General features: G+C 56.4%; 38 protein-coding genes and 1 pseudogene (2 of these 39 cut by a window edge). 22 read left to right on the top strand and 17 right to left on the bottom strand.

What is annotated here, in order from left to right:
* The 9 genes from ACR0KM_RS06420 to rfbC all read right to left on the bottom strand — a co-directional run.
* Positions 1 to 1,777, bottom strand: the 5' portion of a protein-coding gene (locus tag ACR0KM_RS06420; RefSeq protein WP_480858389.1) for a MupA/Atu3671 family FMN-dependent luciferase-like monooxygenase. Its footprint begins 2,843 nt before the window's first position; only the first 1,777 of its 4,620 coding nucleotides appear in the window; it begins with the start codon at positions 1,775 to 1,777; its stop codon lies off the left edge, out of view.
* A 2-nt stretch (positions 1,778 to 1,779) separates the two neighbouring features.
* Positions 1,780 to 2,790, bottom strand: coding sequence for a glycosyltransferase family 2 protein (locus ACR0KM_RS06425; protein ID WP_480858391.1), 1,011 nt, complete (start codon positions 2,788 to 2,790; stop codon positions 1,780 to 1,782).
* A gap of 2 nt (positions 2,791 to 2,792) precedes the next feature.
* Entirely contained in the window at positions 2,793 to 9,230 is a 6,438-nt protein-coding gene (locus ACR0KM_RS06430; protein WP_480858392.1) for a type I polyketide synthase, read from the bottom strand.
* Positions 9,231 to 9,526: 296 nt separating this feature from the next.
* Complete coding sequence (locus ACR0KM_RS06435) at positions 9,527 to 10,219, bottom strand: sugar transferase (RefSeq protein ID WP_480821190.1); 693 nt, start codon at positions 10,217 to 10,219, stop codon at positions 9,527 to 9,529.
* A gap of 275 nt (positions 10,220 to 10,494) precedes the next feature.
* Positions 10,495 to 10,722 (bottom strand): hypothetical protein, encoded by a 228-nt coding sequence (locus ACR0KM_RS06440; protein ID WP_480858394.1) that lies wholly within the window; start codon positions 10,720 to 10,722, stop codon positions 10,495 to 10,497.
* Positions 10,723 to 11,370: 648 nt separating this feature from the next.
* The gene (gene rfbA / locus ACR0KM_RS06445; protein ID WP_480858395.1) at positions 11,371 to 12,240 is read right to left on the bottom strand and encodes a glucose-1-phosphate thymidylyltransferase RfbA; all 870 of its coding nucleotides are present in this window, start codon (positions 12,238 to 12,240) and stop codon (positions 11,371 to 11,373) included.
* Positions 12,241 to 12,257: 17 nt separating this feature from the next.
* Positions 12,258 to 13,121 (bottom strand): dTDP-4-dehydrorhamnose reductase, encoded by an 864-nt coding sequence (gene rfbD / locus ACR0KM_RS06450; protein ID WP_480858397.1) that lies wholly within the window; start codon positions 13,119 to 13,121, stop codon positions 12,258 to 12,260.
* The gene (gene rfbB / locus ACR0KM_RS06455) at positions 13,118 to 14,158 is read right to left on the bottom strand and encodes a dTDP-glucose 4,6-dehydratase (RefSeq protein ID WP_480858399.1); all 1,041 of its coding nucleotides are present in this window, start codon (positions 14,156 to 14,158) and stop codon (positions 13,118 to 13,120) included. Before rfbB ends, rfbD begins: the two co-directional genes overlap by 4 nt.
* A complete protein-coding gene (gene rfbC, locus ACR0KM_RS06460; protein ID WP_480821180.1) occupies positions 14,158 to 14,724 on the bottom strand; it encodes a dTDP-4-dehydrorhamnose 3,5-epimerase in 567 nt (188 codons plus the stop codon). Before rfbC ends, rfbB begins: the two co-directional genes overlap by 1 nt.
* Positions 14,725 to 15,554: 830 nt before the next feature.
* On the opposite strand from rfbC, the gene ACR0KM_RS06465 reads away from it, so the two are divergent.
* The 4 genes and pseudogenes from ACR0KM_RS06465 (at position 15,555) to ACR0KM_RS06480 (ending at position 20,540) form a co-directional block, all read left to right on the top strand.
* Entirely contained in the window at positions 15,555 to 16,688 is a 1,134-nt protein-coding gene (locus ACR0KM_RS06465) for a hypothetical protein (protein WP_480821178.1), read from the top strand.
* A gap of 168 nt (positions 16,689 to 16,856) precedes the next feature.
* Positions 16,857 to 17,915: a DegT/DnrJ/EryC1/StrS family aminotransferase gene (locus ACR0KM_RS06470; protein WP_480858401.1), complete on the top strand. Its 1,059-nt coding sequence runs from the start codon at positions 16,857 to 16,859 to the stop codon at positions 17,913 to 17,915.
* 544 nt (positions 17,916 to 18,459) lie between these two features.
* Positions 18,460 to 19,674 carry a glycosyltransferase gene (locus ACR0KM_RS06475; RefSeq protein WP_480858402.1) on the top strand — a complete coding sequence of 405 codons (1,215 nt, stop codon included), beginning with the start codon at positions 18,460 to 18,462 and terminating at the stop codon, positions 19,672 to 19,674.
* A gap of 108 nt (positions 19,675 to 19,782) precedes the next feature.
* Positions 19,783 to 20,540 (top strand): annotated as a pseudogene (locus ACR0KM_RS06480) (IS5 family transposase).
* A 144-nt stretch (positions 20,541 to 20,684) separates the two neighbouring features.
* On the opposite strand, the gene ACR0KM_RS06485 reads toward ACR0KM_RS06480, so the two are convergent.
* Complete coding sequence (locus tag ACR0KM_RS06485; RefSeq protein ID WP_480858404.1) at positions 20,685 to 25,748, bottom strand: PA14 domain-containing protein; 5,064 nt, start codon at positions 25,746 to 25,748, stop codon at positions 20,685 to 20,687.
* Between the two features lie 626 nt (positions 25,749 to 26,374).
* Here ACR0KM_RS06485 and ACR0KM_RS06490 point away from each other — a divergent pair.
* Positions 26,375 to 27,283 (top strand): WecB/TagA/CpsF family glycosyltransferase, encoded by a 909-nt coding sequence (locus tag ACR0KM_RS06490; protein ID WP_480858406.1) that lies wholly within the window; start codon positions 26,375 to 26,377, stop codon positions 27,281 to 27,283.
* Between the two features lie 953 nt (positions 27,284 to 28,236).
* On the opposite strand, the gene ACR0KM_RS06495 is transcribed toward ACR0KM_RS06490, so the two are convergent.
* From ACR0KM_RS06495 to ACR0KM_RS06505, 3 genes are read right to left on the bottom strand one after another with little or no spacing between them, the layout of a single operon-like run.
* Entirely contained in the window at positions 28,237 to 29,073 is an 837-nt protein-coding gene (locus ACR0KM_RS06495; RefSeq protein WP_480821163.1) for a CpsD/CapB family tyrosine-protein kinase, read from the bottom strand.
* A gap of 15 nt (positions 29,074 to 29,088) precedes the next feature.
* Positions 29,089 to 30,645 carry a GumC family protein gene (locus ACR0KM_RS06500; RefSeq protein WP_480821161.1) on the bottom strand — a complete coding sequence of 519 codons (1,557 nt, stop codon included), beginning with the start codon at positions 30,643 to 30,645 and terminating at the stop codon, positions 29,089 to 29,091.
* Positions 30,642 to 31,568 (bottom strand): ExeA family protein, encoded by a 927-nt coding sequence (locus ACR0KM_RS06505; protein WP_480821159.1) that lies wholly within the window; start codon positions 31,566 to 31,568, stop codon positions 30,642 to 30,644. The genes ACR0KM_RS06500 and ACR0KM_RS06505 overlap by 4 nt, the downstream gene beginning before the upstream one ends.
* A 765-nt stretch (positions 31,569 to 32,333) precedes the next feature.
* Here ACR0KM_RS06505 and ACR0KM_RS06510 point away from each other — a divergent pair.
* The 17 genes from ACR0KM_RS06510 (at position 32,334) to ACR0KM_RS06590 (ending at position 49,853) form a co-directional block, all read left to right on the top strand.
* Positions 32,334 to 33,332, top strand: coding sequence for a hypothetical protein (locus ACR0KM_RS06510; RefSeq protein WP_480858408.1), 999 nt, complete (start codon positions 32,334 to 32,336; stop codon positions 33,330 to 33,332).
* A 3-nt stretch (positions 33,333 to 33,335) separates the two neighbouring features.
* The gene (locus tag ACR0KM_RS06515; protein ID WP_480821155.1) at positions 33,336 to 34,178 is read left to right on the top strand and encodes a sugar phosphate isomerase/epimerase family protein; all 843 of its coding nucleotides are present in this window, start codon (positions 33,336 to 33,338) and stop codon (positions 34,176 to 34,178) included.
* A gap of 98 nt (positions 34,179 to 34,276) precedes the next feature.
* Positions 34,277 to 35,227 carry a hypothetical protein gene (locus tag ACR0KM_RS06520; RefSeq protein WP_480821153.1) on the top strand — a complete coding sequence of 317 codons (951 nt, stop codon included), beginning with the start codon at positions 34,277 to 34,279 and terminating at the stop codon, positions 35,225 to 35,227.
* Positions 35,224 to 36,399: an FAD-dependent oxidoreductase gene (locus ACR0KM_RS06525; RefSeq protein WP_480858410.1), complete on the top strand. Its 1,176-nt coding sequence runs from the start codon at positions 35,224 to 35,226 to the stop codon at positions 36,397 to 36,399. The genes ACR0KM_RS06520 and ACR0KM_RS06525 overlap by 4 nt, the downstream gene beginning before the upstream one ends.
* The gene (locus tag ACR0KM_RS06530) at positions 36,380 to 36,781 is read left to right on the top strand and encodes a GtrA family protein (RefSeq protein WP_480858412.1); all 402 of its coding nucleotides are present in this window, start codon (positions 36,380 to 36,382) and stop codon (positions 36,779 to 36,781) included. The genes ACR0KM_RS06525 and ACR0KM_RS06530 overlap by 20 nt, the downstream gene beginning before the upstream one ends.
* 22 nt (positions 36,782 to 36,803) lie before the next feature.
* Positions 36,804 to 37,646 (top strand): glycosyltransferase family 2 protein, encoded by an 843-nt coding sequence (locus tag ACR0KM_RS06535; protein ID WP_480821147.1) that lies wholly within the window; start codon positions 36,804 to 36,806, stop codon positions 37,644 to 37,646.
* Between the two features lie 722 nt (positions 37,647 to 38,368).
* A complete protein-coding gene (locus ACR0KM_RS06540) occupies positions 38,369 to 39,394 on the top strand; it encodes an ABC transporter ATP-binding protein (RefSeq protein ID WP_480858414.1) in 1,026 nt (341 codons plus the stop codon).
* Positions 39,382 to 40,479, top strand: coding sequence for an ABC transporter ATP-binding protein (locus ACR0KM_RS06545; RefSeq protein ID WP_480821143.1), 1,098 nt, complete (start codon positions 39,382 to 39,384; stop codon positions 40,477 to 40,479). The genes ACR0KM_RS06540 and ACR0KM_RS06545 overlap by 13 nt, the downstream gene beginning before the upstream one ends.
* On the top strand, positions 40,476 to 41,987 hold the full coding sequence (locus tag ACR0KM_RS06550; protein ID WP_480858416.1) for an ABC transporter substrate-binding protein: 1,512 nt from the start codon (positions 40,476 to 40,478) through the stop codon (positions 41,985 to 41,987). Before ACR0KM_RS06545 ends, ACR0KM_RS06550 begins: the two co-directional genes overlap by 4 nt.
* Positions 41,988 to 42,030: 43 nt before the next feature.
* Positions 42,031 to 42,996, top strand: coding sequence for an ABC transporter permease (locus ACR0KM_RS06555; protein WP_480858418.1), 966 nt, complete (start codon positions 42,031 to 42,033; stop codon positions 42,994 to 42,996).
* Between the two features lies 1 nt (position 42,997).
* Positions 42,998 to 43,861: an ABC transporter permease gene (locus tag ACR0KM_RS06560; RefSeq protein WP_480821137.1), complete on the top strand. Its 864-nt coding sequence runs from the start codon at positions 42,998 to 43,000 to the stop codon at positions 43,859 to 43,861.
* Between the two features lie 17 nt (positions 43,862 to 43,878).
* Positions 43,879 to 45,672, top strand: coding sequence for a gamma-glutamyltransferase family protein (locus ACR0KM_RS06565; RefSeq protein ID WP_480858420.1), 1,794 nt, complete (start codon positions 43,879 to 43,881; stop codon positions 45,670 to 45,672).
* A 1-nt stretch (position 45,673) separates the two neighbouring features.
* Positions 45,674 to 46,423 carry a DUF1028 domain-containing protein gene (locus ACR0KM_RS06570; RefSeq protein ID WP_480858422.1) on the top strand — a complete coding sequence of 250 codons (750 nt, stop codon included), beginning with the start codon at positions 45,674 to 45,676 and terminating at the stop codon, positions 46,421 to 46,423.
* Between the two features lie 3 nt (positions 46,424 to 46,426).
* The gene (locus ACR0KM_RS06575; RefSeq protein ID WP_480821131.1) at positions 46,427 to 47,260 is read left to right on the top strand and encodes a sulfite exporter TauE/SafE family protein; all 834 of its coding nucleotides are present in this window, start codon (positions 46,427 to 46,429) and stop codon (positions 47,258 to 47,260) included.
* A gap of 41 nt (positions 47,261 to 47,301) precedes the next feature.
* Positions 47,302 to 47,973, top strand: a complete 672-nt coding sequence (locus ACR0KM_RS06580; RefSeq protein ID WP_480858424.1) for a FadR/GntR family transcriptional regulator — start codon at positions 47,302 to 47,304, stop codon at positions 47,971 to 47,973.
* A 37-nt stretch (positions 47,974 to 48,010) separates the two neighbouring features.
* Positions 48,011 to 49,153 carry an NADH:flavin oxidoreductase/NADH oxidase gene (locus ACR0KM_RS06585; protein ID WP_480858426.1) on the top strand — a complete coding sequence of 381 codons (1,143 nt, stop codon included), beginning with the start codon at positions 48,011 to 48,013 and terminating at the stop codon, positions 49,151 to 49,153.
* 55 nt (positions 49,154 to 49,208) lie between these two features.
* Complete coding sequence (locus tag ACR0KM_RS06590) at positions 49,209 to 49,853, top strand: glutathione binding-like protein (RefSeq protein ID WP_480858428.1); 645 nt, start codon at positions 49,209 to 49,211, stop codon at positions 49,851 to 49,853.
* Between the two features lie 144 nt (positions 49,854 to 49,997).
* Here the strand turns inward: ACR0KM_RS06590 and ACR0KM_RS06595 are convergent, their stop codons facing one another.
* The 4 genes from ACR0KM_RS06595 to ACR0KM_RS06610 form a co-directional block, all read right to left on the bottom strand.
* A complete protein-coding gene (locus ACR0KM_RS06595) occupies positions 49,998 to 53,093 on the bottom strand; it encodes a hypothetical protein (protein WP_480858430.1) in 3,096 nt (1,031 codons plus the stop codon).
* Positions 53,094 to 53,463: 370 nt separating this feature from the next.
* On the bottom strand, positions 53,464 to 54,132 hold the full coding sequence (locus tag ACR0KM_RS06600) for a 4'-phosphopantetheinyl transferase family protein (protein ID WP_480858432.1): 669 nt from the start codon (positions 54,130 to 54,132) through the stop codon (positions 53,464 to 53,466).
* On the bottom strand, positions 54,129 to 57,269 hold the full coding sequence (locus tag ACR0KM_RS06605) for an efflux RND transporter permease subunit (RefSeq protein WP_480858433.1): 3,141 nt from the start codon (positions 57,267 to 57,269) through the stop codon (positions 54,129 to 54,131). Before ACR0KM_RS06605 ends, ACR0KM_RS06600 begins: the two co-directional genes overlap by 4 nt.
* Before the next feature lie 15 nt (positions 57,270 to 57,284).
* A protein-coding gene (locus ACR0KM_RS06610) for an efflux RND transporter periplasmic adaptor subunit (protein WP_480858435.1) crosses the window boundary here: on the bottom strand, positions 57,285 to 57,671 show its end. Its footprint extends 762 nt past the window's final position; 387 of the gene's 1,149 nt are visible here — the last part of the coding sequence; its start codon lies beyond the right edge, outside the window; its stop codon occupies positions 57,285 to 57,287.

Below are 57,671 nucleotides of genomic sequence, written 5' to 3' on the forward strand. Positions count from 1 at the left end.
GCAGACCCACCAGTGTATCGGGGCCTACACCCATCTCACGCAATACATGCGCAACCTGATTGGCCAGAGCGTTCAACTCGGCGTAGGAGAAACTGAGGTTCTCGAAGACCAGCGCCGGGGCATCTGGCGTGCGTGCGACCTGCGCCTCGAAATGCTGATGCACGCAGGAGGTCTGATCGTATGCGGTGTCGGTATCGTTCCAGTCCTGTAGGATCTGAGCACGCTCGGTCTCGGGCAGGATAGGGAGGTCCCGGATCGCCTGACCGCGCTGCGCCTCACCGGAGAGTGCCACCAGCAGGTTTTCCAGCCGGGCCGCAAACAGATGCATGGCGGTGTCCGAGATATGTCCGCTGTCCACAAACAGCGCGGCCTGATCCCCGGATGCGGCAAGGGTCAGGCTTGTGCCCGGAACCAGACCAAACGAGACGTCTTCGGACAAGCCAATCGCAGGCGTTTGCAGCGGAGTTGATCCCGGCATGCGCGCTGGTAAATCGCAAGCAAACGGGCCCATCTCGCGGGCCTGTTCGATGGTTTGGCTGAGCCCCTCTTGCGCCTCTGCAAAGGCCTGATCAGCCGTAAAGCGGATCGGAACCCAGCTGTTGAGATAGGGTGATGCTGCATCCGATAGCCGCAACGCCAGATCAAGGCCTACGGTATCGCCGAGCCGCGCCATGAGGGCCGCCAACGCCGTTTGGGCGGCCATATCGTCAAGGCCAGTTGGAAGGTGCAGCACTTGCGACCGAGGCGCACCGGACGGGGCCGCTGCGTTGATCAGGGGAATCTCGATCTGTTGCAGCGCCTCAAGGCGGGTGCGCCATTCGGGTTCAGCGGACAAAGTGGCAGAAACATCGCGATCGATCTGCGTCATCTGATCTGGGGTCGGCACGGGCAGGGCGCTACCGCCGTTCAACAACCCATCGGTCGAGACCGAAGCCCCCAGACCATTGCGCAATCCGCTGATCTCAACCACTCCGTCACCTGTTGCAACGGTCAGGCTGTCGGCTGTGCTTGCCAGAATAGTGCCGGGTGTCGCGTCGGTTTGCTGATCGCTGACCTCGACCGAACCGACCAGCCAGATCTGACCATCACGCTCGATCTTCGGACAGCAAAGCGGGTTCCAGTATTCCCCATGATCCAACGCACGGGTGAGGGCGGCCAGTTCGGTTGCGGGCTTGGAGAAATCCAGCCGCGCTGCTGCCGCCGGGCGGTCATTCTTGGCGAAATAGCTGCGTTGCGACAGATCTTGAGGGATCGTCGGCTGATCCGTCTCAAGCGCGCGTATGACATCGCCAAAGCTTTCAATGGCGGCGCCATAGCATTTGGCGTTCAGGGTCAGGGCGGTCTCACGGTCGCTGATATCGAACAGATTCTGAGCGACAATCCCGCCTTCATCGACACCGCCCGAGATCTTGTGCCAGGTGATCCCGTGTTGTGCCTCGCCGTTCAGAATGGCCCAGACCGGAGCGTTCAGACCGGCATAGCGCGGCAGCGGGCCGTCATGGAAATTGACCGCGCCCTTGCCGGCCTTGTCCAAAAGCGTCTGCGGCAACAGATCGAGATTGGCGATGCTGAGCAGCCAGTCGAACGACACGCCCTCGATCCGGTTTGCCAAATCCTGTCCAGGGGCATGCAGGGGCAGGGAATGTGACTGTGCCCAGGCCTCGACGTCCGGGTTGCGGGTCGCCACTCCCTGAATGCTATGTCCCGCCTCCAACAGCAATTCCCCGCATTGAATGACAAGGGATTCATGGCCGATAAGAAATGTGCTGAAAGGCATCGTTACTCTCCAATGACAGGCTTGGGCACGGTGTCCTGCTTTTTGTTGTGCGGTGACGCACGAAAGAAAGCTGACACGTCATGCCAAGCCAGGGTACGCAAAAAATAAGGCGGGACGCCACTGCGCTTGCGGGTGATTAAGCAGCGCAACCAGTACAGGAAGCCACCGGTCAAATGTACGCAGGTGGCGCAGGCGGCATAAAATGCTCCGTGGTTCTTGACGAAATAATGCAGGCGGGAGTCGAACCAATAAGTTGGCACCCGTCTCCAGCTTTTCATGCCGGTTGAGACGGATCCGATATGCATGACCTCGCTCGGGCGCACGTAGTCAGTGCGATGCCCTGCCAGCGCGGCGCGGCGACACAGGTCAGTTTCTTCGAAATACAGGAAGAAATGCTCATCAAAGAGACCGATCTCATCCAGAACGCTTTGCCGCATCATCAGGCTAGCCCCGGCCAGCCAATCAACCGCACGTGTCTCGGACGGGACAGGGATTGGCACAATCCGGTCTCTTAACAACCGGGTAACTGGGCCAAAGTTGATACTGCTTTCGAACTCGCTTGCGATCGAAGGAAAGCGGAAGCTGGTCAGATGCGGGTCTCCTTCCTCGCCGTGGATATAGCTGCCCGCGAAGCCAGCCTCGGGTGTTGTTTCCAGGTGCTCCAGCAACAAGCTTATGGCGTTTTTGGCCGGGAAGGCGTCAGAGTTCAGGATGTAGACATAGTCGGGCCGCGTGCCATCGGACAGACCCGCCCGAATGCCCACGTTGTTGCCTGCGCCAAAGCCGCCATTGTGACCGGACTGGATGACCCGAACACGATTATCCTTGTCCCAACCCTGATCCTGAACATGGGCAGCGATGGTTTCAAACGACCCATCCTGTGAATCATTGTCCACCACGATGATCTCGCCTGTGATCCCCTCCATCGCCAGCTGCGCGGCCTCGACGGATCGCAGAGTCATGTCCGGCGTTTTGTAGTTCAGAATAACCGTCAGGAGTTTGGGATCAGCCATGGTCATTCCGCCGCTTGCCGAAGGGCTGGGCGCGGGATCTGACGCTCGGCATTTTCCAGACAGGTTTTCATCTGGGCGGCCAGGACGCGCACATTGGGCTCCAGCACCATCGAGTCATGATCGCCTGGAACCTCGAACACTTCGATATTGGGGGCCCAGGGCGTCCAGTCATTGTCATGCGTCAGATAATAACGCTCATGATGTACCAGTTTACCGGGCCCCAGCTCCCATTTTCCAACCAAAGGCGGGCGGAACAGGGTCAGGGGGCCATTCCACGGATGCAGAGGATAGCTGTTGACACTTTCCAGGAACGCAGCCTCGATCTCGGTGTCGTGGAATTGCTGGCCGGTCTCGGCTGTTTCTTCCTTGGATTGGCGTTTCTGGATCTCCCAAGCGATCCGGTTCTTGGCCCATTGAATGGGGTAGCTTGCGCCTTTGTTCCGAATCTCCTGCAACTGAATCTTCAAACGATCCGCTTTGCTGAGCGGGTGCCGTACCGGTAGGGGCGTATCCAGCATGACCAACGCCGCGATCTCTTCCCCAGCCTCAGTTAGCTGACGGGCGATCTCATAAGCCGTGATACCGCCACCCGAGAAACCGCCCAGCATGTACGGCCCTGAGGGCTGTACCTGTCGCATCTCGGCGATGTAGTCCTTGGCGGCCTCGCGCAGATCGCGGTGCGGTTCCTCATCACCATACAGACCGCGCGCCTGCAGGCCGTAGAAGGGCCGATCGGTGCCCACCAAATGCGCCAGATGGCGCAGGTTCAGCACATTCCCGAACATCCCCGCCACCAGGAAGAACGGAGTCTTTGGCCCACCTTCGCCGGAATGCATCGGCACCAGATGGGTAAAGCGGCGTTCCGGTGCCGCAGGGGCTGCTGCTGGCGCATCGCCCTCGCCGCCATCTTTCGGCACGCCGCGGGCAGCGATCAGGTCGGCGCATTTGCGGATGGTCGGGGCCTCGAACAGAACCGAGATCGGGAAGTCGACATTATAGGCTTTGCGGATTTGCGCAAACAAGCGCACCGCGATCAGGGAATGTCCACCCAGATCGAAGAAACTATCCTCGACACCGATCTCATCAACGCCCAGTAGTTCCTGCCAGAACCCGGCGAGGCGGCGTTCGATGTCATTTTCCGGGGCAACGTAATCCGAGTCCAACTCGGGACGTTGGAATTTCTGATCCGAGCTTTCGGTGGATGCGCCGCTATCGGCGGCCTGCGCGATCAGCCCATCCAGATCCAGCGAGGACAGGATGATCTGCGATTGCCCGCTGGCCAATGCCTTGAAGAACAGATCCGCCCCTTCTGCGGCCGGAATACCCTGAGACAGGTTGTGACGCAGCCGTTCCTCGGCCGGGGACAGGGGAGCCGGGGCGTCGACCTCAGAGGTGATTGCTGGAGCGTTCTCGGTGAAGGCAAAATCCACCGCATCTTCCATCCGGCGGATCGAGAAGCCCTCGACCTCAATACAGATCGTGCCATCGGGGGCGGCGATGGTGACATCGAAACTGGCGGCCTCGCCCTCGGCGCGGTTTTCGCCTGCGTTGCGGACCCAACTGACAATCTGCGCGGGCAGTGGTGCATAAACGCGGACCGAGCGATACGAGACTGGCACCCACAGGTGAGAGGCCTGATATCCTGCGATCAGCTCCATCGCCCAGCCCGTAGCCAGATCCATCAGGGCCGGATGCAGGTGGTAGCCTGCCTCGATATCCGTTTGCAGTGCTTCCGGCAGCGCCAGATGAGCGAGACCTTCATTCTGCCCCAGCGCGGTTGAGGTCAGCACCCGCCAGCGCGGGCCGAAATTCAAATGCGCCTCCTGCGGGGATCGCAGACGGCCCGCGCCTTCGGCCTGATGGGCCGGGCCGCAACGGGCAGCGATGGCCGCCACATCCAGCGGTGCAGGCGCGATCAGCGGCAACAGAGACAGGCTGGCTTGGGCGTTCAGTTCAAATGCATCATCCGACCCGCTCTCAACCGTTAGGTCATAGCCTACATCGCTGCGTGGCAGGCGCAGACGGACCTGCTGATCTTCACTGTCCGAGACTGCAAGGGGGCGCAGGAAATATAGGTCGCGAATTTCAAACGGACCGGTTTCGCCTTGCACGCGCAGTGCCTCAGACGCCAGCTCCAGATAGCCGGTGCCAGGCACCAGAGCATGCCCGGCCTTGGTCCGGTGATCGTTCAGGAACCAGCGGTCATGGGCGTTGTAAGTCGCACTCAGCAGGCGGTTGCCCGCGTCATCAAAGCTTGCCTGATCCAGCATCGGAACGTCTGCGGAGGTTACGGGCGCGGGCTCTGCGGTGCCTGTCCGAGCCTCCATCGCATCCGCGGCCATGCCCACATCGGCCCATATACCCCAGTTGACCGACACAACCTGCGTTTTGTCGCCCGAACGCGCGCGCGCATAGGCGTTCAGGTAGTCATTGGCGGCCACATAGTCGACCTGACCTACAGGTGCCGTTGCGGTCGAACTGGATGAGAACAGAACCAGCCAATCTAGCGATCCGTCGGGAAAGATCTGGTCGATGACCTGCGTGCCATGGATCTTGGGTGTAAAGACATCTTCGATCTCCATCATGGTCTTGGTCATGATAGGTGCATCGTCGATCAGGCCAGCTGCATGGATTACGCCGTTGATCTGGCCGAATTCCTGCGTGGCGCTTTCGACGCAGCGGCGCATCTCTTCAACGTTGCTGACGTCGACCGACATCGGCAGCACTTTGCCCCCGGCCGTTTCCAGCTTTTTGATGGCGCGGATCCGACGGGCCGTTTTGTCCTGCGGGGCCGAGTTGTTCAGCACGGTTTCCCACTGGTCCCGTGGTGGTAGGTCTCCACGCGCAAGCAGGACGATGTTGGCATTCACCCTGGCAATCAGCGCTTCGGCCAGTGTCAGGCCAATGCCGCCAAAACCGCCGGTGATCAGATAGGTGCCGCCATCGCGCAGGGGCAGATCGTCCAGAGACGGCTCCGCCAGAGCCTGCGGGCGATAGCCCTGTTCAAATCGCTTGCCCGCGCGGATCGCCGCCGTGAACGAGGCGGGCGGAGCCAGCAGGTCTTCCATCACCTGATCCGTCAGCCCCTCGGGCAGGGCAGGCGCGCGGCGTTTGCCCGCGCTTTGCGGCAGGTCGATATCCAGCAGCGCACAGGTCAGGCCGGGGAATTCGCGCGGGATCACGCGGGTCGGGCCGGTGACCGTGGCTTTCTCGGGATAGGGCAGGGCTTCATCCCGAACCTGCAACGCGCCTGAGCTGAGGACATGGAGGTGCAGGGGCATCGGCAGGTCTTCGTCCCCAATGGCCTGCGCCAGGAAGAACAAGCTGTAAAAGCCCTGCTCCAGATTGCGGTGGAAGAAACTGCCCCCGGGGCGGAAGGTTTCACCTTGGGTCAGCAGCCAACCATGCACGATCCGGGTTGGGATGCGTTCCTGCGCAACCAGATCGCGGATCAGCGCATCATAGCTTTCGCGCCCGCGTTCGGGGGCCAGTTGGTAGTGATCGTCACTGATGCGCGCAAAGGCATCGCCGGGCGTGACCGTGACCACCTTGTGACCGGCTTGCTTCAGGCGCTCGGTCAGGTTGGTACACAGCCCAGCCTCATCCGCAAAGATCAGCCAGCTTTCCTGTGCCGCCTCCGACAGATCGCCGGTGACATCCACATCGCAGGCCGCGTATTTCGGAGTCCAGGCCACGCGATAGCCCCAATCGGCGGGGTCTTCGGTGCGCATCAGCCATTGGCTGGCTGTCTCGATCTGTGTCGTGCCGGGTTCGATGAAGTAAGGTGAGCGCTGGAACGCATAGGTGGGCAGAGGCACCCGGTTGCGCCTCGCCTCGCCCCAGATCTGTTCCCAGTCGAACGCGCCGCCCAAGGCCCAGATCCGGCCCAGCATAGCCATGAAATAAGCATCGTCAGCCACGTCATCATTCGGGTGACGCAGGCTGCCGATCACCTGATTGGCATCCACCTTGTCATGCTGCCCGGTCAGCGAAGCCAGCGCTTTGCCCGGGCCAACCTCGATAAAGATACGCTCGGGGTTTTCGGACAGCGTGGTGATGCAATCGGCGAAATGGACGGTGTTGCGCAGATGGCCGACCCAGTATTCGGGGTCCGTGGCCTCGGCCTCGGTGATCCAGTTGCCACTGCGGTTCGAGGGGAACGGGATCTGCGGGGCCTTCAACTCGATCGAGCGCAGATAGTCACCGAATTCCTGCAGAATGGGCTCCAGCATTCGCGAATGCGCGGCGATATCGATCGGGATGCGCTGACAGTCGACACCCTGATTGCGCAGGCGGTCCTCCAGATCGTCCAGCGCCGCCTGAGGTCCGGTTGCAACGCTCAGGCTGGGGGCGTTCACGGCACCCAGATCAAGGTCATCGCCCAAAAGTGGCCGCAGATCATCGGCGGGCAGGGGGACGCTCAGCATACCACCAGCGGGGACCGTATCGAACAGCTGCCCGCGCAGATGCACCAGACCGATGCAATCCTCAAACGACATCACACCGGACACACATGCGGCGGTGTTTTCGCCCATCGAATGGCCGACCAGAGCGGTGGGCTGAACGCCCCATTCCATCCAAAGCTGCGCCAGCGCATATTCGGTGATCATGATCAGCGGAAGCTGCACCGAGGGCGTCTTCAACCGCTCATCCGCCGCCTCTTCCTGGCCGGGTTCAGGCAGCCAGATCGCGCGGATATCATAGTCGAGCTTGGCCTGTAGGATATCCAGACCCCGATCCATCCAATCGGCAAAGACCGGCTCGGTCTCATAAAGGTCGCGCGCCATCCCGGCGTACTGAGCGCCTCCGCCGGGGAACATAAAGACATGCTCCGGCGCGTCCGAGATCACCGTATGGGTGAACACCCGACGTGGATCATTTTCCTCGAGGATCGTGGCGCCTTCTTCATGGGTTTCAGCGACGATGACGCGCCGCTTTTCAAACCCGCGTCTTCCGTTTTTCAGGGTCCAGGCGATATCGGCCAGATCCTGTTCCGGATTGGCCCGCAGATGCGCGGCCAGTGCTGCGCTGTTGGCGTCCAGCGCTTTCTTGCCCCGCGCAGAAACCGTAAGGATTTGAAACGGCCAATCTGACGGCTCGGATGCGGCCCGCTCAGGCGCTTCCTCAAGAATGGCATGAGCATTCGTGCCGCCAACGCCCAGAGAATTCACCCCGGCGCGGCGCGGACCCTTGTACGAGACCCAATCGGTCAGAGTGTCATTCACCCGGAACGGGCTGTTCTCGAAGTCGATGGCCGGGTTGGGTTTCTCATAGCCCAGGCTGGGCGGGATCTGTTTGTGATGCAGGGCCAGCGAGGTTTTGATCAGGCTGGCCACCCCGGCAGCGGTGTCCAGATGGCCGATATTCGTCTTGACCGAGCCCAGCCGGCAGAAGCCCGTTTCCTGCGTGGTTTCCGAAAACGCCTGTGTCAGCGCGGCCACTTCGATCGGATCCCCCAGATAGGTGCCGGTGCCGTGGCATTCGATATAATCCACCGTGTCGGCCCGAACATCGGCCATCACATGGGCCTCGGAAATCGCGGCGGCCTGACCATCCACAGATGGCGCCAAGTACCCGGCTTTGGCCGCGCCATCATTGTTGATCGCCGTGCCGCGGATCACGCCCCAGATATGGTCGCCATCCTCAATCGCATCAGACAGACGCCGCAAAATGACAGCGCCTGCGCCCGAGCCAAAAACAGTGCCTTGCGCGCGATGATCGAAGGCGTGGCAATGGCCATCGGGTGAGAGAACCTCGCCCTCTTTATAAACATAACCTCTGTTATGAGGGAGCTCGATCGTAACACCCCCAGCAATCGCCATATCGCACTCACCAGTCAACAAAGCCTGCGTTGCATAATGCGTTGCGACCAGCGAGGTCGAACATGCGGTCTGCACATTCACACTCGGCCCCTTGAGGTCGAGGATATGGCTCAGCCGGGTCGACAGGAAATCCTTGTCATTGCCGGTGTGGCGCAACAGGAACATGCCCACATCGTCGACCAGATCCCGGTTTGAGCAGACATTGAAATAGAAATAGCTGCCCATGCCGCAGCCTGCGAACACCCCAATGGGTCCGGGGAAGTTCTCAGGCGGATGACCGGCGTTTTCCAGCGCTTCCCAGGCAACCTCCAGAAACTGGCGGTGCTGCGGATCCATGATGGCGGCTTCTTTTGGGGAGAGACCGAAGAATTCTGCATCAAATTCCTCGAAGCGATCCAGAGGCGCAGCATAAGGTACATAGTCCGGCCGTTCCAACAGATGTGGGGTCTCGCCTGCGGCTAGCAGATGTTCCCGGGTAAGCTGGTTAATAGACTCTACGCCATCCCGAAGGTTGGACCAGTACTCGTCAACAGAAGCCGCCCCGGGCAAATGCGCGGCCATGCCAACGATTGCGATGTCGCCGTCCCTGGCAGAAATACTCACTGTAGAACCATCCATTAATAAACCGGTTTGATCTTAAGTCGCGCCATAGAGATTACAAAATGAAAGTGGTGCGTGCATCCCAGATTTCTGAGTCTTCGCGGCAACCGATTCCACACATTGTAATAGAGAGGCAATTGAACAGTGGAAAAGTGTCGCTTTCGAGGCGTCTGCTAATAGAATTATAGTATAAATGTGGCTGATCTATGTTTTCCGAATGTTCTACAATCTGAGCTTTCGAAGCGCATTGCTCTAGCCTGCAGATGACTGAGGCTGGCGCGAGTCGACTGTATCTCGGCAGGAGGATTGTCCGTTTAGATGCCAGTTGCTCTGACGACCACGCCAACTGTCGAGTACATGATACCTAGATCAGTTTTCAGGTTCAGGTTTCTGTCGTAGGAGCTGTCAAACTCGGCGCGGCTTGCGAAAGAGCTGGAGTTGCGTTCTGACACTTGCCACGATCCTGTCATACCAGGGCGCAGTGCGAAATAGGCACTGCCTGGATAAAGCTCTTGCTGCTCTGGCAGCATCGGGCGGGGTCCAACCAGGCTCATCTCACCCTTCAGGACGTTCCACAATTGCGGCAGTTCATCCAACGATGTTTTGCGCAGGGCGTGACCGAAAGACGTAATACGAGGGTCGTTTTTCAGCTTTTGATTTTCGTCCCATTCTCGGCGTGCTGCCGGATTCGATGCCAAGTAATCTTCAAGCATGAACTGCGCGTTCGGTACCATCGAGCGCAGCTTCCACATCTTGAAAATCCGACCGCCGCGACCAACACGGGACTGTGCATAAAAGGGATTAGAGCCATCGCGCGCAACAATAAGCGCAAGAACCAGTACCGTGGGTGCTATGATTGGCAGAGCGATCAAAACAACAGCCAAGTCGAGCAGGCGCTTGAATACATTGCGATAGAGCTGTGCTGTAGTTCCAGATGCCCGACCAGCTTGAATTACAGGAGTACAAGTACCGGCATCGGCGCGAATGTTCGTATCTTGAATAGACATATCAACCTTTAACCTTAAGCCAAATCTGGCTTCACCTTTACGCTGCAACCCGCCAGGACAAAATTGTCCTCCAACACACGGACCGCTACAGACACGACATACTACGAAACTGTGCCCTCAGTATGTGAACTAGTTTAAACAGTTTTTAGCAACATCTCAAATCGTGATTTTGCTCTGCCTGACATTTTTTCGCCCCATTTGCAGCACAATTGTGCAGATTGATGGGTATTGTCCATAGACGAAGAAGGCCCTCAATTTCTAGTTGTACCGAATTTCTAAGCTCTGCCTGAAGGTAGCCAATCGTCAGTTCTTGAACGCACGCTTGCTATGCTGGTTTGCATTTCGCAGTCCGATTCGACCTCTTTGTACCCGTAATCGCAAATTTGCCAATTCAGCACTTTCTGCGGCAAAACTGAGATAAGTTCAAGCCAGGCGATTTGCTGATGCTGGAGGCGCCGCCTCAGACCGAATCCAACCGTTCCAGCCATCAACAGCAGCGCCATTGGGGATGGAGGAGCAGCTGAGGTTTTCGCGCGCGAGACCAAGAATTTATTGTTTGGGATCGACGAGGCGATTGAAAAGCGAGCGGCAATTGTTGTATTTCTTACAAAGCCTTAGGCGCTCTGCTACGCGGATGACTCTGGCCATAACCTTAGACGCTGATCGAAGTGACATTGCCGGCACTCCGATCGAACCTGCGCCCGTTCAGGCACTGAAACTCACGAAATTGACAGACAGCAAGTCGACTACCGCATCAAAAGTGTTGGTCGAACAGTCAACGCGCAAACCGTTAGAAAACCAACCCAATTGCGGTGCGCTTCAATCGCGAGAATACGCCGCAATGGACCGTTGAGCCCAAGCGGGCGACACCCGATGCCATTGCCAAATGTTACTCTAGCAAGGTAACAAGAGCTTCCAGCGAATAACCACAAAGTATTTCGCCAAGTTTTCCCAAAAAAGGCCTGACGCCGCCAACCAATAGTGTTGAGTTCTGAGGAAACTCGTGACGCTCAAAGCTGGTACAACATTCCAATAGGACGATTAAGATTTGACATAATGTCGATATCGCCGATCTAGTGCAGCTCAAATCGGAGCTCGGCTACTATTCGGCCACCAAACCGCCGCTTGATGACTTTGGGTTGGATCGCTTCCTATTTTAGAAGTAAATCAAGATAGGCGCCGTAGGTGGACTTTGCGAACAGCGTCGCTCGCTCGGCCAGCGCCGCATCATCGATCCAGCCATTCGCCCATGCGATTTCATCCAGGCTCCCAGTTTGCATACCTTGCCGTTCGGTCAAGGTCCGCACAAAATTACTGGCATCCAATAGTGATCCATGGGTGCCAGTATCCAGCCATGCAAAGCCGCGACCCATGGTTTGGACATTCAGGCTTCCGTCGGCCAGGTAGGTTTCGAGAAGTGATGTGATCTCAAGCTCCCCCCGAACTGATGGCTGGACCTGGCGGGCGCGCTTAGGCGCATCTGAATCCAGATAATACAGACCTGTAACCGCATAGTGCGATGGCGGTACCTTGGGTTTCTCAATGATGCCGATTGCTTTGTGATTAGGGTCGAATTCAACGACGCCATAGCGCTCGGGGTCGGCAACGCGATATGCGAAGACGGTGCCGCCTTGCTCTTGTGTATCGGCAAGCCTCAACAGGTCAGGCAACCCATGGCCAAAGAAAATGTTATCGCCCAAAATCATTGCCGATGGCGCACCTGCCAGAAACTCTTCGGCCAAGATATAGGCTTGCGCCAGACCATCCGGCGACGGTTGCGTGATCCAGGTCAGGGACAGACCGTATTGGCTGCCGTCACCAAGAAGGCGTTGGAACTGCTCCTGATCTTGTGGCGTTGTAATGATTGCGATCTCTCGAATGTTGGACAGCATCAGGACACTGAGCGGATAAAAGATCATAGGCTTGTCGTAAATTGGCAGTAACTGCTTTGAGACAGCCATTGTGATTGGGTAAAGACGGGTGCCAGATCCACCAGCCAGAATAATGCCTTTGCGCTGCATAAATTGTCCTTTCAAATCTATCCATCCGTCGATTGCAGCTCGGCCAAGACATGGGTCAGGCTGGTTTTCCAATCGGGTTGAGGAATGCCGTAAGTGTCTTTGATCAGAGAACAATCGAGCCGTGAGTTCAATGGTCTCTTGGCTGCGGTTGGATAGTCCTTTGTCGGGATTTCCTCAATCCGCGTCGTCAATCCCGATTGCGATACTATCTCGCGCGCAAAACCAGCCCAGCTGACGTTCGGAGCGCCAGAGTAATGAAATAGGCCGCCTTCGGTGCTGGGTGCTTTCGTGGCGATCGTAAGCAGAGCTTCGGCGATATCTGCAGCGGGGGTTGGTCCCCCGATCTGGTCAGCAACAATGGTTAGGCTATCACGGGTTTCGGCCAGCTGCAGAATGCTTTTGACAAAGTTTTTACCGTGCGAGGAAAACACCCAACTGGTTCGCAAAATGGTATACCACCCCCCGGCCTCTGCGACTTGGCGTTCTCCGTCCAGTTTGGTTTCTCCATACACACCTAAGGGACCAGTCGTGTCGTCGATGGACCTTGGCGCTTCACCGGACCCATCGAAAACATAATCGGTTGAGATGTGCAAAAATGGCAGATCTCGCGCGGCCGAGGCGCGCGCCATCGCGCCCGGTGCGTCACCGTTGATCAACTGGGCCAGCGCTGGCTCGCTTTCGGCCTTGTCAACCAACGTATAGGCGGCAGAGTTTATGACGATATTTGCGTCTGTGTTGCGAATAAGTTCTGCACAGGCTGCAGGGTCCGACAGATCGGCCCGAAACCTATCCAGAGATTCCAACATGATGCCCTTTTTCTGAGCACATCTGCGCAGTTCATTTGCCACTTGCCCGCCATGGCCAAAGACAAGCACTTTCATTGTGCGATACCAAGCCTTTCACCCACGCCGTTTCTGGCCTGCAATGCGACCAGCCAAGCGTCATTGTCCAGATACCACTGCACGGTTTGTTCAAGACCCGTTTCGGGTGTGTAGGATGGGCGCCAGTTGAGCTCGTCCCGAATGCGAGACGGATCAATGGCATAACGGCGATCATGGCCAGGGCGATCGGTGACATATGTGATCAGATTGGCGTAAGGCATTTTCCCCGGTTTCAAACGGTCCAGTATCGCGCAGAGCATTTTGACCAGATCAAGATTGGTCATCTCATTCTCACCGCCGATATTGTAACTGCGTCCCAGTTGACCCTTTTCCAGAACGATCAATAGCGCCTCAGCGTGATCCTCGACATGCAACCAATCGCGTATGTTGTCGCCGGAGCCGTAGATTGGGATCGGTTTACCGGCCAGCGCATTCAGGATCACGACAGGGATCAGCTTCTCGGGAAACTGGTAGGGGCCATAATTGTTCGAACAATTGGTTAACACCACCGGTAACCCATAGGTCTCGCGCCAAGCTCGGACGAGATGATCGGAGCTTGCCTTCGAGGCCGAGTAGGGAGAATTTGGCTGATAGGGGCTGTCTTCGGTGAAGAAACCTGTCTCACCTAAAGAGCCGAAAACCTCATCAGTCGAGATATGATGAAAGCGGAAACCTTTAGGAAGGCCTGCGTTCACCCAATAGGCGCGCGCTGCCTCGAGCAACACGTATGTTCCGGTCACGTTGGTGTCGATAAAAGCTGCAGGTCCATCAATCGAACGGTCAACATGGCTCTCGGCAGCGAGGTGCATAACCGCGTCTGGACTATGCTTGCTAAAAATATCTGACATCGCATCCGCGTGTCTGATATCTGCATGCTCGAAAGCGTATTGGGGCGAATGCGATACTGTCGCGACATTCTCTGGGCAAGCGGCGTAAGTAAGGGCGTCCACATTCACCACCGAATGCCCATCGGCAATCGCGCGTCGTATCACAGCAGAGCCGATAAAGCCTGCGCCGCCTGTGACCAAAATCTTCATCAACTATCCTCAATCGTAAACGGGGAACCACTGTCTCGCAAAAATGGGGCCGCTTTATCTTTATCGGATATTTTGGGTTCGGCTATGTCGAGAGGCCAATTTATTCCAATATCGGGATCATCCCACCGTATAGCGCCTTCTGTTTCCGGGGCGTAGGTGTCTGAGCACTTGTAAACAATCTCGGTATCAGGCTCCAAGGTCATGAATCCGTGGGCGAACCCCGAGGGCACCAGCAGCATCTGCCCATTTTCAAAGCTGAGTTCCGCGCCGACCCATTTCCCGAAGGTCGTAGACCCTGTGCGGATGTCCACAACAACATCAAAGAGCCGACCACGCCCACATCTTACGAGTTTCGTCTGCGCTCGGGGCGGCGCCTGAAAATGCAGGCCGCGCACCGTTCCTGCAGTTCCGGAGAGAGAATGGTTGTCTTGAACGAAAACAGTTTCGATGCCGCGGTCGACAAAGCTGTCGCGATTGTACGTTTCCTCAAAAAAACCGCGGTGATCGCCAAAACGTCGCGGAGTGATTAGCTGTATCTCGGGAATATCAAGACGTTCTATATGCATGTTTTCAAACTTCGTATCTCACGCCTGACGTATAATAGCTCAAATGGGCTTAAACCTTTGTTTGTATCTTCTGAGTTTTTGTCAATGAGTTAAAGGCAAGGCCAGATTCAAAGCGATATTTGGGTTTCGAGAGAAGCAGTAAATCCTGTGTGGGGTGCGGAGTGACGATGTTGAGGTGGGCCCTGGTCTCATAAAGAGCACGCGTCCTTTGCGGCTTCGATCCGCGCATTTGGTCAATTTTTCACCGGCGTGTGGCAGACAAACCTGGTTCTGGTGTAGGCGCCCAGTACGGATTTTCATTATATGCCCAAAACAGATCGAGCCATAGTGGGTCTTCCTATCGGAGCCACTCAAGCCAACAAAGATCATCAGCGAATGTCATCGCTGTTCATGTATCACTCCGTCCTCAGGCTTATGCGGTTGTATAATGGCTGTGTGGTCGTCTTACTAGTTGCACCCGACTAGGTGTGTGGGGGTCGAGGCCAAACCAGCTTGCAGGATACCTGCAAGCCTTTTTAGTGACGCTGTTCAGTGCCAGGAACAGACGTCGTCAATCACCAGATCGCCGATGTTGTGACAACATTGAAGCTACAATGCTCGAATGATCCTGCCTATGTGTGACCGTCTCTTTACTAGAAACAATCTACTATAAAAGCCACTTATTATGTCTGCGATGTGCAACAAATGACAGCAGAAAACAACGGGTCCAGCCTAAAATTTCTTGCAGCGAGACCCGCTTCAGAACACCATTTGGGTCCATTGGCGTCCAAGATACGTAAAAATACTGGTCAATATTATAGTGATTATTAAAGTTAAAATGCGAGTGCCCAATGCTGAAGGAGATAAAGCGCACTAATGCGATAGTGGTTGGATTTGTTTTTCTTGTATCGACACTGCTCCTGTTGCGCCGACTTGTTTATTTGTCCCAAGCGGGTGGGGGCGAATTTCAACATGCGGACTGGTTGATAAACTACTCCAGCGGGATTGTTCGCCGAGGTATGTCAGGCGAAATCTTCCTGTTTTTGTCTGAACTGTCTGGTGTGAGCCCGCTATTGTTGGTCAGTGCAGTGCAGGCTGCGTTGACGGTACTGATAATAGCGCTGCTCTTTGCCAAAGGCCTGTCTCTGAGGATGCCAGACTTGGTCGTGATCCTGTTTGTGAGCCCGGCCTTGGTGCTATTTTGGCTCAACGACACCACAGCCGCTTACCGCAAAGAATTGTTGGGTCTAGCGTCCTTCTTACCGCTGCTGTTTCCTCGAAGCAGCGGCCCACTGGGCGTAGTGGTTGTTGTGATCATCTACGGTAGTTCAGTCTTTTTTCACGAAGCCAACTTGGTTTTGCTTCCTGGGTTAAGCACTGCGCTCTATTTACGTCTTGGTAAACAAAAGTCGATTGCGCCGATTGCGATCTTATGTCTGATCTCGCTGGCAGCAGCTGTGTTTTCGGTGGTGTATGTCAGTGTGCCGGATACCGACGCAATGTGCAGCCGGTTGTTAGCATCAGGGCTCACGGACCGTCTGTGTGGAGGAATATTTCCGTGGCTGGAAGATGGGTTTGGAGACACGACCTCAGCAGTGAAGGTTATCGTGCTGGATCGGGTTAACCTGGCTGTCGTTTCGTTGATGATAGCACTGCTGCTATTGCCCTGTTTGTGGATAGCAACCCGTGTCCTATACGGGTGGTTCGAGTGGTCGCTTTACTTGATTAGTGCCGGAACCCCTTTCATGCTCTACCCAATCGCTACAGATTGGAGCCGCTGGTTGTCGATGCAGGTCTTTGTATCGGTCTTTTTAGTGTTGATCCTTGCGGAAAGGCGCAAAGCGATAAACCTACAAGTACATAACGTAGCCTATGCTTTGGCTTTGAGTTCCAGCCTCCTTGTCGGAATCAATCATATTGCGCCAGTGCCCGTCTCAGGCTTTGTTTTTCAGTTCGCGCACGCCGTAAGAGTTGTTTTGGGATGAATTCACGTTCAGCAGACGCCCAACTGTTCTTATTTCGTGAGCAATATGCAGAGCGCCGAAGGATTATATCGATTGTGGGGGTTTTAGCAGAAAGTCACGATTATTTTTTTATGCATATCTCGGTAGCCAAGGTAGCATCCACAAGCATTTCTATTGTGGGATGACTCGATGCGTGGTCGCGAAGTACTGTTTGTTGAAGAAAAACAGCCGAACATGGCCCGGATATCCGAACTACTTCAGGCATGCGCCAATCAAAGCCAATGGGCAAATCAGGGACCGCTGTATCACGCCTTGCGCGAGCTTTGTGTAGATCATGTCGGCCTGCCTGAAACTTGGGACGTCGTTCCAATGGCCAATGGCGGTATGGCTCTGGAAGCACTAGCAACGCTCCAGTCAGCTCGGGCGGGCCGTCGCATGAAATGGGTTGCTTCAGCATATACATTCCAAAACCTGGGTCGTGGGCGTTTTAATGATGTTCTGTTTCTTGATTGCGATGACAAAGGGCTTCTGGATCTCCATGCTCTAGAAGCGTTAGACCCGGTTAGCTATGATGGTATCATAGTGACCAATCCTTTTGGTCTGTATCAGGATTTTTCGGCTTATACAGCGCTAGCGCATCGCTTATGCAAACGGCTGCTGCTAGATAATGCATCCGGGTTTCATACCGAACTGCCCAACATACCATGGCAGGCGATAAGTCTTCATCACACCAAACCCTATGGTTTCGGCGAGGGAGGATTGGCGATCCTCCCGAAGGATCAAGCAGCGCGTTTGGTCGAGTTGATCAGCTATGGCTTGGATTTGGACGACAGTGCCTATTGGGTGGGCAATTGCAAAACATCGGACGTCGCCTGCGCCTTTCTGATCGACCGTATCGAAAGCATCGGAAGCTGGGGACCCCCTTCGATTGAACAGCGCAATCGCATAATCGGGATTGCATCAGGTTTGGGCCTTCAGCCGCTGCATATCCCGGCTACGAATATCCCTCTGACCAGCATCCCTTTTCTGGCGCCCGATGAGGTCCCTTATGAGCGGTTGGCGCTTGCCCGTCATCTGACTTTGCAAAAATACTACATACCAGCCGCACCGCGCCCCAATGCCATCAACATTTTTAGCCGCGTCTTAAACATACCCTGCCACAAGGACGTAGCAAAATTGAGCGACGATCAAATCCATGAAGATCTCCAAATAGTCCTGACAAAATCAAATCTGACGGAGGTCGTGTAGGAGGTATCAGATCAGTACGCCCTGGAACTTGTAGAGGACATTGGGAACTATTTTTTCTGATCTTGTTCTGGGAAGCGACTTTCAAACAGATAACGAGGTCCAATACGGTACCAAGCACCATTGTAACCTCGATCCTTGCCATGATTTCGTTCTGCCAGTGCCGTTCCGGTTCAAAGCGTTCCCTCATTACGTGCGCATGAACATATGGGGCATTTTTCGCCGAAGGTGTCTTTGAGGAGCATCGAGATTTTAAACACAGCCATGATCAGTGACCATGAAAACTTGCCAACATCTTATTGGATGCAACGGCGATTTCCGGTTTATGTGACTATATCGCAGGAGGTGCTACTGAATGCTAACGTAACTCACCAACAATGCTCATGCCTGTGGAAGGCATAACCGAGCCAGGAGCTATGGCTCTGCGACCCTCTATAAAGCAACCCATGTGCAAAAAAGTACTGTTTTTGTTTCTAGAAGACCACCTCGCTGCTAAGAGACTAGCAGCCGCTCATTGTTGTTTCGACAGGATACAGGAATAGATTTCTTGAGTTCCCGCGCCGATCCAAATGAACTTATCTTGTTGCCTGTTTTGAAGGCCCATCGCGGCACCAATGGCGGGCTGGTCCTGACCCAAAAGTATCTTGACGGCGCGGCTGAATACGCCAAGCACTGGGATGGTCAAGTGACGACTCTTATTGAAGTGTCTCCAACGGCATCATCCGACATGGACCATGTCGAAATCCAACCCGATGAAAACGCTGATACAAGGGTTGAAGAGCGTCCTCGGGCATTGGCTGATCTTATTCAGCGCATAAAAGGTGCGGGCGCTGTAGTCGGTTTTCTTGATCCGAGTCAGGCAGAGCTTACGCGCCAGTGTTTCGATAATGGGATTCCCGTGATCCATGTCTGTGAGTACACACTGAGAACCGAGTTTCAAATTATTGACGCTACGCGTGCTAGCTTTTTCAGGAAGATGCGTCGCAAACTATGGATATGGAACGCTGAACGCACGCGCAGGGAATTGCTCGGATTTGTTGCAGGCCTACAATGCAACGGTGTACCAATCTACGATGCTTATCGACCGATCCGGCAGGATGCGTTTTTGTTTTTTGATAATCGGGTTCGAAAGTCTGATGTTGCAAGTGATGACGAGCTTGCAAAGAAGGCGGAGGCGCTGCGCGCGGGAAAACCAATTCGCCTGCTTTTTGGCGGGCGTTTCGTGCCTATGAAAGGGGTGCTGCATCTACCGCGTGTTGCGCGTGGTCTGGTCGATCGTGGTGTCGACTTTCAATTCAAAATCTATGGCGCTGGGCCGGAAGAAGCCCGTCTTATTGACGCCATCCGACGAAACGGTGTCGACGACCGGGTGACCATCCACCGTCCCCTGGACTTCGTTTCGGGCTGGGTGCCTATGCTAAAGTCCGAGACAGATCTATTCGTCAGTTGCCACCCACAAGGTGACCCTTCGAGCACTTATTCAGAGGTGTTTTCTTGCGGCGTGCCGATCGTCGGCTTTGCCAACGAAGCTTTTCGAGGCATCGCATCGCACGCCAGAAGTGGGTTTGCCAGACCTTTGGGCGATGCCGAAGGTTTAGCGGATAAGATTGCAGAGCTTGATCGTAATCGCGAATTGCTGGTTGAATCCGCGCGTCATGGTCGCGACTTCGCGCGTGAGCATTGCTTCGAGTTAACTTTTGAGCGTCGTGCCAAACACTTTGCCAAGGCAGCTAAGGCATGGCGCGATGGTGAGGTTTGTTAACCTTAATATCTGTTGATTTACAATTGGAGGCGCAGCGCGTCCTTAGGGTCAGGAACCATTGATTTCCGCTTTTCGGCATGATCCACCGTTCGAAAGACGAGTGACGATATGTCTGACCTTTTCTGGCTGAGCGATGCACAGATGGTGCGTCTGGAGCCCTATTTCCCCAAGTCCCACAGCAAGCCTCGTGTGGATGGCCGGCGTGTGTTGAGTGGGATTATCTTCATCAATCGCAATGGTTTACGGTGGCGGGATGCGCCCAGGGAATACGGGCCGCACAAGACCCTTTACAACCGTTGGAAACGATGGAGTGACAAAGGCATCTTTGCCCAGATGATGGTCGGTCTGACCGCTTAGCATGGCGAAGAGAAGACGATCATGATCGACGCCACCTATCTGAAAGCCCACCGCACAGCGCCCAGTTTGGGCGTCAAAAGGTGGGACGCGGTCGCCTGATTGGCAGAACCAAAGGCGGTATGAATACCAAGTTGCACGCCATCTGTGACAGCAAAGGGCGACCTTTGAACCTCTTTGTTACCGCCGGGCATGTGAGTGATTACGTCGGTGCAAAGGCTCTTTTGAGCAGTCTGCCCAATGTCGACTGGCTGCTCCGAGATCGAGGCTACGACGCCGATTGGTTCAGCGAAGCCCTGAAAGACAAAGGGATACGCGCATGTATCCCTGGTCGGAAGCAACGCAAGGCTACCGTCAAATAGGACAAACGCCGCTAGAAACGGCGCAATCGGATCGAGATTATGTTCGGCAGACTCAAGGATTGGTGGCGTGTGGCAACCCGCTATGACAGGTGTCCCAAGGTACCCCTCTCCGCAATCGCTCTCGCCGCCACTGTCATATTCTGGCTATGAAACAACAATCGGTCCTGACCCTAGATCACGCTACGATCTGTCCTAAAGTCCCTGACGACGGACAAAATACCCCACCGCCTTTAGAAGCGGTGGGGTATGTGGTTACTTAACTAGTCTTATGACGCTCGCGGCAAAAGGCCTGTGTCAAAGGTCAAAGACCTCAACGGTCACCGTTGCTTCATTCAGTTGCCCGGACGAATCCGCAACCCAGTAGTCGAAGGTGTCCACCCCCTCGTAGCCGAGATTCGGTTGGTATAGTAGACTTCCATCTTCCTGCATGTAGACATCGCCATACTCTGGGTCGGTGAAACCGCTGACATTCAGAACAGCGTCTTCTGCATCAGAGTCATTCGCTAGTACATCTACTACGATTCCTTGACCAACGCTGGTTGAGAAATTGTCGTCACGAGCGACCGGGGCTGATCCACCCAGATCGATCACACCATTATATCTGGCACCGTTAGCATAGTTATTGATCATCCAGTTGTTCGCCAGCTCTTCATGGCTCATTTCCAGCGTTACAACATGTGTGATCCTAGTCAGTTCACCAGTGGCACGATCGGCGAGGAAATCGTCGATAAGTATGACGTTTCTACCATCCGACGTCGAATAATACCCGTCTTCCGAGATGATGTGGATAATGTGATCGTAGAAATCAAGCTCCAGCGGGTCCTGTGACAAGGCGCGGTCTCGGGTTCCGATCGAGTCGGTCTTGATCCCGTCAAAACTGAAGCTTTCACCCAAGGCAAGGCTGGTATCGCCATTATGGATGAACTCCATCCGGCCCGGTGTAAGGTCGGCCGACGTCAGCAACTGGTGTTGGTTGGGATTAAAGCCGAAAAGGTCGATCTGATTGTTTATGCCTTCATAATCGATCAGAACATGCGCAATGTCTTCGTCCGGAAGATTCCAATGCGGATCCCATTCCATGTCGACGCCGACGTCAAAGCCTTCGGTGCGCAGGCCATTGAACACCATGTCAGTGGTGTTGTTGCCCAGTATCACCCCATAGTGATTAACATCGCCAATCCGATCAGTCGTGTTGATAAGATCAAAGTCTATCAACGTGTAGTGCGCGGTATAGCTCAGGTTCACACCTGTGGCGGTTTCCCAGTTCAGAAACCCGTCAAATACCGATCTGATCTCATGAGTCTCCTGCGACGGCGTGTCCTTGATAACGATGATGCCCGTATTTGTCCCAAAAGCTTCATTGTCACGGAAACCCTGAATTGGCGCATGGTTGTTCAGGATCTCGTCTGACCCGCCATATCCGATCTCAGGGTGATCCAAGTTATCAACAAGCGGGTTCTCTTTGCTGTTGCGGTGCATCCAGACAAAGCCGTTGTTGGTATTGGCTGCGACGTTTTCAGCAGCCTCCACCAGACGCCCAGCGAAGAAGAAACCGTCCCCGGTATGGCCGGTATCCTGCGCTACAACGCGTGCCCCATCTTTTACTTCCCAATCACCCCAGTTGGTGCCTTCAACATTGATTGCCATATTGCGGAGCCAGACACCGGTTTCGTCCCCGGCTTCTGCCACAAACGCTGCGCCGAAAATGTCAAAGGCGACGTTGTCAGTGAAGTGCGCGTTACTGGAGTGATGCACGAAACCCCAGCCAGGAGATCCGTCGACAACGTTCCCGACGGCCATCGCCGGGTCACCCTGGTCTGCCGTTCCAGTTCTGTGGAAGTGAACGGAATAACGACCTTGAATATTGCTGTCCGGTTCTACGACCGCCAGATCATCAGTGCTGAGCGCGGCGGGCGTCGATTTGTCGGTTCGCCCCAAATCCTCAAATGCTGCGTAACGCACATCAACATCGTCGTTATGCATAAACATAACGTGCCCACGATGATGCGTCTGAGTGGCGTCGCCATCTTCGCTCGAGATGGTAATGTTGCGTGACATGTTAGACACGTAGGCAAAAAGATCCTCACGCGGCGTATCGTGATCATGTTCGAGTGGAGGCTCAAATGTGATTTGGTTGCCATTGATTGCGGTGATCGTTATCTCTTCGTCCTGGCTTTCGATATGGCCAGCAGCGGTGCCGGTATGACCGGTCTTGTGTGTGCCGGTGATGACCAGCTTGTCGCCCACTTGCCAACCATCGGGCACCTCGGACAAGCTTAGGGAGGAGTCCCCGCTCATTGGCGCTTCCGAGACACGCAGGAAGGCATCTTTCTCTGCGCCATGAATTTCGACTTGGCCGTGCGAAATTACGCCGCGCGACAGCAAGGACGGGTCCCAGTTGACGTCAATATCGCCATTATTTGCAATGACAATATCCACGTTCACATCTGCAGCAATCGGGTTCTCGGCAGTGCCAATCTCAAGCCGGCCTGATGTATCGACAACCAACGTGTCGACGACCATAAGGCTGTCAATATCGGGCGCGAATGAAAGCCCACCATCAACACGAACCGTGAACAGCGAGGCATCACTTTCGCCATTATAGCGTACCGCGATGTTCTTCGGGATCAGCACATTGGCTCCCGCGTCCGGTATACGACCTTCATGCCAAGTGTTGGGGTCAAACCAGTCGCCGTCGGACACGGCGACATGGGTTGCTTCTGAGCGAGGAACAAGATCCAGCAATTCCGCGTGCTCAGTGGCCATGCTTTCGTCACCGCCATGAGCATGCGCATTCGGTTCCGCCATCACGGCCGCGACAAAGGCATCATATTCTTCAAGGCTGGTCGGTTCAGGGATCGTTCCCGGCATGTTTGCACCGCCGTGATCTACTTGATCACCATCGCCGTGATTGCCGTGATCACTGTGGTCCGTCCCATCCGTAGTATCGGTGTCATCTGTGGTGTCGGAACCGTCATGCCCACCGTGGTCTGTATCGTCCGTGGTGCCAGTGTCATCTGTGGTGTCGGAACCGTCATGCCCACCGTGGTCTGTGTCGTCTGTGGTGCCGGTGTCATCTGTGGTGTCGGAACCGTCATGCCCACCGTGGTCTGTGTCGTCCGTGGTGCCGGTGTCATCTGTGGTGTCGGAACCGTCATGCCCACCGTGGTCTGTATCGTCCGTGGTGCCGGTGTCATCTGTGGTGTCGGGCCCGTCATGTCCACCGTGGTCTGTGTCGTCCGTGGTATCGGTGTCGTCGGTGCCGTCATGACCGCCGTGGTCGGTCCCATCCGTGGTATCTGCGCCATCGGTGGTCTCGGTATCGTCATGGCCAGCATGGTCTGTGTCGTCTTGGCCGCTCGCCGGATGCGCCAAACTATCGCCCGAGATAACCTCGGTGAGCCCGTTTGTATCAGGACCATTCCATTCCAATCTGAGGACTTGCTCGCCCCAAATTTCGAAATAGCGGATTTCGATGTCATGCTCACCCGCTTCCAAATCAAGGGTGACCGGAACGGTTACGCCCGCGTGCGCGCCATCGTTGTCTATGACCTGCTCGCCATTTAGGTACAGTGCCGAGCCATCATCAGAAGTCAGATAAATCGTGTAGGTTCCAGCTGTGGCTACATTCAGTGTGCCAAAATAGCGGGCTGCGAACTCATCCTGTACACCGCTTTCCCAGAAAGGGTCGTTAGAGCTATGGAAATTCAGTTCTGAAACTGAGCCCGTAGCGTCAGGTGCTGAGTCGAAATCGATATCCGCCAGGCTCCAAGCTGCCGTTGGCAACACAAAATACTGCGCTGCAAGACCTCGGTTTTGTGCCGGTTGACCATCGGTGGTGTCGGAACCGTCCTGCTCACCGTGGTCTGTATCGTCTGTGGTGCCGGTGTCATCGGTGGTTTCGGAACCGTCATGCTCACCGTGGTCTGTATCGTCCGTTGTGCCGGTGTCATCGGTGGTTTCGGAACCGTCCTGCCCACCGTGGTCTGTGTCGTCCGTGGTGCCGGTGTCATCGGTGATTTCGGAACCGTCATGTCCACCATGGTCTGTATCGTCCGTAGTGTCGGTGTCATCGGTGGTTTCGGAACCGTCCTGCCCACCATGGTCTGTATCGTCCGTGGTGTCGGTGTCATCGGTGGTTTCGGAACCGTCCTGCCCACCGTGGTCTGTGTCGTCCGTGGCGCCGGTGTCATCTGTGGTGTCGGAACCGTCATGTCCACCGTGGTCTGTGTCGTCCGTAGTATCGGTGTCATCTGTGCCGTCATGGCCGCCGTGGTCTGTATCGTCAGTCGAGACAGGGTCGTCCTGACCTTCACCAGAATCATTGGGCGGCATGCCATGGCTCAGGCTGTCACCGCTAATCGCTACTTTAACGCCACCCGTGTCCGGGCCGCTCCAGCGAAGCCTTAGCGTTTGTGCACCCGAGTATTCGAAATACAAAAGCTCAAGATCGTGGGAGCCTGCAGTCAGGAAAAGAGTTTCCTGAATTTCGGTGGTTGCATGTCGCCCGTCATTGTCGATGATCTGCTCGCCATCAAGAGACAAAGTCGACCCATCATCCGATTTCAGATAAATCGTATACTCACCTGCAGTTTCGACATTCAGCTGACCTGTGATCTCAGCGGCGAAACGGTTGCGCGGGCCATCTTCCCACCACGCCTTTTTGCCTTTCTTGTAATCAACCTCGGTCAAGATTTGTTCAGCGATCGGTTCGGCGTCAAAATCGATCTTGTCTAGGCTCGTATCACCGCGCCCGATTTTGAAGAATTTTGCTTCAAGACCCAGGTTTGCCTCCGGTGCTGCTTCTGAGCTGACCGATAAGACTTCGGTTTCTGCATCTGTAACAGTAGAGTCGGCGGGCAATGAATAGTTTACCACACTGGAGTCGATCAACTGCAACGTATTGTCAGTATCGGGCCCGTACCATTCCAGCTTAAGAGTTTGCGCTCCGCCGCTTTCGAAGTAGCGGATTTCGATGTCATGCATGCCCGCGCGAAGATCTAGCGTAACGGGAACCAGCCGATCGGAATGGTTGCCGTCATTGCTAATGACCAACTCGCCATCAATATAAAGCGCTGAACCGTCATCCGACGTCAGATGGATGGTGTAGAGACCGTCCTCAATCACATTAAGGCTGCCTGTGTAACGCGCAGCAAAGGAGTCCGTCGGTCCCCCTTCCCAGAAAGCGTCATAAGACTTCTCTGCGTTCAGTTCCGTGACGATCTCGACCGCATCGGGCGATAGGTCGAAATCAATCTCACTCAGGCTTGAAACCCACTGAGGCAAAACGTAATATTCTGCGACGAAACCCAAACCCTGGTTTGGGATCCCGAAATTGCGAATATCGATACTGCTCATAACGTTATCCTTGGTTCAGGTAACTAAAGCCGGATTTGGCTCCAATTGATGTGGTGGTGACTTACGGGGTACGGAGGCACCAAGGCGAAAGTGCGGCGGGAGTCTGGCAAGCGACCATGTCCGCGGCAGAATTGTGTCTATTCTGAGGGCGCAATTGATAAGGAACGGCTAATGTTCGCGATATCACGTTGATTGTTTTGGCAGTTGGTGCCTTGCTGATAGCCATCTCTTACACAACATCCTATTGTGGCCTCGCGACCCGTAAGTCCCGAGAATCATGGTCGTTTGAACTCAACGAAGCACTAGTTCACCATCCCTGAACAATGGGATACTCAGGGGGCTAATTACCCACAACCCAGAAATTCTGAATGTCATTCCAGCAAGCGAGACCTTGCCGAGCGTGCCCAATTTTCCGCCGAATTTATATCTAAAGTCCCGGTTTTTCCGCCATTTCAGCCCATTTGGAGCCCCGTTTTGCCCTAAACTTCATTAAGTTCTGCATAGAATCGTCATGTACAGACTGGACTGAATCACCCGAAACGCGGGAAAATCGTTCGCTATAGTCAATTACTACCTGTTTTTGCTCAAGTCATTGAGAACGGGAACTGACTGATGCGTCCTATCAAATGCAAAACACCGCGACGAACGATTTTTGTGATTGGGCAAATAATAACTGGAAGCTAACAATAGACAACGCGGTGTCGCTCAGCCACCAAATTGCATTGTTCAACATTTGTGGATTTGTTTTTGTGGACTCCGAAACTGATATCGCTACGCATCATTCGGCACGAATGCCCGAGTTTTTATCGCTGGTTAATCAATCTACGAAGACCGAGCTTTTTGAGAGCATAACCAATTGCTGGAACCAAGGGCAGGGTTTCACTCTGGCCACACTTAATCTGGACCATATCGTTAAGATGCGTCAGATGGATGAATTCCATTCAGCCTATATTGCGCATAGTCACGTCGTTGCCGACGGCAATCCGATTGTCTGGCTATCGCGCCTCGCGGGGCGCCTGATTGAACTAATGCCAGGCTCAGACCTAATTCAGCCTTTGACAAAACTGGCGGCGCAGCATGACGTACCCATTGCGCTATTAGGTGCAACACAAAGCACTCTGGACCGGGCGGCGGATCAACTGGAAAGAGATAACCCAGGGCTGCGTGTGGTTTCAAAGATCGCGCCGCCTTTCGGACTTGATCCCAATGGGGCCGAGGTTGCCAACTACCTTGAGGAAATCAAAGCAGCGCGAGCGCGCCTTTGTTTTCTGGCGCTTGGGGCGCCCAAGCAGGAAATACTGGCGGCGAGAGGTGCGCAAATTGTACAGGACTGTGGGTTTGTTTCAATTGGCGCAGGCCTCGATTTCATCGCGGGCAGCCAGGCCCGCGCGCCATTCTGGGTTCGCAAACTGGCTTTGGAATGGCTCTGGCGCATGGCCAACAATCCGGGACGACTAGCTGCACGATATGGGCGGTGTTTTGTGATTATGCCCAATCTGTTCTGGCAGGCATTGCGTGCGCGCCTAACTCGTTGACCATAGCGCTGAAAGATATGTCCTATGGACCAAAGCTCCACTGTGAGTTCCCATCCTCGGTCGCGATAGGTTTGAGCATATATGGAGCTACCGACTGCCTTTGCAGAGCGGGTTGCATTTCATCTTTCTCCCTCCCATGAAACCCGCTCGGATGTTTTCGGTAGTGATCGCTACTCGGTTGTTAAAGATTGCAGAACTCAACCTTCATTGCGTTTCCCGCGCGGAAATCCAATCCTGCTTCCGAAGCGCGCGGGTAAACGCACTCATGTTGCATAGATCGCCAAACTCGGTCCCAAGAGCTTTGTCCAAGAAACGCGCTTGACCGTCCATGGCGCGGGCAGTGGCTTGGCATAACCGTTGTTTCCAAGCAAATGATGGGTACTGGTTACTGTGATCCGAGTTTATGATCATGCGCGCGCCATATGCGCCATGGCCTCATTCGGTGTCCCGATACAGTCTTCAACATGCGGATGTAGGTAATGCCCGATACCCGAACTTGAGTGGGCTGCGTCATGCACAGCTCTTTGCGCATATGAAGCTAAGTCCTGTGTCGTTTGGCGGGCCCGCTGGTGTGGGGCTTTTGATTAGTAGGCATCAGACCCATCAAATGCACCAGCCGCCTGATCCGCGTGCGATTGACCAGGTGGACGTCGTTGCTTGAAGGTCAGGTCATTTGGTGGACGCCCAAGATGGGGTTCCCAGGAACTGATTATAGCTCTGGCATATAACCATCAGACTCAGCACCGTATCGTCTTTCAACGCTTCGAGGGTGACTTCCGTGTTGAAATCGGCGCTGTTGTTTTCTGTTTCGATATATCTGATCTCTTTTTTGTCGGAGATCAGCGGACAGCAAATCATCGCTTACCTTAGCCACAGAATTCCGACGGATAGCTCAGTACGGGCATCTGCACACCCCTCGTCATTGAAGAAGAGCTCCGATACGAGAGCCGTCTTCAGTAGCCGTACTTATCAAGTTTTTCAAGATAGCGGCATTTGTTAAGGACCACACCGAGCAGATTGCAACGCGTCGAAATCTCGTCCTTGCACTTCTCAAGTTCATCAGCCGAAGTGCTTTCTGCGGCCGCCACCAATAAAACGCAATCAATCTGATCGAGAAATGCAAACGTGTCGTCGCAGGCCAACATAGGGGCAGTGTCGAACAGCATAATGTCAGGATCATACCGCTCTTCCATCCGATCAATGACAAGGGCTGCGTCTTTGTCCTGAAGCAATTCGGCGGACTCTGAGACCGAATGGCTGTTCAACGCAAATGCAAGCTTTTCTTCGTAACACAAAATGTGATCTTCAGGCTGGCTTTCTCCTTCCAGGGCGCTGGCGAAGTTGCATTCATCGATCTGCAGCAGTTTGTGAACCGATGGATGGCGCAGATCGAGGTCGATCAACATTGACCGCGCATTGCGCTGTCGCGCGAAACTGAAAGCCAAATTCAGACACAGAGTTGTCTTTCCGCAGGCAGAACCAGGTGAAGTGATCGCAACCCGACGCCAGTTATTGCTTTGCATCTGGTGCATCATACGTGTGCGCAAAACGTCAAAGGGCGCAGAATCCGTGTTTGCCTCATGACCGAATACGCGCGCCCGCTTCAGCTGCTTCGGTTTCAAGTCATACTTGGGTAGATCAGCCCACGGCGTCTCTCTGAGCTGAACGGTCGCACCCTCGGCTTGATGCGACTCTATTGGAGTTGGGGCGGGCGTCTGTGCCTTGTCGCCAGTGTCAGATACACGGCGGGCTTCCCGGGCTTTCTGGATGGCAGTTTGAATACGTTCCATTGTCTTCGTGTCCCGTTATCCCAGATTCAGCCGCTCAAGCAGTTCTGTCGCGCCAAACTTTTCGGCAACTTTTTCGATAACAAGATCAAGTGGCAAGTAATAGATGTGAACAAAGTAGAGAGCCGCAGCCACCCCAACGATGGGCAGGCACAGACCAGCAAAAATCATGCTACGCCGAAGAGCGATCTCGCGCCGTGTCCACATGTACGGCACTGTCCCAAAGACAGGCACACCAAGACGAGCAGAGATATCGGCAGGCCTGCGTACGGTAGAGTTGAGAATCTCAAGCAACACAAATAAACCACCCGCAATTGCGATACCGGCCGCCATGCCGATCGCAGCAACTTTCTTGCGACTTGGCTCCGCCGGGAATATCGGTACCACCGCAGGCTCTGTTACTGTGATGCGCTGACCCCGAGACTGTGCCTCGATCTGATCGCCTGTCCGTGCTTCGGCAAGGCTGGCGGTTGCTTGGGTATATTGCAGTCTCAGATTGTCATAATCTCGCTCGAGCGTCCCAAGAGCAATTGCATTTGTTGGTGTGGCTTCGATGGATTGTGCCAGCATCTGCAGTTCGGCTTCTATGTCGACCCTTTGAGCCTCGATAAACTCAATTTGACCATCAATGTCCGAGACCTGCAGATCGAAGGCTGTAAAGTTTGGTGCTGTCTCGGTCCCAAGGCCCAACTGGATATTCGCGGCCTCCAAAGCCGCGATCTGACCATCTAGAGACCGAATGCGTGGGTGATCAGATGAATAGATGACCAAAGCCGAGGCGCGTTCGTCCTGCAACTGCCTTAGTCGGCGCTGTTCCGGTGTCAGACTTTCTCCGGCCAGATCCGAGCGCCCGGTCCGCTCGTAGATTTCCACAAGCCGCGCACGGCGGTCACGCAGCCCTGACAGTTCGCGATCCAACTGCAGCATCCTTTCCTGCAGCGAAGATTGTCTTTCACGGCTATATGTCAGGCTCTCAGGCAATGCGTCTTGATGGGCTTCTTTAAACTCAAGAATCTTGTGGCCTTGCTCCGCCAGCTCGCCATCCAAGCGCGCAACTTCCTGTACAAAGAAATCCAGCGTCTTCGCCGCGACGTCTGTGCGCATTTCAACATTTTCCTGCAGAATCTGCGTTACCAGTTCATTGGTGACCTCGGCCGAGACCTCGGCGTCTGATGCTGCAAAGGAAACCGTAACGAACGCCGCCTGGTTGAGGGTATTGAAGGGTAGCTCAAGTTCAATTCGCTCTTCCATATCCCAGACGATTTCGTCGTCCGTTAGTTCAGACTGGCCATCATGCACCGCGAAACGGCGCGATAGGTCCAGCAAATTGGCCCGTGCCATGACCCGCTGTTGGATGATCTGTAGGATTTCGACGGCGCTGGCCTGTACTGTGGTCGATGCAAGATCGCCCGGAATCTGCGCAGATTCCACAACCAGCGTGGCCTGGGCCTTGAAAACAGGTGGCAAGGTGAATGCGGCGTACACCCCTCCAAGTGTGCAAAAAGCGATCACCGGGACAATGAAATAGAGTCTGCGCCAAACCAACGAGAGGTAGAACTGTATATCGTTCATCATGATGCCAGGCCGTCACTATCTGAAGTTGAACTCGCTGCGAAAAAGGCACCATCATTCAGAACCATTTCGACAGTGTGCCGCACAACGCGCTTCCGACCGCGTGTAAATGCATACACCATCGACAAGTCGCAAAGCTGGTTTACCAGCCGTGGTACACCCTTTGTCGTCTCGTAGATCAAATCTGTTGCAGCTGGGCTGAAGAAGTTACGTTCGGCCCCAGCAACATCCAGTCTGTGTGCCACGTATTTGCGTACCGTTTTCTTATCCATCACCCTCAGATGGAAACTCGAAGCTACACGCTGCGCGAACTGGCGCATCTCTGGACGTCGGATCATATCTTGCAACTCGGGTTGACCAACCAGGACCAGTTGCAACAACTCGTCCTTGTTCGAGTTAATGTTGGTGAACATTCGGAGCTCTTCCAGTGATTCCGGCGTTAGGTTCTGGGCCTCATCGAAAATCAGGATCACACGATACCCTTGGGCGTATTGTTCGATCAGGTGCGCCTGGAACGTGGCAAACAGATCAACATAGGTGGCAAGGGCAGGGGCGGGTTGATCAAGCGCCATTAACACCCAACGCAACAACTCACCACGATCACCATGCGCATTTGAAACCAGACCAATCTTCACGTCCCCGCCTACACTTTTCAGAAGATGGTGCAGCAGCGTTGTCTTGCCGGTTCCCACATCTCCGGTAATTAAGGTGATCGGTGCGCGCGTCAGGATCCCATACTCGAGCATGGTGTAGGCCTGAAGATGCGCTTGCGACCAGAAAATGAAATCCGGATCGGGCAGCAACGAAAACGGTCGCTCAGTCAACCCGAAATGAGCGGTGTAAATATCAAGCGAACTTTCAGGACCGCTTGGTGTATGGGTGGGCCGAACATTCAAATTTTCATACTCATCTGCGTGCGCTGACATCTCTGAACTCTCGAGTATTCCCATCATGGCACGGGACGTGATGCATGTTAGCGCTGCGCTCTGAATTACTGGTACTCTTTATACTGCATCTCGTAGTAAACGCGTGTGACTTAAGCCACAACTCAAAATGCATCGAGTACAGCGCTTATATGGACCATCGCTCTGACTCGATGGGACCGTTTGTTGCGAACCCGAATCCTTTGCTCGCGTGCCAGATTTCCCTTTCCGCTCAGCATAGCACAAGCCGAGAATGAGCAAAGGTGGTCGTTCAACCATTTGTTTTAAATCGCATTGCTCGTGTAAGGTGTCGCATAGTGATTACCACTGTGTTGATGAATTACTCTGACCTATAGCCAAAATCACTGAATTGAGAGCGCAGCTGGAAACGCCCCCTGAAGCGGTAGATGCTGTGTAAACAACTAAGCACTCTTTTGTGCGCGCAGTTCGAGATGGAAACAATCGGGCCCAATAGCGGCGATTGTGAATGTTGGCATATCACGCCAGTCGAATTGCATTCTGGCGCAAACAATTGCTGAACTTAGTAATTTTTGGTCAACTTTGTCGATTCTGAGTCTGATCCATTTCAACTGGGGCTGCGACTTGGCTTTTCTTTTTGACAGCAGAGGAGCCGGTGCTTACTCCCGTTACTACGGTGCGAGATTATCTCAAAAACCGCCGGAAGCGGGACCCAAAGACCTGCCGATAGGCTGTCACTAGATTACTGGGTGTTGTTGTATTTAGCTGCGATCGCCCGCAGTAAAGGTAATGAGTAAGAAGCCGATTGGAGTGTATTTGACCATGGCGCAACAACCCGAAATCGGGATTCTAGGACATACTGGCTTTGTCGGGTCCACACTTGCGCGGGATCTGCCTGATGCATACGGATTCAACTCACGGACGGTGAAACACGCCGAAGGTCACCGATTTGGTACGCTATATTGCGCCGCCGCACCGGGATCGATGTTCGAAGCCAACAAGTATGCGGATCGCGATGCTCAGCGCATCGACACGCTGATTTCATCTCTATCGCAGATGCAGGCCGATAGATTTGTATTGGTTTCGTCCATTGCAGTCCTCGACTGCTTCGATGGTGGGTATACAGAAACGGATACGAATTTTCAGGAAACTGTCGCTTACGGAAGCAACCGGCGAAGGCTGGAGCAAGCTTGTCAGGCTCATTTCCCGCAGTGCCTTATCGTCCGTCTCCCTGCGCTTTTTGGGTCAGGTTTGACGAAGAACTTCCTGTTCGATTTGATGAACCCGATGCCAACCATGCTGAACGCAGCCACCTATGAGATGCTGGAAATCCAGCTTCCTAAATCGTTGGCTCCGGCCTTGGACATGATCTATTCCTTCAATGACGCGATAGGGATGTATGTGATTGATCGTGCAGCATTGGCGGGATTGCGAGACCATGCTGCTCTGACCGCAGAGGCCGATGGAATTGGAGTCAACGCGGTCATGTTTCACAATCGTGAAACGACATATCAGTTTTATGAAATGGCTCGGCTGAAACAAGATATCGACCGCGCCTTGGATGCTGACTTGGATGTTTTGCACCTCGCGCCGGAACCACTTGTGACATCTGACATTTATCGCGCGCTCTTGGGGGGTGAAATGCCCGAAACCAACGGGAAGCTTCACAAAGAGGATATGCGCACCCGTTATGCACCACTTTTTGGGCAAAAAGGCCCCTACAATCGCAGTGCAGATGATGTTCTGGCTGCACTGACCGCCTTCTTCACCGCCTCGAGGGAGAGTTAGGCCATGCAGTTTGCTGTTTCCAATATCGCCTGGTCTGCTGCTGATCGTCTAAAGGCATACGCTAGGCTCCAAGCGGCCGGGATCACTGGGCTTGAAATCGCGCCTGGCCTGTTGTTCGCGACTGCCGATGATCCATTCGAACCAACCGATACACAGATCGCGTCTGTCCAGAGCGAACTAAATGAGTTCGGCCTGTCACTGGTATCGATGCAATCTCTGCTGTTTGGCGTGGATGGGGCTGAACTATTCGGTGACGACGCCGGTCGCGCCGCTTTTGAGCGTGGATTGAGGCGTGCGATCACGCTGGCCGGTCGACTGGGAGTCCCAAATCTTGTGATGGGTTCGCCAAAGCAACGTCAGCGACCAGCGACCTTGAGCCCGAACGGAGCCATCGACAAAGCCATCGAATTTCTGACACCACTAGCGGATGCCGCCAAAGTCGAAGGCACCAAAATCGCGATGGAATGCAACCCGATCGAATACGGCACGAATTTTCTGACTACACCTGATGAAACGCTTGCTTTCGTAAAACGTGCTGATCATGCTGCAATCATGCTGAATTTTGACGTTGGTGCGACGCTGCTGACCGGCACATTTGATCACGTGCAAGATCAACTGATTGCCGCGGGCCCGGTATTGAACCATGTCCATATCAGCGAGCCGTTTCTGATGCCTGCGCCTGCCAAGCCGCAAGATACAGCACGTGTATTGCAAATCCTGCGCTCGCTAAAGTACCAGCACGCCGTTTCAATCGAAATGCGCCAACCCGAAGAGGGTCTGGCCGGTTTAGATGCATCGCTTGAAAATCTGTCTAGGGCACGCTGTGTGACCGGAGATGCCCGATGAGCGTTCCCAAGCTGCGTGACGACATACTTGTGTCTGTGTGTTTTACCGACGCCCACGCTCCTGACGCTGCGGTCCCTCAGATCACCAGAACAGCGGATTTGCTGACGAAAAACTACCGCTATTGGGAGATACTTGTCGTCAACGAAACCGGATACGATACCGCACTTGAAGAGGCGCTGGTTGCCGTTCCGAATGTTCGCTATTTGTCGGTGGTACACGGGCTGGACAACAGTCAGCGCCGCGTGATCGCCGCCTCGGAGGCGATCGGTGACTTTGTTGTCATAACTTCAGTAAATGAGGCAAGCAGCTTCAATATTCCCGCAATGATCGACGAAGCGCAGGACCGAAACGCAGTTATTCTTGGCCAGCGTAAAAAGGTACTCTTGGCGGAACCCTTCATTACCGTGCTGGGTCGCGCAAGCGGGTTTCAGGCCAGTACAAGCGACATGCAAACCACCACGGTTCCGCGCACTGTTCTGAACCGGCTGCTTACAGATGCGAACCCCGTGTTGGCCCTTCGCTTTCCGCCCCGAGACAACTCGCTGACGGTGCTACGGCGCAGACCCGATATCCCAGGTGAAGCTAAAGTTCTCGAGTCCAGCTGGAAGGGGCGCATGACCAGCAGATCCGACCTGCTGCTCCGGATGGTGACCGAAGCTGGGCCGTCGCTGCTTAGCGCTGTAGCTTTGTTCTCGGCTTTCATTTTTGTCAGTGCTGTGCTTTTTGCGATTTACGTAGTGACCATCTATCTGACCAAAGCTGATATTGCCGAGGGCTGGACCACGTTGTCACTGTCGATTTCGGGGATGCTCGCATTTTTGGGGGCTGCATTATTTGCCATCTGTGTCACGCTGCGCAAAGTGATGGAGATCATACGCGGCCGTACTATCGACTACCTGGTGGCTGAGCGGAGCTCGGTCGATCTCTTTGAAAGCGTGTCGAACGCATTGAATGTCGATACGGATGGAACCGAAAGCCAAGACGAGCGGCAAGAGGTCGCCCGGCAAACGCCATTAGGCCAAAAGCAATCCGCTGGTGGTGCGTCGTGACTTCTTCGCGACGTGTTAAGTATGTTGTGATCGGCGGCGGTTTCTATGGCTGCTGTCTGGCTTTGTTCTTGCGTTCAACAACGCAGGACGTCGTTTTGGTCGAGGCCGGCTCAGAGATTATGAGCCGGGCTTCGCGGGTCAATCAGGCACGTTTGCATTCGGGATTTCACTACCCGCGCTCGATGTTGACTGCCTTAAAATCGCGTAAGCTTTGCCAGCAGTTTGCGACCGATTTTCCTGATGCAATCGTGTCGGACTTTCAGATGCTGTATGCGGTGGCCCGTCAAAGGTCCAAGGTGTCAGCCAATCGATTTCACAAGATGTTTGAAAACATGAAGGCCCCAATCGCATTGGCATCGCGTCATGAAACGGCAATGTTTGATGGCGACCGGGTCGAAGCAGTTTTTCGCGCAGATGAGTTCGCGTTTGACTACTCGGTTTTGGCCAATCAACTTGCGGTGCGGATGGACGCGTTGGGGCTCGATCTAAGACTTGAAACCGAGGTTCTATCGATCGAAGATCGCCCGGACGCCCAGGCAGCGATCGTGCATATGTCAGATGGCAGCCAAATTCTTGCCGACCATGTCTTCAATGTAACCTATGCCCAGATCAATCATGTTCTTAGGCGGTCCGGGCTGCCGCTGGCGCGGCTAAAACACGAGATGACGGAAGTTGCGCTTGTTGACCCGCCTGACGAAATGCAAAACTATGCAGTTACAGTTATGGATGGTCCATTCTTTTCCCTGATGCCCTACCCGGCAGCGGGGAAATACTCGTTAACTCACGTACGCTATACTCCTCACGTCAGTTGGACAGATCAGGGAAAATCGGTTTCCCCCTATGAGGCATTTTCCCGGCTTGAACCGGCAAGCCGCCTCCGACACATGGTGCTGGATGCGGCGCGCTATTTGCCGTGTGTTGGCAGCATTACGAGCGGCGACTCTATCTATGAAATCAAAACCGTGCTTGTGAAGAATGAGGTTGACGACGGGCGCCCAATTCTTGTCCACGAGGAACCCCGCGGGGGCAGGGTTACATCCGTGTTGGGGGGCAAGATCGACAACATTTACGATCTGTTTTCCCATCTTCGGGCGCGGCATGTCGCCTTAAAGAATGCAGATTTCAGGTATATTCTTTCTGGAAGGTCCGGATATGTCTCGGAATCGGCGTGAGCTCTTGCGATATGCTACCACGGTGGGGCTGGGCCTTGTCGTCGATCTTGCCGCCGCGCGGAGCGCGTTGGCGCTTGGTTTGCCGCTTGAACTATCCGCCGTGATAGGTGTTGCCTCAGGGGCCGTCTTTAACTTTTTCGTTCTCGATCGTTGGACGTTTGCAGGTCAGAAAGCCAGGGGCGCCCGAGCGCGCCGAATGCGCTATCTGGGGGCTCTCGCTGTTACGATGGCTGTCCGGGCCGCGGCGGTATGGGGCCTGGTCGCCTTATTGCCGGCACAAACGCCACCCATGGTCGTTCTTTGTCTGGCTGTAGGCGTATCGTTCGTCGTCAACTTTTTACTTTCGAAACATTGGGTTTTTCAGTTCAGTGAACAGCCTTAATCAACACCCGGAGAATGTTTGAATGCACCCTGGTTCAGACACCGCAATTCAAGACAACGCTTCGTCGCGAGGCGCTGGTTCCGACACCAACTGGCAGGTCCCGGAATTCGATATTCTGGAACTAGGCCCAAAACGATACGAATTTGTCCTGGTCATACCGGTCCTGAACGAGGGGGAGCGAATTCAAGGACAATTGCGCACCTTGAGCGGTCTGGACCATCCGATTGATATCATTATTGCCGATGGGGGCTCGACCGACGGATCGCTGGAACCGGATTTTCTGCGGGCGGTGGGTGTTCGAGCGCGACTGACCAAAACAGGGCCTGGAAAACTAAGCGCGCAACTTCGCATGGCTTATGCTTGGGCGCTAAAACAGGGGTACCAAGGTATTGTCACCGTGGACGGAAACGGGAAGGACGGGATGGACGCAATCCCCCTATTTTTGCATAAAATGCGCGATGGCTACGACTATGTGCAGGGATCGCGTTATCACTCGGATGGCGCTCATGAAAACACACCCCTTGAACGTACAGTGGCAAACCGGATGATCCACGCCCCGATGCTGAGCTTGGCCTCGGGCACAAAGTTAACAGACACCACAAATGGTTATCGTGCCTATTCTGCGCGGTTTCTGTTGGACCCTGCAGTGCAACCTTTTCGCGACGTATTCAAAGCTTACGAACTTTTGTTCTATCTTAGCGTGCGCGCAGGCCAACTGGGTCTGCGAGTCACCGAAGTGCCGGTGTCGCGCAGCTATCCCAGCAGCGGTAAAACCCCGACCAAAATCGCGGGTTTCTCTGGCAAGCTAAAAATTCTTCAACAAACAATGGCTGCGGCACTTGGGCGGTTTTCACCTAAAGACTGACGGGATGGAGCCACAGCTTAGGAATCCTTAAATCTATCGCATGATGCGCGGTACCGGTACCGGCAAGCATCTAGGTACAACTGCCGCCTTGGATCGAATACGTTTCAAAGCTCGTCACGAGTCAAGGATTGGTGGGTAAGAGCACTTGGCAATCCAAGCCGATTTCGATCAAATCAGTGGTTAAGTTCGGTCGATCGTCTGTTTCACCACATAGGCCTCAGAGCTTTGCAAGGATATGGGTTTTGCGGTGGCCCCTCTGACACTCTTTTCAGAGCCGTTAGATGAACTCTTGCAAGACTGGAACGCGCCAGAGTAATTCTATGGCCGGCTCGCGCCTATTTTTCAGGCACTTCCGATCGCCTCTAGCCTCAGCTTAACAAAAAGATATCTGGATCGTTGACGCCCAATCTTTTTTCTCTCCCGGGGCAGGTAAGCCACGATCTGGTACGACCCGAAGAGCGAGGACACAGTTAACACACTGTAAATCAACAGGATAGGCGATCGGTGTTTTCTGTTTTTACCCTGCCATCAGTACGAAATCATTGTGTCAACAGGCACGATCACACCCTGAATGCTCCGGCGATTAGCTAACATATCCGCTCGCCGCAAACCCGCGCATGTTGCATCTGGAACTCCGCGAAAAAAACAAAAGCAATGCGTTGACAACCAATTTCTAAAAATGCAACCAATTGCATATTGGTTATCCGAAAAGGTTGAAATCCGTGCTCAAGCAAAGCTCCGGCACTGAGGATGGCGCTCAAGCCGCGATCCTGAAGCTAACGGCTTTTAGCCTGTCGTTTCGCGGCCAGCCCGCGCCTGCTGTGGACGCGCTGGACCTTTCGGTGTCGGCGGGTGAGACCCTCTGCATCGTGGGAGAATCCGGATGCGGGAAATCGGTGACGGCAATGGCGCTGATGGGGTTGCTGCCGCGCGATATCATCGACATCCCCTCGGGGCAGCTGGAGTTTGAGGGCCGCACCTATGACCTGCGCACCGAGCAGCTGGACGCGGAAACCCGGGGCGACCGGATGGCGATGATCTTTCAAGAGCCGATGACCTCGCTCAACCCGGCGTTCAGGATTGGCGATCAGATTACCGAGGCTGTTCTGCATCACCGCAATAGCAGCCGATCCGAGGCCGCAGAAAGTGCTTTGGCCATGCTGCGCCGGGTCGGGATTCCGGCACCCGAGCAGCGTTTGAACGAATATCCGCACCAATTGTCCGGCGGAATGCGACAACGCGTGATGATTGCTATGGCGCTGATTAACAACCCGTCGCTGCTGATAGCGGATGAGCCGACGACGGCGCTGGACGTGACTATTCAGGCGCAAATCCTTGATCTGATCCGCCAACTTCAGGCTGAGACGGGGATGGGGGCGCTGTTCATTACCCATGATCTGGGCGTGGTCGCGGAAATCGCGACAAACGTGGCGGTCATGTATGGCGGGCAGATCGTTGAAAGCGGCCCTGTAGATGCCGTGTTCGATGATCCGCAGCACCCTTATACGATCGGACTCATGAGCTCGGTACCGCGGATGACGGGATCTCGGGATCGGCTGATCACTGTGCCCGGAACCGTGCCGTCACTGGCTGATATGCCCAAAGGGTGCCGGTTCCGGACGCGCTGTCCCTTTGCCACCCCGGACTGCGCCGAACGTCCGATCTTGTCCCAGATGGGGCAGGGGCACGCCGTCGCCTGCCACTATGCTCCGCTGGAACAGCTCAAGGGGGTCAAATGCGCGATGTAATCCTTGAGGCGCGGGACCTCACACGTCATTTCACCCTGGGCACTGGGCTTTTTGAGCGCAAAAGCGTTGTGCGCGCCGTAGATGGCGTTTCCTTAACCATCCGCACCGGTGAAACCTTTGCCATTGTCGGAGAGTCCGGTTGCGGTAAGTCGACCCTTGCGCGTCTGCTGATGCGGCTGGACCGGCCGACATCCGGTCAGGTTCTGTTCGATGGGCAAGAGGTGCAGGACCTGCCTCGCCGGGATATGGCCCCGCTGCGCCAACAGATGCAATTTGTGTTTCAGGACCCGTTCTCATCTCTGAACCCGCGCATGACGGTGGGCAAGCTGGTCGGCGAACCGCTTGAAGTACACGCGCCCGAACTTGACGAAGGCGCGCGCCGCCAAAAGGTTGCGGCGCTGTTGGCGCAGGTTGGGCTTTTGCCGGATCACGCCAATCGCTATCCGCACGAGTTTTCAGGTGGTCAGCGCCAGCGCATCGGCATCGCCCGCGCGCTGGCCTCGGGGCCGCGCTTGCTGATCGGGGATGAGCCGGTATCGGCACTGGATGTGTCGGTGCAGGCGCAGGTTGTCAATCTGCTGAACGACCTGAAGCAGGATCTGGACCTGACGCTGGTCATCATCGCGCATGATCTGGCCGTTATCCGGCATATGAGCGATCGGATTGCCGTCATGTATCTGGGTCAGGTTGTGGAAACCGGCCCCGCTGATCAGGTTTTTGAACAGCCGCGCCATCCGTATACGCATGCTTTGTTGTCGGCGATCCCTGAACCCGAGCCGGGACGCGCGCGAGAGCACATGGTATTGAACGGCGAAACACCCAGCCCGTCATCTCCGCCCGCCGGGTGCCGGTTCCATACCCGCTGCCCGTTTGCACAGGACAATTGCCGGACAACTGCGCCGGTTCTGGACGCGGCAGATGCCGACCATCACGTCGCCTGCCACCATTGGAAAACCATACCAGAGGCCGGAAAACCGGCCCCGCCCCGACGCCGCAGCGCCGGAGCAGAAGAGCGGTTCGCGCTGTATCGCGCGGCTGTCCAAACTCCCCAGGCTTCTGCCACCCACAGAGAGGAAACATCATGAATGCCTTCAAAACCGGCCTTCTTGCCGGCCTTCTGAGCGCCACCGCGCTGTCCGTCCAAGCGGCGGACCTACGCATCGCCTTGCAATCGGATGCCGATGTGCTGGATCCTGATCAGTCACGCACTTTCGTCGGGCGGATCGTTTATGCTTCGCTGTGTGACAAGCTGGTCGACATAACCCCAGATCTGGAACTGATCCCACAGTTGGCAACCGGCTGGGAGTGGAGCGAGGACGGCAAGTCCCTGACCATGACCCTGCGGGAAGGCGTCGTGTTCCATGACGGCACGCCGTTCAATGCGCAGGCGGTGGCGGACAATATAGACCGCTCGCAGAACCTTGAGGAATCGCGCCGCAAGTCCGAGTTGAAATCTGTGACCGGCGTCGACGTGGTGGATGACTACACCGTCCGCTTCAACATGGCTGCACCCGATGCGACGCTGCTGGCGCAATTTGCCGACCGGTCAGGCATGATGGTTTCGCCGACTGCGGCCAAGGCAGCAGGTGCGGATTTTGGCCTCAACCCGGTCTGCTCTGGCCCGTTCAAGTTCAAGGAACGTGTGGCGCAGGACCGTATCGCGCTTGAGCGGTTCCCGGACTACTGGAATGCGGACGAGATTCATTTCGACAGCGTCACCTTCCTGCCGATTCCCGATACCACCGTGCGTCTTGCGAACCTGCAGTCGGGTGACATCGACATGCTGGAACGTCTGGCCGCGACCGATCTGGGGCAGGCCAACGATGACAGTGGCATCAATGTCGAAAGTGCTGTTTCACTGGGGTATCAGGGCATTACCATTAACGTGAACAATGGCGAAAAGGGCGACAACCCCTGGGGTAATGACAAACGCCTGCGTCAGGCGCTGAGCTATGCGCTGGACCGTGATGCGATCAACCAGGTCGTCTTTGAGGGCGCCTTCGCGCCGGGTAACCAGCCCTTCCCACCGACCTCTCCGTGGTATGATACCGATCACCCGGTACCTGCGCGCGATGTGAAAAAGGCCAAGGCTCTGCTGGCCGAAGCAGGTTTCCCGGACGGGATCGATTTGGAAGTTCAGGTGCCAAACACCACCGTTCCGCTGCAGCTGATGCAGGTCGTGCAGGCTATGGCAGCCGAGGCCGGGATCAATATCGAAATCACGTCCAAGGAATTCGCCACCCTGCTGGCCGATCAAAGCGCCGGGGACTATCAGGCCAGCCAAATCGGATGGTCGGGCCGCGTGGACCCCGATGGCAACATCCACCAGTTCATGACCACTGGCGGCGGCATCAATGACAGCCACTATTCGGATCCGAAAGTGGACGAGATGCTGAACAACGCCCGCGCCTCGACCGATTTTGATGCCCGCAAGGCGGAATACGACAACGCACGCGATATCCTCGCGCAGGATATGCCCATCGTTTACCTCTATCACCAGACATGGATCTGGGCGCTGGATGATGGCCTCAAAGGTTTCACACCCTACCCCGACGGCATGATCCGTCTGGAAGGCGTGACGCTGGAGAAATAAGCCACTCACCCCCCCGCCCGGTCCTCCAGCCGGGCGGGTATCCTTGACCGAAAGCCCTGATCCCATGCTGTCTTTCATCCTGCGCCGCATTCTGATTGCGATCCCGACGATCCTGCTGATCTCGATATTCGTGTTTAGCCTGCAAAAGCTGCTGCCCGGCGATCCGGTCCTTGCCATGGCAGGTGAGGAACGCAACCCCGAAGTGCTGGAATTCCTGCGCGAGAAATATCGCCTGAACGATCCGATCCCCGTGCAATATCTGACATGGGTCGGCAATGCGCTACAGGGCGATCTGGGGATTTCGCTGCGGACCAATCAGCCGGTGACGGAACTGATCGCGGAAAAGCTGCCAGTGACAATCCAGCTTGCGATCATGGCGATCCTGTTTGCGCTTGTGATCGGGATACCGGCTGGCATTTTGTCGGCGGTCAAGAAAGGGACTGTCACGGATTATGTGGCCAATATCGTGGCCCTGTCCGGACTGTCGATTCCGAATTTCTGGCTAGGAATCATGCTGATCCTGCTGGTTTCCGTGAAGCTCAACCTGTTGCCAGCCTCAGGCTATGTGCCCTTGTCCGAGGACCCGGTGAAATCCATTACTACCATGCTGATGCCCGCCTTTGTACTGGGCACCGCGCTGGCCGCGACACTGATGCGGCATACGCGGTCGGCCATGCTGGGCGTGCTCAAGTCCGACTATGTGCGCACCGCCCGCGCCAAGGGTCTGCATGAACGTCGCGTGGTCCTGAAACACGCCTTCCGCAACGCGCTGACGCCGATTGTCACGCTGACCGCGCTGCTGTTCGGAGAACTGATCGCAGGGGCCGTCCTGACCGAGCAAATCTTTACCATCCCCGGCTTCGGCAAGATGGTCGTCGACGCCGTCTTCAACCGCGATTACGCCGTGGTGCAGGGCATCGTGCTGGTCACAGCCGTGGGGTTCATATTCATGAACCTTCTGGCTGACGTGGCTTACGTGCTGCTGAACCCCCGTCTGAGGAACGCCTGACATGGCCCTAGCCGATCCTATCCTCGCGCGCCGTCCCGAAAATCGGGTCTGGAAGAAATTCCGCACCCACAAGAGCGCCATGCTGGGTGGCGTGCTGGTCACGTTCTTCGTGCTGATCGCCCTTCTGGCCCCGATCCTGCCCGTGCCCGACCCGGCGGCCACCGACTGGGGCGCGGTGCGCAAAGCGCCCACTGCTGCGCATCCGTTTGGCACGGATGAGATCGGACGGGATGTGCTGTCGCGGATGATCTGGGGCGCACAGGCGTCTTTGCTGGCGGGTGTCGTCTCGGTCGGGATCGCCGTGTTGCTGGGTGTTCCGCTGGGCATCGTCGCAGGTTATTTCGGCGGCTGGATCGATGCCATCATCTCGCGCTGTACCGAGGCGTTGCTGGCCGCGCCATTCCTGATCCTCGCCATCGCGCTGGCTGCGTTTCTGGGCCCGTCGCTGACCAATGCGATGATAGCCATCGGCCTGTCGGCGACACCGATCTTCATCCGCCTGACACGCGGTCAGGTCCTGTCGGTCAAGGCCGAAGACTACGTGACCTCGGCCCGCGCCATTGGCCTGCCGACCCCCAAAATCCTCACGCGGTATGTGTTTCCCAACGTGCTGCCGCCGGTGCTGGTGCAGGCAACACTAACCATCGCAACCGCCATCATTGCCGAGGCTTCGCTGTCCTTTCTCGGCCTTGGTCAGCAACCGCCAGCCCCAAGCTGGGGGTCGATGCTGAACACCGCTAAAAACTTCCTCAACCAGGCCCCGTGGATGGCCATGTGGCCGGGCATCGCGATCTTCCTCGTGGTGCTGGGGTTCAACCTATTGGGCGACGGGCTGCGCGATGCGCTGGACCCGCGCGAACATTGATTTCGGAGACGTAACATATGTCAGACTTCACCACCCGCCCCGAGATCCGAGGCACTTTCGGCGTCGTGACCTCGACGCACTGGATCGCCTCAGCCGTGGGGTTCGGTATTCTGGAAAAGGGGGGCAACGCCTTTGACGCCGCCGTCGCCACCGCGATGACCCTGCAAGTGGTTGAGCCGCATCTGAACGGCCCCGCAGGCGACATGCCAGCCATTTTCCACTCGGCCAAGACCGGCAAGACCGAGGTGCTATGCGCCCAAGGCCCCGCCCCCGCTGCCGCCACCATCGAGCACTACACCGGGCTGGGCCTGAACCTGATCCCCGGCTCGGGCCTGCTGGCCACGGTGGTTCCCGGCGCGTTTGACGGCTGGATGCTAATGCTGCGCGATCATGGACAACTGCCGCTGCGCGATGTCATGCAGCCCGCCATCGACTATGCGCGTGACGGCCACCCTGTGCTGCCGCGTGTGGCTCACACCATTGATGGCCTGTCCGACTTCTTCGAAGATGAATGGCCCAGTTCGGCCGAAACTTGGATGCCCAACGGACAGGCACCCGAACCGCACAGCAATTTTGCCAACCCCGCTCTGGCCGCAACTTATGAGCGTCTGGTTGCAGATGCGGAGGCCGCGCATGACGACCGAACCGAGCAAATCGATGCCGCCCGCCGCGCGTGGCGGCAAGGCTTTGTGGCGGATCGCATCTTTGACTATCTGGCCGACGCCAAGGTCATGGACGTCTCGGGACAGCGCCATGCGGGTGTGATGGCGCGCGCGGACATGGAAAACTGGCAGGCCACGTATGAAGACACGCTGACCTATGACTATCACGGCTGGACCGTCCACAAGACACAGGCCTGGAGTCAGGGGCCGGTGCTGCTGCAGACACTGGCCATTCTCAAAGGGATCGACCTTGGGTCGATGGACCCGAACGGGGCCGAGTTTGTGCATACGGTCATCGAAGCGATGAAGCTCGCCTATGCCGACCGCGAGGCCTATTACGGCGATCCCGACCATAGCGACATTCCGATGGCCTACCTGCTCAGCGACGCCTACGCTGCCGAGCGCCGCGCCATGATTAGCCCGGACGCCTCGCAAGAGCAACGCCCGGGTCGGGTGCCGGGGTTCGAACATCTGGCCGATGCCTATATCGCCCGCGCGGCACGGGATTTCTCGGCCAACACCGGGGCCAGCGCGGGTGAGCCAACCATGTCTCACCTGACAGAGAAACGCGGCGATACCGTGCATCTCGACGTGATTGATCGCTGGGGTAACATGGTTGCGGCGACGCCCTCGGGCGGGTGGCTGCAGAGCTCTCCGGTTGTTCCGGGGTTGGGCTTTCCGCTCAACAGCCGGGCGCAGATGTTCTGGCTGGAACCGGGCCTGCCGACCTCGCTTGCACCCGGACGCAGGCCACGTACTACGTTGACACCCAGCCTTGCGGAGAAGGACGGTGTGCGGCTGGTCTTTGGCACGCCCGGCGGCGACCAGCAGGATCAGTGGCAATTGATCTGGTTCCTGCGTTTCGTGCATTTCGGGCTGGAGCTGCAGGAATGCATGGACGCGCCGCTGTTTCATTCGATGCATTTTCAGGGCTCGTTCTATCCCCGGGCGGCGCAACCGGGTGAAATGATGATCGAGGAAACCTTTGGCGCGCCTGTGATCGAGGATCTGCGCGCGCGAGGCCACAAGGTTACCGTGGCTGAACCGTGGACGGTTGGTCGTCTCACAGCCGCACTTCGCGAACAAGACGGGACCTTACGCGCGGCGGCCACGCCGCGATTGATGCAGGCTTATGCAATAGGACGGTGACATGACATATTCCCTGATCGCAAAAGACCCCGAGACTGGCGCCATCGGCCTGATCGTGGCCAGCCGCTTCTTCGCCTGCGGTGCCCGGGTGCCATGCGTCGGCGCACGCAGCGCGATTGCTTCGCAGGCGTTTTCGAACCCGGTCTGGGGGACCGAAGGCCTCAGGCGCTTGGAAGCCGGAGAGGCCGCCCAGGCGGTGCTGGATGATCTCGTGGCGCGAGACTCGGGTCGCGCTGCGCGGCAGGCGCATCTGATCGACGCGCAGGGCAACTTCGCGGCCTATACCGGGGCGGATTGCGTCGACTGGGCCGGACACCGGATCGGTGCGGCGCATTCGGTTGCGGGTAACATGCTGGCCGGGCCGGACGTTGTCGACGCAACGTTTGAGACATATGCATCGGAAACCGCGCTGCCATTCCCGGAACGCCTTATGGCTGCGATGGAGGCGGGCGAGCGCGCAGGCGGCGACAAACGCGGCAAACAGGCCGCCGGAATGGTCATTCACCGTGGCCAGTCTCATGCCTGGCTGGACATGCGCAGTGACGACCACGCCGACCCGCTGTCCGAACTGCGACGGCTTTATGACGTGGCCAGCGAGCGTTACCTGCATTTCGCCGAAGCTATGCCGAGCGAGCAGAACTTCTCGGGTAATCCCGACCGGGCGGCTCTGGAAGATGCGATCGCGCGCGCGGATACCAAACGCCAGGCCGCGGGGCGGGTGAGCCGCTCGTTCGCCAGTGACCCTGCGTGATGTATGGGCGGGATTGACCTTTCGACCCTTGCGGCGCTGATCGCCATCGCCGGTGCCGCCGGCGTGTTTGGCGGTATTCTGGCTGGCTTATTGGGGGTCGGTGGGGGGATCGTCATCGTTCCGGCGCTTTATTTCGCTTTGTCTCTGACAGGCAGCGATCCGGCACTGACCATGCAGGTTGCGGTTGGGACGTCTCTGGCCACGATCGTGTTCACCGCGTTGTCGTCCAGCTGGGGGCACTACAAGCGTGGCGCACTGGACATGGCACTGCTGAAGCGCTGGGCTCCGGCAATCCTTGTGGGCGTCATCATCGGCGGGCTGCTGGGCGGGCTGGTCAGCGGCTACATTCTGGTCGCCGTGTTTGCGACCGTTGCCGCACTGGTGTCGCTGGACATGATTTTTCGCAAACCCTCTGACAATGGTCCACCGCGTAGTTTCTCGCCAAAGGTCTGGGCTGCGACCGGGATGTTTGCGGGGGCAATTTCGGCGATGATGGGGATCGGCGGTGGAACGGTCTGCGTGCCGGTCCTGAATTTTCTGGGCTATGACATTCGCCGCGCCGTTGGCACATCGGCGGCCATCGGGTTCGTGATCGGCCTGCCGGGGGCACTGATCTATGCAGCGACCGGGTTGGGGCAAACCGGATTGCCACCCTTTTCCATCGGCTATGTCAACTTGATCGCAGCGGCGCTGATCATTCCTCTGACGACCAGCTGCGCGCACATAGGCGTCCGCCTCGCACACACGATTTCGCAACGCGCCTTGCGTCTTGCTTTTGGCGCATTCCTGATGCTTACGTCGTTGCGCATGTTTTACGATCTGATCGGAGCGTTCTGACTTTGGGGAATTGTCCAACTGATACCGAGCTGACCACGGCCTTGCATTCCGGAATTGAGAACGGGGATTTCGTGAAGAACGGAAAACTCTTGCCTGAGCGCGCATTGGCCGACGCACTGGACGTAACGCGCGCCCGGATGCGCCGTATTCTGGATCAGCTGGAAGAAGATGGAACGGTGTTTCGCAGGCACGGGCAGGGGACTTTTGTCTCACCTCCGCCTGCGGTTGGTGCAAGCCCGTTCCGCGCGGTTGCGGCCAAAGTGATGCCCCGCGACGTCATGGAGGTTCGGCTTGAGATTGAACCCGCATTGGCAGCCTTGGCGGCGCAGCGGGCCACGACCAAGGAATTGCGAACGCTGGAACAACTTACACGGGCCACACTGGATGCCGCAGATACGCAGGCCTATGGGGTCGCGGATGATGTCTTTCACTACAAGATTGCCGAGTTGGCCCATAATCCGCTGTTTCTGACCGTGTATGATTCAATCCGCGCTGTGCGCAAGCAATCCGAATGGACCCGCCAGCGGGAAACGCATTATTCGTCGTCGACGCTGGTGCGTCTGGGCGAACAGCACGAGCAGTTGTTCAGCAGCATCGCATCGCGCGACAGTCAGGCAGCCGCAGAGGTCATGCAATCGCATCTGCTTTCGGTGTCCAGTGCAATGCTGCGGGACAGGACCTATGGGCAAAACCATAGCCTGACCGGGGATTAGGTGGCCCGCAGGGCCGTAAAAGGTTTGAGAGGCAACGATGCCCGCACTTTTCAGCAGTTTTCGCCTTCGCGGCGTGACCTTCAAAAATCGCATCGCCGTCTCCCCGATGAGCCAGTATCGCGCCGACGAAGGACGGGCCAATGACTGGCATCTCGTGCATCTGGGACGGTTTGCCATCGGCGGCGCGGCACTGGTTTATGCTGAGGCTACGGCGGTGACACGCGATGGGCGCCGCACACCTGGGGATCTGGGTCTGTGGGACGACGGTCAGATCGACCCGCTGCGACGTGTCAGCGATTTCATCACGCGCGAAGGGGCCGTGCCGGGCATCCAGCTCAGCCATGCCGGCCGCAAAGCATCCGAGCGACGGCCCTGGCATGGCGAGACGCCGCTGGACGAGGTGGACGCGTCCGAGCGCAAGGAAGACGCGTGGCCAGCCATCGCACCATCTGCCTTGCCTTACGCAGACGGTTGGCCGACTCCGCGTGAGATGACGGAAAACGATATCGAAACCGTCATTGCGGCTTTCGGGGCTGCCGCTCAGCGGGCCAGGCTGGCCAGGTTCAAAATGATCGAGGTCTATGCCGCGCATGGTTTTCTTGTGCATCAGTTTCTGTCCCCGATCACCAACCAGAGGGGCGACAAATGGGGTGGGAGCGCGGAGAACCGGATGCGGTTCGCGGTCGAGGTCGCGCGCGCCATTCGCCGGAATTGGTCCGATGAGCTGCCGCTGGCGTTTCGTCTGTCTGCGACGGATTGGCTCGAAGCTGGTCTGACCGTCGAAGACACGGTCGAGATCGCAAGGGCACTCAAGTCAGCGGGCGTCGACCTGATCGACTGTAGCTCGGGCGGGATCGGGGGCAAGGACAGACCGCAGCGGATGACCATCGCGCAGGGCTTTCAGGTACCGTTTGCTGCGCAAGTCAGGGCGCAGGCAGAAATCCCCACCATGGCGGTTGGCTTTCTTTGGGATCCAAAGATATGCAACGCGGCGATTGAACAGGGCGATGCCGACATGATCGCCCTTGCCCGAGAGCTGCTGGACGATCCCAATTGGCCGTTGCACAGTGCCGCCCAGCTTGAGGGAGACACCGGGCACGTACGCTGGCCAGTTGAGGCCGGCTGGTGGTTGATGAAACGCGACCGGCTGTTGTCCAAACTTGGTCTGCGCTCGGGCTGAGGGCTGCCGCACGAAATCCGCGCTGTGGCGCGCCGCCAATGAGAAGGAGCCTCAGATGGCGACCTTGTATCACGCACCGCTCACATGCTCATTGGCTGCCCGGTTTGCGGCGGCTGAGGCGCGTGTGGATCTGGATGTTACGCTTGTGAACCTGGCGACCCGAAAGACGGAAGACGGGGGATCGCTTTATGATATCAACCCGCTGGGTCAGGTCGCGGTTCTGGATTTGGGTGATGGAACAAAGCTGACCGAAACCTCAACCGTCATTGCCTGGATTCAATCACAGTCCAATGATGATCTTTTTCGGATCGATCCGTCTGATGCCGCATATTTTCAGATGCTACGCTGGCTGGCATTTTGCGCAACCGAACTACACAAGGGTTTGTTTCGCGTTGTGTTCTATCAGGAGGCCACGGACGAGGTGAAGGATCGGGTGCGCGGATTGGTGCCGTCTCGTTTCCAGCTACTCGATACTCATCTGAAAGATCGCGATTATCTTCTGGGGGACAGGTTTTCTGCCGCTGACGCTTATCTGGGATGGTTCTTCGTCCTATCCGGTTACGCCGATGTCAGTCATGCAGCGTTCCCTCACCTCGAAGCTTACCGCAAGCGCGTACTGGCCCGCGAGGCCATCGCCGCGTTGATCGAAGAAGACAAAGAGCTGAACCGCGCTATCAAACAGAACCTCTTTCGGGCTTAGGACACATCTGTCTGGTGAGGCGTTCGATTTCTCTTCAGTTGACCGAACCTCAATTATGGTTGTGAAGGTGTTGATCGCAAAACCGCCGTGTCTTGTGATCAAGCCGCCCGGGCCTCTAAAAGCCCGGGCCGTTCGCGACACGTCCTAACTGGCCAAGCCGCAGGAAGAGGCATCGCTGTTGTTGGTCGTGTCAGTTTCCACCACGCCGTCGGCCGGGTTGGCGTTGACGGTAATCTTGAAGGGAACCTGCTCGCCGCCCTTGACCTCATCCGGGAAGGCGAGTGACAGGGTGGTTTCATCCCCGTTCGGACCCAGTGCCGGTGTCGGAAGATCGACCACGACGCCGCTTTGGAAGAAATCAACGCGCGTGGTCGAAGGACCGGCCGGTCCCGCGCCGATGTTACGGACGATGATCCGCAATTCGCGTGGCCGCAAGCAGTACCAGGCTGGGAAAGGCGGCGGGCCGGGCGGGAACGGCTGCACCGGGATCAAGTCCGGTTTCTTCGGCGGCGGAGGAGGCGGTGGCGGCGGAGGGGGTGGAGGTGGCGGTGCCAACTCGACCAATTGAGGTACGACCGGTTCGACATCAATCGATTGCACGTCGCCCTCGCCATGGGCCGCGGTATAGACAGCGACCACGTCGAGCGGTGTTTCGCTATCGATGAACACGAACCCTTTGAGGAAACAGCACTCGGCCACCCGCAGGTGTCGGGCCACGTCCTCGCAATCAATCTCCATCGATTCCCAGGGCCCGAGTGCGTTCTCGGTTTCGGCAGACACGTTGCCCGGCTTCTCGTTTGGCAGTGCCGAGGAAACCCGCTTGCTAAAGCGCACTTCTTCCCCGCTACCGTTACCTATATTGATCGCCGTGTGATAGCGACCGGACGATAGGATGCGGCCTTTGGAGCAGCCGCAGACGAACTTGACTGCGTAACGATAGGTGACCTCCTGTTCTTCTTCGTCACAGCACTCTGTGTCGTCTTCGGCGCGGTTAACCTCCATCCGGCGGATGGCGACGTTGTTGTCACCAAGCGCCAGCCGCGCGACGGGCAGACTGCCCGCAATTGTCTCAACGTTGCTGCGGTCTTCGGGCGTGTCGACGCTGGCAAGAATGCGTTCCTCGCACAAGTCTTCGGGGCACCAGGGGATGGGCCCGACGATCACGTCGCCTCCGCTTGGCACTGGCTGACCGACCGGTGTACCCACTACAAGCGGGTTCCAGTCGCCCGGCCATGTGGCACCCTTGCCGCCGGTTGCGCGGGCCAGCGAAAGCGTGACCGCATCGGCTTTATTGTAGCCACGGTTGCCGATCCGGACATACAGGTAGTTCTCAACGCAGCGGCGTGGCGTTTCATGCTCGGTGCCGCCGTCGGGGCGGTGCCGATTCCAGATGCCGGGTGCGGCATCACCCGGTCCGTGCCACGGGTATTCGCCCTGGCGTCCATCATCAACAAAGATGTCCACATCGGGCGGTGCTCCGTTGTAGAGCGCCTGTTTTTCAAACCCCCAACGCACCACCTTGTGGGCCCAACCCCCGGCGGCACCGTCAAACAGGGTGGTGTTTCGGTCGGATTCCTGCAGTGCGTTCGAAAACCCGACCACCGTATTGGGGACGATCCCCGCCAGAAGCGGCACCGCTTGCAGGATCAGATAGACGGTGTATCTGCTTGCATGGATCCTGTCGTCCAGATCCGGCGCGTCACCGCCCAGAGACCGGTAGATGCGGCCCAGAGTGGTGGCGTTGATCTCAGTTGAGAGATACCCGCCCACGTCCATCGTGCCGCCCCAGCCCCAGCCCGAAGCCACCGAGCGGTCCCACCGTCGGGTGATCAGGTTGCTGAAGGGGAAGGTGCGAAAGCGATCCGGCGCGTTCCCTTGCGGATCGTACAGGATCGCCGCAAGCGCATCTCCGAATCCGTGGCAGAAGCCGAAATTGGGCGAATTGAGGTGATCCCACAGCACCGCGTGTCCAAATTCATGCGCCGATACCCGCGAGTCTGTCGCCATCCCGACAGTGGACCCATTGGCGGCCAGCGCATAGCGAAAACGCAGCACCCCGTTGCCCATGGCATTGCCGGGGGCTTGCGCGTTCACGGGTCCCGCAGCGGGGTTGAACCAGCGGTGATCGACATCTACCGGAAAGGTCACCCCGTCAAAGTAACTGGGCAAGTCGAAGCCCAGCGATTGCACGAAACGATACAGAAAATCGTGGTTGTAATACGCGCAGACCGCCGCAAAATCGTCACTGTCGGCGGCGTAGTCAAAGATCGATGCGGCACCGCCGTTTTCGGTTGGGGGTGCGATGTTGGGCGGATCAAGGTCGCGCACCGCCACCAGTTCCCCGCTCAGCTCAACGGGTGCGCCGCCGCCGGGCAGGATCATCCGCTCCAACGTAACCAACTCGCGCTGGGCGTCCAGCAGCGCGACAGGCGCTGTCGGGTCAAGCTGGGAATCCCCCGAAAGCGAGATCGGATCGTTGGTAAAGACGTAGCCAGAGACACAGCCCACGAGCGGTCTGATGTAAAGTACAGCGCCAGTCTCCCAGTCGACGAGGGCGCGCCAGTTCAGCTCACCATAGTCAGGCAGCTTGCAGCCGAAATGCACAAGGCTTGCGAAACGCCAGTCACCGTCTTTGATGTCCTTCGGCACGCGGCCGATATCTGGCAGCGGCGTCAGCTTGGTGTCCTTGGCCTCGCCCGGTTCCAGATGCGGCAGCCGGTGCTCGGCGTCGTAGCGATAGACGAAGTCGCGCGTGTCGTTGACTTTGAACCGGGTGAATTTTGCACCCTTCGCGGCCTCGCGCAGGATCGCGCCCGCCTGTTTATTGCGATCTGTAGGCGGGGCGGGGACCTTGCCGAGGTCAATATCTGCGGCCACACTGGAGCTTGACCCAGTGACAGTATTGTCGGGGCCCGCCATACGCAGCGTCAGGCCGCGTTCCCAAACGGGAATGCCGTGAAAGGTTTGACGGAAGGTGAAGATCAGAAACGACTGTACGGCTTTGGCCTCTTCCAGCCGCAGTTTGCTACCTTCCTGGCGGTCGAATTTGCCTGTCACATCCTCAGCCAGCCGATCAAGCAGATCAGGCGAGAAGCGGTAGTGGCCCGAAACCTCGGACGCGTACGCCCGCGCCACGTCCAGCGCGCTGGCACCTCGTGCGCGCCCAGCCAGAGGGTCACTTTGATGCTGAAGTCCGATGATTGCGCCGTTTGATGCGCGTTCAAATTCTGTTTCCGGCATAATTGCCTCCGTTCGATAGCATACTGAAATGCTGGCCCAGGGGCCCCGGATGGTCCGGCCGAACAGCTTAAAAATGACTTTGTGCAAATACGAATGACAAAACGCGATGGCCGGAGAAACCCATCGGCGATCCTACCAGCACGACAATTGTATCATTTTGAGCCGATTCACGCAAAAGATGTCGGCTATATTCAGCCGGTCTCGTTTTTGGGGCGGTGATATTCCGGCTGTGGAGCGCGGTCGTTCTTGCGCTCGATTATGCTAGATCAGAGCGCCAGCCTGCCAGACCGGTTGGGCCTCGTAGGCTGGGCAAGCCTTCGCGTCAGTCCACCACGTGACACTGCCAACAGGTTGCCAAACACAACGCTCGTCAGCTTCTGAGAACGGCGGATGCTGCGATGAGATTGCCGTTCAGGTGCCATTGTCCTGGGATGGTGTTTGTTGGCAAGCTTGGCGGGCGGAAACCCGGGTTGAATTCTGCACGCCAATGCAGGCCATCTTCGTTGACCAGGACATTCAGCGCCTCGAATTCAAGGAAGGTCTTTGTGATTGCGTATTGCGCTTTGTATGCAGCTTCCTTCGCGCAAAAGATCAATTTCGCCAGCACGCCCGGCGCCAAAAGCGCGCTATTTCCGAGTTGGAGCTTTTCCGGCTCGGTCAGGACAACAGGGATCAGTTCAGACGATAGCGGCGCTGCTTCTTCAACGTCGATCCCTAACCCGATGATGTCAGATTTTCGCGCTACAGCCGCGCCACACCAGTCTTTCGTATGACTGATGCTGCCTGTGACGCCCTCTGGCCAGATGGGCGACCGATCAGGCCCGGCCGGGACTTCCATGCGTGGCAAGCCCAATCGCGCCATTGCCGATCTTGCCATCATGCGACCGGCCAGAAATTCCCGCCGTCGGCTATCGATAGCGTTCTCGATGAATGCATGCTCGCGTTCAAACAGCAGGCGCGCATCCCAGCTGATCTGGCGTGGATCGGTTTCATCCACTTCAACTTGCGCCGGGAGAATGCGCCGGAACATGCTGTTCATGAATTACCTGAAGTCTTGATTTTGGGTTTGCTGCGCAGACGCTCGGCGAGGTTCTGGAATACAGCGAAGAGAACCGGGATCATCAACAGACCGAGGGTGCTGTCGACAATCATTCCGGCAAAAACCGGATAACCGATAGAAACCCGACCTGCTGCGCCTGCGCCGCTGGCCAGCATCAAAGGCAAGACCCCGAGGATGAAGCACAAGCCCGTCATTGTCACTGGACGGAAACGCATATGCGCGGCTTTGATCGCAGCTTCGTCGATGGACATGCCGTCCTTGATGCGCATGTTATGAGCGAACTCTACCACCATGATGGCCTTCTTGGCGGCGAGGCCAATCAACAAGACAATCCCGATCTGTGCATAGATGTTGTTGTTGATCAAAGGAATGAATTGCAGCGGGATCAGCGCTCCGAGAACCGCAAAAACGGTCGAGGCCATGATGGCAAGAGGCAATATCCAGTTTTCATACTGGGCGACCATGAAAAGATAGGCAAAGATCACGGCCAGGCCGATGATGAAGAGAACCAGATCTCCGGCCTCGACCTCTTGCAGTGTTACATCCGTCCATTCCAGAATGTAACCGTCGGGCAAAGTGCTGGCGGCGACGTCTTCAACCAGTGCAATGCCATCGCCCGAGCTGACGCCCGTTTGCAACTGCGTGCTGATCGAAGCAGAGTTAAACAGGTTGTAGCGGTAAAGGATTTCTGCCCCCAATTGCGGCTTGACCGTAATGAATGTTCGAAGAGGCAGGGCAGTCCCGGACGCATTTTTCACGTATACGCCGTCGATCTTGTCCACGGATTGCCTATGCTCTGCATCCGCTGACATCACCACCCAATACACCCTGCCATCGCGCACAAAGTTGTTGACGTAAAGCGACCCGAAGCTGGCTTGCAACGCGGTGAATATATCGCTGACATGCACCTGCAGCGCCTCGGCCCGGTCGCGGTCGATGTCCAGGAAGTATTGGGGTGCGTTGGCGGACATGGAACTATAGGCTTGCTGGATTTGCGGTTCTTTCATGAGGGCCGCAAGCAAGCCGTTCTTGACCGCATCAAATTCCTGAATACCCCTGGATTGTAGGTCAAGCAACTGACCCGATAGCCCGCCAGACTGGCCCACACCTGCAATCGCGGGCAACGGGAACACGAACGAGGTTGCCTCGGGCTTGGTTGCAAGAACATCATTCAGCGCGAACATGATGCTGTACCATTGGGTGTCTTTGGTCTTCCGCTCGTCCCACGGATCGAGAAGCATGACCACCATTCCGACATTGGATTTGTCACCGGCAATCAGGCTGAACCCGGCGATTGATGTCACCGACGCTATGCCCGGGTGTTGTCGCACCTGTTCGCCGATATCCAGCAACACCTCTTCGGTGCGTTGCAACGAAGCGCCATCGGGCAGCGTGACGCTGGCAAAAAGAACGCCATTGTCCTCGGGCGGGATAAACCCGGTGGGTGTGTGCAGGAACAGGTAAACGGTCCCTGCCACGACGCCGGCGTACAGGATCAGACACAGGGACTTGAATCGCAGCGTCAGCCTGACCAGCGCTACATATCCATCCCGGCAGCGGTTGATCGCATTGGGAATGATGCGGGCAATCCCTTTGGGATGTCCGGTTTTGCGACTCAGGAACTGGGCGCACAGCACGGGGCCCAGTGTAAGGGCATTGATCGCCGAAAGGGCGAAGGCAAAGGTGATCGTCAAGGCGAATTGCAGGTAGATGCGGCCCGTAATGCCCGGAAAGAAGCAGACCGGAATGAACACGGCGGCCAGAACAAAGGTCGTTGCGATAATCGGTCGGGTGACCTGCGACATGGCTTTGAGCGTGGCCTCGCGCGGGTCGAGACCGTCTTCCTCCATGATCCGCTCGGTGTTTTCGATGATGATAATTGCATCGTCGATCACCAAGGTAATGGCCAGAACGATCGCAAAAAGGGTGATCATGTTCGCGCTGAATCCGATCAGATAGATCAGCGCTATGGTTCCCAACAGAGATACGGGGATGGCAACCGCAGGGATGATTGTGGCGCGGATGCTGAGCAGAAACATAAAGGTCACGGCCACAACGATTGCGGCTGTTATCGCCAGAGTCGTTATGATCTCGTGGATCGACTGACGCACCGCGTCGGTCACGTCATAGGCCAGAATGTACTCGATATCATCGGGGAATTGCTGGGCCAGTTTTTCGATCTCTGCCTGGACAGCGGTCGATACATCGATCGCGTTTGCACCGCTTTCCTGAAAAATCGCAAGGATCGCTGACGGCTGACCGTTGTAATAGGCGATGGCCGAGTAGTTCTCGGCGCCCAGTTCAATGCGGGCAATATCCTTCAGTCGCACAAATGAGCCATCATTCTGTGCCTGAATGATGATGTTCTCGAACTGCGTGGGTTCGTCCAGCAGGCCCTGCGCGTCCAGCGTAAACTGAAACGCTGTCGTCTCATCTCCGAAAGGGGCCGCACCGATCTGTCCTGCGGCGGCTTCAATGTTTTGCGCCTGTATCGCGGATTGCACGTCCGCGGCATCGATGTTCAGCGCAGCCATCTGATCCGTATTCAACCACACCCGCATGGAATAGTTCAGCTGGCCAAACTGTGTTGCCGCACCCACCCCGTCGATGCGGCTGAGCGGATCTTGAAGGACGTCTGCCGTATAGTTGCTGAGGTATAGTTGATCGTAGGTCTTCTTGGGTGAGACCAGATTGATCACCTGCAGCATGTTGCTGTTCTGTTTTGAGGTGGAAATCCCCTGCTGCGTCACGGCAGTAGGCAAGAGCGGCGTAGCGAGTGCAACACGGTTTTGGACATCTACAGCCGCGATATCCGGATCGGTGTTGATGTCGAAGGTGACCGTCAGGATATATGTACCCTCACTCGATGACGAAGAAGACATGTAGATCATGCCCTCAACCCCATTCACCTTTTCTTCGATCGGTGTCGCCACGGCGTCCCGGATCAGAGCGGCATTTGCCCCTGGATAGCTTGCAGTGACCTGAATCTGTGGCGGCGCGATTGACGGAAACTCGGCGATGGGTACCAGCCGGGTTGCGATCGCACCCACCAGCACCATGATCACGGCCAGGACGATGGCAAAGTTCGGGCGATCAATGAAGAATTTGGGCAGCATATACGGCACTATGGGCTAGGATTGGTTTTCGGTTGGGGCGACTTTTTCACCCTCCCTGACCCTTTGCAGGCCCTGAATGATGACAGTGTCCCCCGCCTGCAGGCCCGAAGATACGACCCAGTCAAGGCCGCTTTGCGCACCCAACGCGACATCCCGTCGTTTGGCGATATTGTCGCCATCCACCACAAATACGAAGTGACCCTTTTGATCCAGCTGGATGGCGGTCTGCGGGATCACCACCACTTCCTTGGCGTCCGGATCTTGGAAGGTGACCGTCACCACCTGACCGGGCACCAGAAGCCCGTCAGAATTGGCAAAGGTCGCGCGTATCTCGATCGTATCGGTCGTTGGGTCAATCTCGTTGCTGATATAGGAGACCTCACCACTCCGCGGATAGGCGGC

The sequence above is a fragment of the Ruegeria sp. G10 genome, from assembly GCF_056533645.1.

Coding starts and splice junctions, on each gene's coding strand:
- ACR0KM_RS06425 (WP_480858391.1), bottom strand. CDS start 2,790: ATGGCTGATCCCAAACTCCTGACGGTTATTCTGAACTACAAAACGCCG.
- ACR0KM_RS06430 (WP_480858392.1), bottom strand. CDS start 9,230: ATGGATGGTTCTACAGTGAGTATTTCTGCCAGGGACGGCGACATCGCA.
- ACR0KM_RS06435 (WP_480821190.1), bottom strand. CDS start 10,219: ATGTCTATTCAAGATACGAACATTCGCGCCGATGCCGGTACTTGTACT.
- ACR0KM_RS06440 (WP_480858394.1), bottom strand. CDS start 10,722: ATGGCGCTGCTGTTGATGGCTGGAACGGTTGGATTCGGTCTGAGGCGG.
- rfbA (WP_480858395.1), bottom strand. CDS start 12,240: ATGCAGCGCAAAGGCATTATTCTGGCTGGTGGATCTGGCACCCGTCTT.
- rfbD (WP_480858397.1), bottom strand. CDS start 13,121: ATGAAAGTGCTTGTCTTTGGCCATGGCGGGCAAGTGGCAAATGAACTG.
- rfbB (WP_480858399.1), bottom strand. CDS start 14,158: ATGAAGATTTTGGTCACAGGCGGCGCAGGCTTTATCGGCTCTGCTGTG.
- rfbC (WP_480821180.1), bottom strand. CDS start 14,724: ATGCATATAGAACGTCTTGATATTCCCGAGATACAGCTAATCACTCCG.
- ACR0KM_RS06465 (WP_480821178.1), top strand. CDS start 15,555: ATGCTGAAGGAGATAAAGCGCACTAATGCGATAGTGGTTGGATTTGTT.
- ACR0KM_RS06470 (WP_480858401.1), top strand. CDS start 16,857: ATGCGTGGTCGCGAAGTACTGTTTGTTGAAGAAAAACAGCCGAACATG.
- ACR0KM_RS06485 (WP_480858404.1), bottom strand. CDS start 25,748: ATGAGCAGTATCGATATTCGCAATTTCGGGATCCCAAACCAGGGTTTG.
- ACR0KM_RS06490 (WP_480858406.1), top strand. CDS start 26,375: ATGCAAAACACCGCGACGAACGATTTTTGTGATTGGGCAAATAATAAC.
- ACR0KM_RS06495 (WP_480821163.1), bottom strand. CDS start 29,073: ATGGAACGTATTCAAACTGCCATCCAGAAAGCCCGGGAAGCCCGCCGT.
- ACR0KM_RS06500 (WP_480821161.1), bottom strand. CDS start 30,645: ATGATGAACGATATACAGTTCTACCTCTCGTTGGTTTGGCGCAGACTC.
- ACR0KM_RS06505 (WP_480821159.1), bottom strand. CDS start 31,568: ATGTCAGCGCACGCAGATGAGTATGAAAATTTGAATGTTCGGCCCACC.
- ACR0KM_RS06510 (WP_480858408.1), top strand. CDS start 32,334: ATGAGTAAGAAGCCGATTGGAGTGTATTTGACCATGGCGCAACAACCC.
- ACR0KM_RS06515 (WP_480821155.1), top strand. CDS start 33,336: ATGCAGTTTGCTGTTTCCAATATCGCCTGGTCTGCTGCTGATCGTCTA.
- ACR0KM_RS06530 (WP_480858412.1), top strand. CDS start 36,380: ATGTCTCGGAATCGGCGTGAGCTCTTGCGATATGCTACCACGGTGGGG.
- ACR0KM_RS06535 (WP_480821147.1), top strand. CDS start 36,804: ATGCACCCTGGTTCAGACACCGCAATTCAAGACAACGCTTCGTCGCGA.
- ACR0KM_RS06545 (WP_480821143.1), top strand. CDS start 39,382: ATGCGCGATGTAATCCTTGAGGCGCGGGACCTCACACGTCATTTCACC.
- ACR0KM_RS06550 (WP_480858416.1), top strand. CDS start 40,476: ATGAATGCCTTCAAAACCGGCCTTCTTGCCGGCCTTCTGAGCGCCACC.
- ACR0KM_RS06560 (WP_480821137.1), top strand. CDS start 42,998: ATGGCCCTAGCCGATCCTATCCTCGCGCGCCGTCCCGAAAATCGGGTC.
- ACR0KM_RS06565 (WP_480858420.1), top strand. CDS start 43,879: ATGTCAGACTTCACCACCCGCCCCGAGATCCGAGGCACTTTCGGCGTC.
- ACR0KM_RS06570 (WP_480858422.1), top strand. CDS start 45,674: ATGACATATTCCCTGATCGCAAAAGACCCCGAGACTGGCGCCATCGGC.
- ACR0KM_RS06575 (WP_480821131.1), top strand. CDS start 46,427: ATGGGCGGGATTGACCTTTCGACCCTTGCGGCGCTGATCGCCATCGCC.
- ACR0KM_RS06585 (WP_480858426.1), top strand. CDS start 48,011: ATGCCCGCACTTTTCAGCAGTTTTCGCCTTCGCGGCGTGACCTTCAAA.
- ACR0KM_RS06590 (WP_480858428.1), top strand. CDS start 49,209: ATGGCGACCTTGTATCACGCACCGCTCACATGCTCATTGGCTGCCCGG.
- ACR0KM_RS06595 (WP_480858430.1), bottom strand. CDS start 53,093: ATGCCGGAAACAGAATTTGAACGCGCATCAAACGGCGCAATCATCGGA.
- ACR0KM_RS06600 (WP_480858432.1), bottom strand. CDS start 54,132: ATGAACAGCATGTTCCGGCGCATTCTCCCGGCGCAAGTTGAAGTGGAT.
- ACR0KM_RS06605 (WP_480858433.1), bottom strand. CDS start 57,269: ATGCTGCCCAAATTCTTCATTGATCGCCCGAACTTTGCCATCGTCCTG.